The sequence below is a fragment of the Bacteroides uniformis genome, from assembly GCF_025147485.1.
GTDB classification, from domain to species: domain Bacteria; phylum Bacteroidota; class Bacteroidia; order Bacteroidales; family Bacteroidaceae; genus Bacteroides; species Bacteroides uniformis.
Map to the genome: position 1 here is coordinate 3,561,761 of NZ_CP102263.1, position 56,891 is coordinate 3,618,651.

At 43.5% G+C, this 56,891-nt stretch carries 61 protein-coding genes, 5 pseudogenes and 1 riboswitch (2 of these 67 running past the window's edge); of the genes and pseudogenes, 22 read left to right on the top strand and 44 right to left on the bottom strand.

The window, feature by feature from the left end:
- The 12 genes from NQ510_RS14300 to NQ510_RS14355 form a co-directional block, all read right to left on the bottom strand.
- Positions 1–382, bottom strand: partial view of a hypothetical protein gene (locus NQ510_RS14300; protein ID WP_005828980.1) — the 5' portion only. It extends 221 nt beyond the left edge of the window; only the first 382 of its 603 coding nucleotides appear in the window; the start codon lies at positions 380–382; its stop codon lies off the left edge, out of view.
- A gap of 11 nt (positions 383–393) precedes the next feature.
- Complete coding sequence (locus NQ510_RS14305; protein WP_005828978.1) at positions 394–1,629, bottom strand: hypothetical protein; 1,236 nt, start codon at positions 1,627–1,629, stop codon at positions 394–396.
- A gap of 17 nt (positions 1,630–1,646) precedes the next feature.
- A complete protein-coding gene (locus tag NQ510_RS14310) occupies positions 1,647–2,765 on the bottom strand; it encodes a Clp protease ClpP (RefSeq protein WP_005828975.1) in 1,119 nt (372 codons plus the stop codon).
- A gap of 124 nt (positions 2,766–2,889) precedes the next feature.
- Positions 2,890–3,372: a hypothetical protein gene (locus tag NQ510_RS14315; RefSeq protein ID WP_005828973.1), complete on the bottom strand. Its 483-nt coding sequence runs from the start codon at positions 3,370–3,372 to the stop codon at positions 2,890–2,892.
- The gene (locus tag NQ510_RS14320; RefSeq protein WP_005828970.1) at positions 3,353–3,937 is read right to left on the bottom strand and encodes a hypothetical protein; all 585 of its coding nucleotides are present in this window, start codon (positions 3,935–3,937) and stop codon (positions 3,353–3,355) included. The genes NQ510_RS14315 and NQ510_RS14320 overlap by 20 nt, the downstream gene beginning before the upstream one ends.
- Positions 3,938–4,516: 579 nt before the next feature.
- Entirely contained in the window at positions 4,517–4,846 is a 330-nt protein-coding gene (locus tag NQ510_RS14325) for a hypothetical protein (RefSeq protein WP_005828963.1), read from the bottom strand.
- A gap of 59 nt (positions 4,847–4,905) precedes the next feature.
- Positions 4,906–5,226 (bottom strand): hypothetical protein, encoded by a 321-nt coding sequence (locus NQ510_RS14330; RefSeq protein ID WP_005828961.1) that lies wholly within the window; start codon positions 5,224–5,226, stop codon positions 4,906–4,908.
- Positions 5,226–8,279, bottom strand: coding sequence for a CHC2 zinc finger domain-containing protein (locus NQ510_RS14335; protein WP_005828959.1), 3,054 nt, complete (start codon positions 8,277–8,279; stop codon positions 5,226–5,228). The genes NQ510_RS14330 and NQ510_RS14335 overlap by 1 nt, the downstream gene beginning before the upstream one ends.
- Positions 8,280–8,334: 55 nt before the next feature.
- On the bottom strand, positions 8,335–8,676 hold the full coding sequence (locus tag NQ510_RS14340; RefSeq protein ID WP_005828958.1) for a hypothetical protein: 342 nt from the start codon (positions 8,674–8,676) through the stop codon (positions 8,335–8,337).
- Positions 8,677–8,691: 15 nt separating this feature from the next.
- A complete protein-coding gene (locus tag NQ510_RS14345) occupies positions 8,692–9,051 on the bottom strand; it encodes a hypothetical protein (RefSeq protein WP_008664669.1) in 360 nt (119 codons plus the stop codon).
- A 23-nt stretch (positions 9,052–9,074) separates the two neighbouring features.
- Positions 9,075–9,632: a response regulator transcription factor gene (locus NQ510_RS14350; RefSeq protein WP_005828953.1), complete on the bottom strand. Its 558-nt coding sequence runs from the start codon at positions 9,630–9,632 to the stop codon at positions 9,075–9,077.
- The gene (locus NQ510_RS14355) at positions 9,619–9,879 is read right to left on the bottom strand and encodes a hypothetical protein (RefSeq protein WP_005823526.1); all 261 of its coding nucleotides are present in this window, start codon (positions 9,877–9,879) and stop codon (positions 9,619–9,621) included. The genes NQ510_RS14350 and NQ510_RS14355 overlap by 14 nt, the downstream gene beginning before the upstream one ends.
- 346 nt (positions 9,880–10,225) lie before the next feature.
- Between NQ510_RS14355 and NQ510_RS14360 the strand changes: the two genes are divergently transcribed.
- Together NQ510_RS14360 and NQ510_RS14365 are read left to right on the top strand one after the other, a co-directional pair.
- Positions 10,226–10,606, top strand: a complete 381-nt coding sequence (locus NQ510_RS14360; protein WP_005828948.1) for a helix-turn-helix domain-containing protein — start codon at positions 10,226–10,228, stop codon at positions 10,604–10,606.
- Between the two features lies 1 nt (position 10,607).
- Positions 10,608–10,805, top strand: a complete 198-nt coding sequence (locus tag NQ510_RS14365) for a hypothetical protein (RefSeq protein WP_005828945.1) — start codon at positions 10,608–10,610, stop codon at positions 10,803–10,805.
- Between the two features lie 201 nt (positions 10,806–11,006).
- Here NQ510_RS14365 and NQ510_RS14370 read toward each other — a convergent pair whose 3' ends face one another.
- The 6 genes from NQ510_RS14370 to istA (NQ510_RS14395) form a co-directional block, all read right to left on the bottom strand.
- Entirely contained in the window at positions 11,007–11,204 is a 198-nt protein-coding gene (locus tag NQ510_RS14370) for a hypothetical protein (RefSeq protein WP_005828941.1), read from the bottom strand.
- A 12-nt stretch (positions 11,205–11,216) separates the two neighbouring features.
- Positions 11,217–12,182: a YbjQ family protein gene (locus NQ510_RS14375; protein ID WP_005828939.1), complete on the bottom strand. Its 966-nt coding sequence runs from the start codon at positions 12,180–12,182 to the stop codon at positions 11,217–11,219.
- A 4-nt stretch (positions 12,183–12,186) separates the two neighbouring features.
- Positions 12,187–13,665, bottom strand: a complete 1,479-nt coding sequence (locus NQ510_RS14380; protein ID WP_005828937.1) for a hypothetical protein — start codon at positions 13,663–13,665, stop codon at positions 12,187–12,189.
- A gap of 38 nt (positions 13,666–13,703) precedes the next feature.
- Positions 13,704–14,405 (bottom strand): S24 family peptidase, encoded by a 702-nt coding sequence (locus NQ510_RS14385; RefSeq protein WP_005828935.1) that lies wholly within the window; start codon positions 14,403–14,405, stop codon positions 13,704–13,706.
- Between the two features lie 257 nt (positions 14,406–14,662).
- A complete protein-coding gene (gene istB, locus NQ510_RS14390; RefSeq protein ID WP_005824105.1) occupies positions 14,663–15,445 on the bottom strand; it encodes an IS21-like element helper ATPase IstB in 783 nt (260 codons plus the stop codon).
- Positions 15,432–17,012 carry an IS21 family transposase gene (gene istA / locus NQ510_RS14395; RefSeq protein WP_005829261.1) on the bottom strand — a complete coding sequence of 527 codons (1,581 nt, stop codon included), beginning with the start codon at positions 17,010–17,012 and terminating at the stop codon, positions 15,432–15,434. Before istA (NQ510_RS14395) ends, istB (NQ510_RS14390) begins: the two co-directional genes overlap by 14 nt.
- A gap of 173 nt (positions 17,013–17,185) precedes the next feature.
- Here istA (NQ510_RS14395) and NQ510_RS14400 point away from each other — a divergent pair.
- The 15 genes and pseudogenes from NQ510_RS14400 to NQ510_RS14470 all read left to right on the top strand — a co-directional run.
- A pseudogene (locus NQ510_RS14400) lies at positions 17,186–17,797 on the top strand (phage portal protein); the annotation flags it as partial.
- Positions 17,798–17,946: 149 nt separating this feature from the next.
- A complete protein-coding gene (locus NQ510_RS14405) occupies positions 17,947–18,186 on the top strand; it encodes a DUF4160 domain-containing protein (protein ID WP_005824559.1) in 240 nt (79 codons plus the stop codon).
- A 6-nt stretch (positions 18,187–18,192) separates the two neighbouring features.
- Positions 18,193–18,606 (top strand): DUF2442 domain-containing protein, encoded by a 414-nt coding sequence (locus tag NQ510_RS14410; protein WP_005837049.1) that lies wholly within the window; start codon positions 18,193–18,195, stop codon positions 18,604–18,606.
- 164 nt (positions 18,607–18,770) lie between these two features.
- Positions 18,771–19,026 (top strand): annotated as a pseudogene (locus NQ510_RS14415) (hypothetical protein); the annotation flags it as partial.
- Between the two features lie 285 nt (positions 19,027–19,311).
- Positions 19,312–20,894 (top strand): annotated as a pseudogene (gene istA / locus NQ510_RS14420) (IS21 family transposase).
- A complete protein-coding gene (gene istB, locus NQ510_RS14425) occupies positions 20,881–21,663 on the top strand; it encodes an IS21-like element helper ATPase IstB (RefSeq protein WP_005824105.1) in 783 nt (260 codons plus the stop codon). The pseudogene istA (NQ510_RS14420) and the gene istB (NQ510_RS14425) overlap by 14 nt, the downstream one beginning before the upstream one ends.
- Before the next feature lie 162 nt (positions 21,664–21,825).
- The gene (locus NQ510_RS14430) at positions 21,826–22,674 is read left to right on the top strand and encodes a WD40/YVTN/BNR-like repeat-containing protein (RefSeq protein ID WP_229110786.1); all 849 of its coding nucleotides are present in this window, start codon (positions 21,826–21,828) and stop codon (positions 22,672–22,674) included.
- A 5-nt stretch (positions 22,675–22,679) separates the two neighbouring features.
- Complete coding sequence (locus NQ510_RS14435; RefSeq protein ID WP_005825595.1) at positions 22,680–23,264, top strand: DUF4376 domain-containing protein; 585 nt, start codon at positions 22,680–22,682, stop codon at positions 23,262–23,264.
- Positions 23,265–23,275: 11 nt separating this feature from the next.
- On the top strand, positions 23,276–23,764 hold the full coding sequence (locus NQ510_RS14440; protein ID WP_005825594.1) for a hypothetical protein: 489 nt from the start codon (positions 23,276–23,278) through the stop codon (positions 23,762–23,764).
- A gap of 10 nt (positions 23,765–23,774) precedes the next feature.
- The gene (locus tag NQ510_RS14445; protein WP_005825592.1) at positions 23,775–24,116 is read left to right on the top strand and encodes a hypothetical protein; all 342 of its coding nucleotides are present in this window, start codon (positions 23,775–23,777) and stop codon (positions 24,114–24,116) included.
- 27 nt (positions 24,117–24,143) lie between these two features.
- Positions 24,144–24,545, top strand: coding sequence for a hypothetical protein (locus tag NQ510_RS14450; RefSeq protein WP_005825591.1), 402 nt, complete (start codon positions 24,144–24,146; stop codon positions 24,543–24,545).
- On the top strand, positions 24,542–25,000 hold the full coding sequence (locus NQ510_RS14455; protein ID WP_008664639.1) for a DUF6808 domain-containing protein: 459 nt from the start codon (positions 24,542–24,544) through the stop codon (positions 24,998–25,000). The genes NQ510_RS14450 and NQ510_RS14455 overlap by 4 nt, the downstream gene beginning before the upstream one ends.
- 98 nt (positions 25,001–25,098) lie before the next feature.
- The gene (locus tag NQ510_RS14460) at positions 25,099–26,589 is read left to right on the top strand and encodes a TIR domain-containing protein (RefSeq protein WP_005825587.1); all 1,491 of its coding nucleotides are present in this window, start codon (positions 25,099–25,101) and stop codon (positions 26,587–26,589) included.
- Between the two features lie 785 nt (positions 26,590–27,374).
- Positions 27,375–27,701 carry a hypothetical protein gene (locus NQ510_RS14465; RefSeq protein WP_005825585.1) on the top strand — a complete coding sequence of 109 codons (327 nt, stop codon included), beginning with the start codon at positions 27,375–27,377 and terminating at the stop codon, positions 27,699–27,701.
- A gap of 213 nt (positions 27,702–27,914) precedes the next feature.
- Positions 27,915–28,196, top strand: a complete 282-nt coding sequence (locus NQ510_RS14470; protein WP_005825583.1) for a hypothetical protein — start codon at positions 27,915–27,917, stop codon at positions 28,194–28,196.
- 91 nt (positions 28,197–28,287) lie between these two features.
- On the opposite strand, the gene NQ510_RS14475 is transcribed toward NQ510_RS14470, so the two are convergent.
- The 3 genes from NQ510_RS14475 to NQ510_RS14485 form a co-directional block, all read right to left on the bottom strand.
- Positions 28,288–29,679, bottom strand: coding sequence for a site-specific integrase (locus tag NQ510_RS14475; protein ID WP_005825581.1), 1,392 nt, complete (start codon positions 29,677–29,679; stop codon positions 28,288–28,290).
- 509 nt (positions 29,680–30,188) lie between these two features.
- Positions 30,189–31,148, bottom strand: coding sequence for an alpha/beta hydrolase family protein (locus tag NQ510_RS14480; RefSeq protein ID WP_005825579.1), 960 nt, complete (start codon positions 31,146–31,148; stop codon positions 30,189–30,191).
- Between the two features lie 311 nt (positions 31,149–31,459).
- Complete coding sequence (locus tag NQ510_RS14485) at positions 31,460–31,693, bottom strand: YecH family metal-binding protein (protein WP_005825578.1); 234 nt, start codon at positions 31,691–31,693, stop codon at positions 31,460–31,462.
- A 209-nt stretch (positions 31,694–31,902) separates the two neighbouring features.
- On the opposite strand from NQ510_RS14485, the gene NQ510_RS14490 reads away from it, so the two are divergent.
- Positions 31,903–32,616, top strand: coding sequence for a tetratricopeptide repeat protein (locus NQ510_RS14490; RefSeq protein WP_005825577.1), 714 nt, complete (start codon positions 31,903–31,905; stop codon positions 32,614–32,616).
- A 70-nt stretch (positions 32,617–32,686) separates the two neighbouring features.
- Here NQ510_RS14490 and NQ510_RS14495 read toward each other — a convergent pair whose 3' ends face one another.
- From NQ510_RS14495 to NQ510_RS14505, 3 genes are read right to left on the bottom strand one after another with little or no spacing between them, the layout of a single operon-like run.
- Entirely contained in the window at positions 32,687–34,696 is a 2,010-nt protein-coding gene (locus NQ510_RS14495; RefSeq protein ID WP_005825576.1) for an alpha amylase C-terminal domain-containing protein, read from the bottom strand.
- Between the two features lie 31 nt (positions 34,697–34,727).
- The gene (locus NQ510_RS14500) at positions 34,728–35,174 is read right to left on the bottom strand and encodes a YhcH/YjgK/YiaL family protein (protein ID WP_005825575.1); all 447 of its coding nucleotides are present in this window, start codon (positions 35,172–35,174) and stop codon (positions 34,728–34,730) included.
- 34 nt (positions 35,175–35,208) lie between these two features.
- Entirely contained in the window at positions 35,209–35,874 is a 666-nt protein-coding gene (locus NQ510_RS14505) for a DUF2461 domain-containing protein (RefSeq protein ID WP_005825574.1), read from the bottom strand.
- A 335-nt stretch (positions 35,875–36,209) separates the two neighbouring features.
- Between NQ510_RS14505 and NQ510_RS14510 the strand changes: the two genes are divergently transcribed.
- Complete coding sequence (locus NQ510_RS14510) at positions 36,210–36,440, top strand: DUF6965 family protein (RefSeq protein ID WP_005825572.1); 231 nt, start codon at positions 36,210–36,212, stop codon at positions 36,438–36,440.
- Positions 36,441–36,544: 104 nt separating this feature from the next.
- Here NQ510_RS14510 and NQ510_RS14515 read toward each other — a convergent pair whose 3' ends face one another.
- From NQ510_RS14515 to NQ510_RS14560, 10 genes and pseudogenes are all read right to left on the bottom strand, one after another.
- A complete protein-coding gene (locus tag NQ510_RS14515) occupies positions 36,545–38,242 on the bottom strand; it encodes an alpha-amylase family protein (protein ID WP_005825570.1) in 1,698 nt (565 codons plus the stop codon).
- Positions 38,243–38,274: 32 nt separating this feature from the next.
- Positions 38,275–39,084, bottom strand: coding sequence for a patatin-like phospholipase family protein (locus tag NQ510_RS14520; RefSeq protein ID WP_005825568.1), 810 nt, complete (start codon positions 39,082–39,084; stop codon positions 38,275–38,277).
- Between the two features lie 285 nt (positions 39,085–39,369).
- Positions 39,370–39,549 (bottom strand): annotated as a pseudogene (locus NQ510_RS14525) (ECF transporter S component); the annotation flags it as partial.
- A gap of 112 nt (positions 39,550–39,661) precedes the next feature.
- Positions 39,662–40,078: a hypothetical protein gene (locus NQ510_RS14530; RefSeq protein WP_005825565.1), complete on the bottom strand. Its 417-nt coding sequence runs from the start codon at positions 40,076–40,078 to the stop codon at positions 39,662–39,664.
- 240 nt (positions 40,079–40,318) lie between these two features.
- Positions 40,319–41,080, bottom strand: coding sequence for a hypothetical protein (locus NQ510_RS14535; RefSeq protein WP_005825564.1), 762 nt, complete (start codon positions 41,078–41,080; stop codon positions 40,319–40,321).
- 20 nt (positions 41,081–41,100) lie between these two features.
- Positions 41,101–41,373 (bottom strand): hypothetical protein, encoded by a 273-nt coding sequence (locus NQ510_RS14540; protein ID WP_005825562.1) that lies wholly within the window; start codon positions 41,371–41,373, stop codon positions 41,101–41,103.
- A gap of 7 nt (positions 41,374–41,380) precedes the next feature.
- Complete coding sequence (locus tag NQ510_RS14545) at positions 41,381–42,193, bottom strand: uracil-DNA glycosylase family protein (RefSeq protein WP_005825561.1); 813 nt, start codon at positions 42,191–42,193, stop codon at positions 41,381–41,383.
- A gap of 359 nt (positions 42,194–42,552) precedes the next feature.
- Entirely contained in the window at positions 42,553–43,518 is a 966-nt protein-coding gene (locus tag NQ510_RS14550; RefSeq protein ID WP_005825559.1) for an IS1595-like element ISBun2 family transposase, read from the bottom strand.
- A 769-nt stretch (positions 43,519–44,287) separates the two neighbouring features.
- Positions 44,288–44,626, bottom strand: a pseudogene (locus NQ510_RS14555) (ECF transporter S component); the annotation flags it as partial.
- A 69-nt stretch (positions 44,627–44,695) separates the two neighbouring features.
- The gene (locus NQ510_RS14560; RefSeq protein ID WP_005837094.1) at positions 44,696–45,817 is read right to left on the bottom strand and encodes a DUF362 domain-containing protein; all 1,122 of its coding nucleotides are present in this window, start codon (positions 45,815–45,817) and stop codon (positions 44,696–44,698) included.
- A 168-nt stretch (positions 45,818–45,985) separates the two neighbouring features.
- On the opposite strand from NQ510_RS14560, the gene NQ510_RS14565 reads away from it, so the two are divergent.
- Positions 45,986–46,633 carry a DUF4476 domain-containing protein gene (locus NQ510_RS14565; RefSeq protein WP_005825555.1) on the top strand — a complete coding sequence of 216 codons (648 nt, stop codon included), beginning with the start codon at positions 45,986–45,988 and terminating at the stop codon, positions 46,631–46,633.
- A 108-nt stretch (positions 46,634–46,741) separates the two neighbouring features.
- Here the strand turns inward: NQ510_RS14565 and thiD are convergent, their stop codons facing one another.
- From thiD to fabD, 10 genes are all read right to left on the bottom strand, one after another.
- Positions 46,742–47,569 carry a bifunctional hydroxymethylpyrimidine kinase/phosphomethylpyrimidine kinase gene (gene thiD, locus NQ510_RS14570; protein WP_005825553.1) on the bottom strand — a complete coding sequence of 276 codons (828 nt, stop codon included), beginning with the start codon at positions 47,567–47,569 and terminating at the stop codon, positions 46,742–46,744.
- A gap of 21 nt (positions 47,570–47,590) precedes the next feature.
- Positions 47,591–48,193 (bottom strand): thiamine phosphate synthase, encoded by a 603-nt coding sequence (locus NQ510_RS14575; protein WP_005825551.1) that lies wholly within the window; start codon positions 48,191–48,193, stop codon positions 47,591–47,593.
- Positions 48,194–48,211: 18 nt separating this feature from the next.
- Complete coding sequence (locus NQ510_RS14580; protein WP_005837100.1) at positions 48,212–48,907, bottom strand: HesA/MoeB/ThiF family protein; 696 nt, start codon at positions 48,905–48,907, stop codon at positions 48,212–48,214.
- A gap of 35 nt (positions 48,908–48,942) precedes the next feature.
- A complete protein-coding gene (thiH, locus tag NQ510_RS14585; protein WP_005825548.1) occupies positions 48,943–50,076 on the bottom strand; it encodes a 2-iminoacetate synthase ThiH in 1,134 nt (377 codons plus the stop codon).
- A gap of 20 nt (positions 50,077–50,096) precedes the next feature.
- Positions 50,097–51,779, bottom strand: coding sequence for a phosphomethylpyrimidine synthase ThiC (thiC, locus tag NQ510_RS14590; protein WP_005825547.1), 1,683 nt, complete (start codon positions 51,777–51,779; stop codon positions 50,097–50,099).
- Between the two features lie 157 nt (positions 51,780–51,936).
- Positions 51,937–52,716 (bottom strand): thiazole synthase, encoded by a 780-nt coding sequence (locus NQ510_RS14595; protein WP_009038437.1) that lies wholly within the window; start codon positions 52,714–52,716, stop codon positions 51,937–51,939.
- A gap of 23 nt (positions 52,717–52,739) precedes the next feature.
- Positions 52,740–53,390, bottom strand: coding sequence for a thiamine phosphate synthase (locus NQ510_RS14600; protein ID WP_009038436.1), 651 nt, complete (start codon positions 53,388–53,390; stop codon positions 52,740–52,742).
- 5 nt (positions 53,391–53,395) lie between these two features.
- On the bottom strand, positions 53,396–53,593 hold the full coding sequence (gene thiS, locus NQ510_RS14605; protein WP_005837106.1) for a sulfur carrier protein ThiS: 198 nt from the start codon (positions 53,591–53,593) through the stop codon (positions 53,396–53,398).
- A 69-nt stretch (positions 53,594–53,662) separates the two neighbouring features.
- Positions 53,663–53,753: riboswitch (TPP riboswitch) on the bottom strand.
- Between the two features lie 74 nt (positions 53,754–53,827).
- On the bottom strand, positions 53,828–54,370 hold the full coding sequence (locus NQ510_RS14610; protein ID WP_016273742.1) for a hypothetical protein: 543 nt from the start codon (positions 54,368–54,370) through the stop codon (positions 53,828–53,830).
- A gap of 107 nt (positions 54,371–54,477) precedes the next feature.
- Positions 54,478–55,365, bottom strand: coding sequence for an ACP S-malonyltransferase (gene fabD, locus NQ510_RS14615; protein ID WP_005825542.1), 888 nt, complete (start codon positions 55,363–55,365; stop codon positions 54,478–54,480).
- A 398-nt stretch (positions 55,366–55,763) separates the two neighbouring features.
- Between fabD and NQ510_RS14620 the strand changes: the two genes are divergently transcribed.
- Both NQ510_RS14620 and NQ510_RS14625 read left to right on the top strand, forming a co-directional pair.
- Complete coding sequence (locus NQ510_RS14620; RefSeq protein WP_005825541.1) at positions 55,764–56,495, top strand: NUDIX hydrolase; 732 nt, start codon at positions 55,764–55,766, stop codon at positions 56,493–56,495.
- A 47-nt stretch (positions 56,496–56,542) separates the two neighbouring features.
- A protein-coding gene (locus NQ510_RS14625; protein WP_005825540.1) for a xylulokinase crosses the window boundary here: on the top strand, positions 56,543–56,891 show its start. 1,130 nt of this gene lie beyond the right edge of the window; the window shows 349 of its 1,479 coding nt (coding positions 1–349); it begins with the start codon at positions 56,543–56,545; its stop codon lies beyond the right edge, outside the window.

The window sequence follows — 56,891 nt, forward strand, 5'->3', positions numbered from 1 at the left end:
TCTTGCGCCCTTTGGTCGCATTCTCAAAACCGAATATCTTCTTCCGCATCTTGGCCGAAATGATATTCAGGTCCATTAGGAACGATTCCCCGCCGCTTTCTCCCTGGTCGGTAATCTTGAACTCGGCCAGTTCGTCGGTGAAATCCATCTTGTATGCTCTGCAACTTTCCTTCATGACCAGGTCACCGACCAATGTACCGGCTTCTTCAAGAGAAAGAGGGGATTCCGTCTTTTTCGGGTAGTCCGGCCATGTGGCCACATCCGCATGATAACCGAAGATGACGGACGGTATGATACCGCCCATGTTGTCCTGGTTCTCGCAGTCCATTGCCTCGTTGATGTCATCAAGGGCAATACATAATTTAGGGTCTACTTCTGCCATAGTCGTAGGGTTTATTCGGATTTAACAACATAGGTGCCCGTCACCTTCTCCACTTTGCCTGCAGCGGGCGTCTTCTTCTGCACGGCAGGAGTGGTGTATCCGGCAGCCTCCAGGAACTCGACGGTGTATTCCTTGCCACCGGGAACTGCCGCATATGTACCGGACTCACGCCAGGCTTCCTCGCCCTGGATGCGCCATTTACCGCCGTTGTTGACCGCTTCATCCGGCGTAATGGTCACTTCAATGTATCCGAACGGATTGGTCCCTTCCGGGTCCACCGGACGGTCGTTGACGCAGAACTCGGACTTGTGCACAGACACGAACTGGAAACCGATCACATACTTGCCCGCAGCATCGAACGTATAGGGATTGCCGGACATGAACGGCTTGATGGACTTGAAGTCGCTCTCCTTGTCAAAGCCGTAGCATACGTTCTCCTTGGTGGTCAGCATGACGAACTGGCTGCCGTCGGGAAGGTTCGGAACGCGCACCAGCTCACAACGGTTGTTGGAACCAAGCAGGTGCTGCGTGTCGGAAGTGTCCTCCTTGAGTCCGATGACAATGGTGCCTTCGTCCTTGCGCCAGTCATCGTACATGTCGCCCAGATCGTCGGAAATGAACATCTTGATGTTCTTCTTGCGCTTGAAAGTGCGCGGCATGTGGCGCCACATTTCCAGCAGCTTCTCCCCGATATTGGCGCGGGACAGTTCACCGGTCGCATAAACGTTTCCCTCGGCACTGGAGATGTCCCCGACAGCTTCGCCTTCAGTGATAATGGTACCGATACCGTCGAAAGAGTCTTGAATGTCCGTCTTTTCTTCATCCGCACTGTATTTTGCCGTGAAAATGGCAAACAGCAGGTCATTGGATGCCAGTTCGTGCCCGTGGTTGATCAGCCACAGCTCGAACGGGTGTTCCTTGCGGAGTGTACCGGGAACCTCGGCAATGTAGGTGCGTCGGTAGCGCTCAGGCTCGTCGGACATCTCCATTACAACGGGACGCACTACCAGACGTCGGGGAACAATCTTGCCCAGATACTTTCCGGCAGTGAACTTTCCGGTGTACTTGCCGGAGATGCTTCCGCCCTCCACCTTGCCCAGTTCAAGGGAGTCGGTTATGCCCGGTACCGGAGTGAAATGTCTCAACACCTCTGAGGCGTCGAGCTTGTCGACCGCCTTCAGGATGTCCTTGTGCTTTTTTACCGCGGTCAGAACGGCGGTAATGTCAATAGGTGCTTTAAAATCCATAATAGAATAGTTTAGTGTTACTCATTCTCAAAACTGTTGATCGGGTCTGTGGCGATGTCCGCAAACTTGTTGTCTTCGTTCGCTTCCCGGTGGCTGTCGGTACCCGTTCCGGGTATCTTGGCGACAATGTCACGGATAACTTGTACCTTGGCCTTGTTGTCGGCGGCATTCTTGATGCTGTCACTCAGGCTGTCAAGGTCATTCACGACTGCCGTCAGACTGTTTTCGGCGGTCTCCTTGGCAGTGTTGGCGACAGCCAGGTCATTCTCCGCTTTGGCTTTCGCTTCGTTGGCGGTCTTGACGGCGTCATTGATGGCCTGCAGATTCTCTACGGTAAGCAACATCTTGCCGTCTTTTTCCTCAATGCCTTCGCTGTTGAGGATCTGGTTGATGAAAGTAAATTCTTTACGCATAACTGTATTTGAAGAATTAGAAATGTCAGTCTTGTTGCCGGTAGGGAACAGCCCTTTGATACCGTCGATAATCTGGGAGACCAAGTTTTTGTCACGGCCTTCCGGTTCCGGCTTCCCCTCCGAATCGATAGCCGGCAACGGTAGACCAAGCGCGGTGAAGCAGTCGGTCATTTCATTGGTCACCTGCGGCTTTTTATGGGTACCGGGAATGATCTTGTCTATGAATCCCCATTCCTTGGCTTCGGCGGCAGGCATCCAGCGTTCCTCTTCCATCAAGGTGATAATGTCCTTCAGGCTTTTGCCGCTACGGTTGATGTACTTCTGTGCAATCATCAGGTCAATGGCTTCCGCGCTCTTCTTCTTGTTCTGCAGTTCCTTGATGGTGTCCTCCAACTGGTCCGCATTGAGCTGGCCCCAGATGTCCACTCCCAGGCTGCATTTATGCGCCAGCCACATGCCGTCCTCGTGCATCTCGATGGACTTGGCACCGAATGCCAGTACAGTGGCTGCCGAAGCGTTGAAGCTGATGAACTCCACCGTCACATTGCCGTGCTCGGCCATCAGGGCGGACATGGCAACCGCTTCGGCCACATCACCGCCATAACTGGAAACCTTCAGGCGTACGGGCTGGCCTTTGGCCTTGTCAAGAAAGTATTTCAGATAATTTTTATTGTACCAATACCGATCAATCGTTCCGAATAATGTGATAACTGTCTCGTTCATAAAACTTATTTTTGCGCAAAGAAAAACGCAAAAAAAACGGTACCCAAGGACATCGGGTACCGACGGTAAGCAGATAAACGTTTGAACGAAAGCGTGTTGTGTGTCGGCAGAGGAAGCCGTACGGCTATATTTCCTCCATGTTTTCAATATAGGAGGTCGGTTCATCCTGGATGCAGGTGAACGTGAATGAGGTACCGTTCCGTTCCGACACGGAACGTCCGCTTGTCTTGTTCGTGTTGAACAGCATGAGTGCGTCCTCCTGCCCGCACCAATGGACCACCCCGTTGCCGTCCACTGCCAGTACATACCACAAGCCACGCTCCAGCGTCTCCATTAAATGATGATTCACTGAGGAAAGTTTTGGAATCACCCCTTCGACCGACACATTCCAGCAATCCCCCGCATCATTCACCTCCTTGTCCTCATTATAGGAATAGGTGTCATTGGCATATACCGGTATGGAAACAATATCCTCCCGGTTGCGGAGTTCCAGATAGTTCAGACCGGCGGCATAGTCCTTACGGATTTGCACGAACGAGGCCGGAGGCACGGCAATCACCTGCAACAATCCTCCGACGTTTTCAAAATCATAATGCATTGCTTTCATAAGTCATTTTTCCCTGCTGGGAAATTGTCCCGAATTCGGACAACTTCCCCAAAATTATACGGTTAATAAAGTCTAAAATCGTGGTATTCTCCACCGTTTTCCTATATCCATGCCGGTTATACTCCCTGCGGATAGTCTCATAAGACCAGGTGTCGTCATCAAAGCCGAAGCTGTTCTGAAAGTTGCGGATGGCGGTCGAGAGTGGGATTCCGATACTGACATGGGTGTCGAGATAGAGGAAAAGCATCTGCTTGATCCGTCTTTCCACCTTGCTGCCGAACGCCACCACTTCGGTATTCGACATCGCCCATCCGTATCGGTAGAAGTCATCACGGCGTATCTCCACCGCCACGTTGGCGGTATATCGTGCCAGGTTCCGGTATCTGTTCTCGTATCGTCCGGGTTTTGCAAGCCTGGAAAGGAAGTCGTTCTGTAGCTCCTTGTCCGGGGACAGATTGACTATTTCGGTCCAGGTGTCGTCCGGGGCATTGAAATTGTACAGCAGGAATTGCTTGACATAAGGCTTGCAAGGGAGCCAACACACAAATCGGTCTTTCTTTGTCATTTAAAGCATTGATTTTTATACAAATATACAAAATACCGATAATATAGCCAAGGCCTTATACGGATATAGTATAAAAATCGTGCGACAGTGCTTTTGTACATGGTTTATCTTTTATATTGTTGAATGTCAGGCTGTTATAAGTGTACAAAAAGCGTACAAAACCGTACTAATTCTTTCGTTTGCGTACTTTTTGCCGTTTTTTGAAGAAAAGTACAATTCGTGCGCTATTCGTGCACGATTCGTGCGGAATTTGTACGCTTATAAATATTTGTATATCAGAATAATATGTACTTAATTCCGCACATCCGTACGAATGCACGATTTTTTCTCTGTTTTTTAAGGTAGTCCAATTTTAAAAAGAAGAATAAAAAAAGAATAATATACCCCCTCCGGGAATTCTCATGTCTGTTGCCACTTCCATGCACGTTTGTCCGAATCGTTATTATGACGGGTTGGGGGGAGGGGGGAAGGGGCAGAAGAAAAAACTGCATCCGGCTGTACTCACGCACAGCCGGATGCAGACAAATACCTAATATGCACTTTCAAGAATACTCCGCATTGTGTTTTCCGGGAATGTCATCACGGAAAATCTTCCGGATAGAACACCTTGCAGATGAATTCATATTCACGGGGAATGGAACGGACTCCTACAGCCACACACAAGCCTCGCGCCGCCATTTCATACAAGCGCTGGTTGGTGAGTACGGCTCCACGGAAATTGTAGCTGCTGCAGAAAACGAAATAGGCCGTCGCCAGGTCTATGCCGTAGATGTCGTTCGATATGATTTTCGCTGCATCCGAAGGGATGAGTGCGAAACCGAGCCGTACTGCCAGGCGGCTCAACAGTCTCTTGCGTTCAGCCGGTTCCGGAGAAACGACCACCAATATTTTGTGCTCTTTTTTCAGCATGATTGTTTGCGTAATTCGTTGAAAATATGTATCTTTACATCATAATAAATTGACATATTCTATCCCTTTCTCCATTTCGGGATGAAGCGGTTCCCGGAAGGTTTAAAGCCGGTTGTCCGCCGCACATACTCCATATCATCCGACAGTTCCAATTGTCCTGCATACTTGTCGTAAGGCTGTTCCGCAATGAGAGTCTTCACGATGTCCCGGAACAGTTCCAGGTCTTTTTCCCGGCAACGGTCTGAGATACGGAACCGGCAGCCTTCCGGCAGATCGACACACATCAGATACACCGCATCATAGAACGCCATGAAACGTTCGGGCGCCATCTCGTAGAGCGGCATAAGTCTGGCCATGATACTGGAATGTGTCTCGCTCATCAGAATGCAAGTTTGTTGTCCGGATTGCCAACCGGTAGTTCATGCGGGTCACTCTGGGGTGTCTGCTCTCCGGCTGTCTTGCCTATGGTGAAATACTCCACTCCTCCGGACTTGTCATCTATAACCGGTTTCCCGTCCTTGTCCAGGAAGAGAGGCAGACCGCTTTTGGCGTCATACTTGTGTGGGTTGAACACCCAGCCCTTCCATTCGCAGTATTTTTTTATCTTGTCCTTGAAGGCGGTGGAAGTGATGTACTTGCGTTGCTGCGGATCATAGTTGCAGAAATTGTCATAAATCTCCTTGCGTGGGGTACGGCGACAGTGCTCCTCGCTGCTGAAGTATTCGTCCGCCCAGGATATGATGGTCTCGCCAATCTCCTGCCTTAGCTTACGCTGCTGCAGGCGTTCGCCCGGTGCCTGCACGACCCCGAATTTAAGATAGAGCTGTATGCAGTTGGCCAGCATGTTCCAGGTCAGGTTCCACTGGGTGAAGTCCCATTCGGAAAAGAACAGTACCCCGAAATCATCCATGGGCTTGTGCTTGTCATTATAAAAATCGGAGAAGGCTATCAGCCATTGCCTGTCGGTATAGCTGGAACCGGTACCGCGGATGGCATGATTGGTGGGGATATATACTTTGGGTGATTTGGCGAACGGATAAGTGATACGTGCGCCCCCCTTTTTGTTCACAGTCCAGTCTCCGGTGAGATTGGGGAACAGAAACTCGAAGTTGAAGTTCAGCATGACATCGTCGATGAATACCAGGCGTGTCCGTTCGTCGATGTCATTCCAGATAAAGCTGTCGTTGAAGATGTCCGTCCGTTTCCCGGATATATAGACTGTATCGACAACCTGGCGCATCAGCTCACCGACAAGTGACTTGCCGCTGCGTCCGTTGCTGTCACCGACTTCCGACTGCTTGCCGTCCATGCCGATAACGGCACGTGTCACGTTCGCGTCCTTGCATTCCATCAGCATGTAGCCGATGGCGCACATCTTAGAAAGCAGATGAAGATTGTTTTCAAAGATTTCACTCTCCTCAATCTCTTCCGGCCTCTTTCTCCAGGTGAAATTGCTGGTATTGATAAGGAACTGGAGATAGTGGCATTTCCTGCCTTCCGGAGAGAGTTCGTAGTCATACCTGCCGTCCTTCTCCCTGAATATAATGAGGGGGTGGCCGAGGTACCTGGCATCGGTGTTCTTCCGTTGTTCATCCCATATCTGGTGGGTGATGCTTTCATATCCCACTTCCTTGACCTCATGCTGGGTGATGTGCCAGCAACGGTCACGGAAATAGAAATATTGCTCGTCACGGGACGGGGAGATGAAGTTCGGTTGGATGAAGGCGAGCCTTGACATCTGGAACGGTCCGACGTATTGCGAGCCTCCCTTGAGTAGCTGGTTGTTGACGAAACGGCTGCAGTTCTGTTCGGCAAAGGCGAACATGAAATCGCGTGCGTCTTCCACGTCAATGGTGCGGACTACCGGCGGCTCCAGATGGATATATGTCCAGAGTTTGGTATCGAGCAGGCGGTAACGGCCGATACCCCGGTTCTGGAAAAAGGTCTTGGCGGCCACATAATCATATTCAAACACCGGCACCCTGTTACCGTTCGTTTCCTTGTAGTCCTCATTCCAGAACTTCTCATCCTCATCATAGGGTAGGGCAGATACCAATTTGCCGTTCTCGTCAAACTTCCAGGCATAGCGACCAAAGATAAATTCCGGAAGCTCCTGCAGGACCTCGCGGTGCTGCTCGGCAAATTTTTCATGGCTGTGCAGGTTCCATAATTCCCGTAGTTTCTGGTCATTCCATGTGGTGATTTTGAACACTTCCACATACTTTCCCATTCCGGACTTCTCGTTGCAGGCAAATTCCAGGTCTTCGGCCAGTTCCTCTTCATGACCGGCCAGCTTATCGGCCAAGAGGTCGTCCACTCCCTTGTCGCCTTCATCGTTCTTGTTGATGTGGCCAATGAATATTTCCACCATGATACCGCGGTTCTTCAGCATACGCATATATTCCTTGAAGTTTCGGGCAGCGGAGAAGAAACTGCGTGGTCGAAAATCAACTGGAGCATTGAACTTAATGTTACGGGAGAGGTCATTCCAGTCCGCATCAAAAATGAAAGCCACTTCCTTGACTCCGCAGACAGTGATTATCTTGACAAGATCCTCCGGCAACGCCCCTTTCTGTCCCAGGTTCTGGATGCCGCTGACCGCTATGGAGGGGATACCGTGCTTGCATGCCTTTTCCGCTTTCTTTTCTCCTTCCTGGATGTAGAGTCTTGGGAACTGCTCTTTCCTCTTGTACATCTGCCTCATGCGTTCCGGGATGTATATGGGCGTACCGCTGCCGGCAGGAGACTTGTACTTGAACGGTTTCCCTTCCTTGTCCCGGTGTTCTTCCGGGAATTGCCAGCGGACGCGGTAATACACTTTGAGTTCCTGCTTGCCACGCCCCGGCAGCTTACGGGTATAAGTGACCGGCATGCCGTCCAGGTCGTAATATTCGATGATGACATCATCCCCGTCAACGATATTGCCGTATTCGTCAACGGTTCCCGGACGGAAAGTCTTCGCCTCGAAAATGCTCTGTGTATCTCCCTTCTTGAAGATATGTGCCGTCACGTCCTGATAGGTCAGACCGCTGTCAGCAAGCATACGGGCGCAGAATGTATCGACACTTTCTCCCTTGGCCTCCTTGCTCCGTTTCTTCATTTTTGTGGGTTTGGAAGGTTTCTTCTCCGGTTTGGGGTCCAGCAATACATTGAATTTGCGCGCCAGGTAATCGCATGCCTCCAGGAATTGCATGTCTTCTGCCCTCTGCAGATAGTCCAGCGGTTCTTTGCCTTTTATATCCGGGCAACTGAAGCATTTGAAAATCTGTTTGGCCGGAGAGATATGTAACTTCTCTTGTCCATGGCATTTAGGGCATTCGCATTTATATTCGGCCCCCCGTTTGCGTAGTTCGTGGAAGTCACCGATAACATCAAGGAGCCTGCCTTTGGAAGCCTCCTTGATTCGTTTTATATCGTCTTGAGTAAAGTACATAGTTCTGTATATTGCCGCTACGAATTACACTGTTTCCGGGTTCGGATGGTAGGACTTAAATCTTGCCGAGAAACAGCAAATACGTATCGAGTTCATTTTTCAGTCGGGCATTCTCATTCCTGAGCTGCTCTATCGTGTTGTTCCGGCAGGAAACAGCCTGGTGCAGCCGGCTGATTTCCTGCGAGTAATCAATCTGTTTCTCACTCTTTTCCACCTTCTTCAGCAGTCTTTGCTTTACTTTGCCTATTTCCTGCTCAAGATAGGCGTTCCGCTTTAACAGACTTCTGACTTGGGCCTCCATATGAATAGTGCGCTGCCGCTCCCTACGGTAATCCTTGAGCAGGTATTTGAATAAAGTTCCGATAGGGATATATGGTGTAAGATTTTCTTCCGTCATATGTTGTGGTGATTATCAAGAATGAGATTGGTGTGCCTTAAAACCATCGAGGAACATTTCGGCCATCACTATATTGATTCCGTGATGCTCCTTGAGGTTTTCTGGACGTCCGGTCAATGTCATGCTCAAATTCTCCTTATCATAATCACGCTCCACATCGAAGTATAATTCCTGCCCTCTGTCATCATGGAAAGTAATCCGGCACCTTTCCACCAATCCCCCCAGTTCTGAAGAGTCTAACCACAAGTCCGGCTTTTTATCTACCTTCAGATGACAGTAGCGGTGTACCTTGCCACTTTTTCTGATTAACTCCACTTCGACGATTGTCGCTACCTGATTGGTACGCAGAATGCGTACTTTCTGACCTTTCTTCATTGATATTTCTTTTTTATTGGTATTCATTTCATCTGGTTCTGATGCCAGTAAGAAATCATCTCACTCACATTATGAACCTTGATTTTCGCTTTGATATTCTCCCGATGGCGGTTCACCGTATAAGGTGATATGTGCAGTTCCGCTGCAATATCATCCGTCTGGCAATTGGAAGCGATGAGTCTGAAAACATTCATCTCACGGGCGGTTAGTGCCGTGTCAAGTTCCGGGCGACAAATCACTCCCTCATGTTCGCACTCACCTCGTAGTGGGCACTTTACCTCCTCGAATACGAATTGTCCATCCTTATTGATGTCAAGGTTGTATTGGTCATACTCGCCGAAGTTGCAGCGGATGAAGCGGTGAACTACCCGGAATTCATAATGCCACCTATTCATTGTACTACTGGAGTAAAGTTGCATTAACCTGGCATGTGCTTTCGGGTATCTGTCCCTGATGACAGCAAGCATGTACTCGATGGTCGGGCGGTTGTCCTCACAAAGCACAACTGCCGCATGCCCAAGTTCTTTAATCATCACATCACCTTCGGGGGTGTTGTAGAACTCGATGTTAGTTATCGGCATGAATTTCACAACGTGATGAGTTTGTAATATGTGCTTGCTCCATTTCGCGAACTTGAACTATAGCTTTGCGAATTAGTGAGGGATAAAATGTACCTTGTACATCTACTTTGTACCCACTTGTGAATTCAAAGTGTGCATAAATCTGCTCTGGAGTGTATTTCACATCGCAGACTTTTAATTCTACCTTGAAAAACTCAAAATCCGCATAGGGATTACCACCGAAGGGTATTCTTTTAAATTCCTCCATAATTTGATTGGTTCTTAATTTTGTTGAATTATGAAAATGTTCTCATATAGTTCTCTTTCCAAAGGTTTGAAGGAGTCTTTTCTTAACTTGTCGTAGAATGTAATCAATGACATACCGCTTCTTCTTAGGAACTCATCACGGAGCCTCAGTCTCGTGCTTTTCTCCATCTGGTCGTAATGGTACTTGGGTACCATTTTTTGCTTTTTCTCTTCCATAATCTTAAATATTACGATTGTTATTATTATATTTATAACGCAAAGGTTTAAAATAATAGTCTAATATCAAAATATTAATCCTATTATTTTAATCTTATATTATTATTTAAATCTAGTATAAATAGTATAACATGTTTAATCCTGATAAAATAAGAAGATTATTTGAAGATAGAAAGATCAGTCAAGCACAGTTTTTGAAAGACACAAGTATATCTAAATCAAACTTATATGTTTGGCTTAATAACACTTCGATTCCTGGTGCCGACAACCTGGAAATTATAGCAGATTATTTTAATGTACCAATAGATTATTTTTTTGATAGAGATATAAACTCTTCTGGAATTAATATAGGTCATCAAGTTAAGGGCAATGGTAATAAAATCTCTGGAGATATAACTTTAAGCGAGTGTCGCAAAGAGATAGAGCATCTCAACGCTCTATTGGAGGAAAAAGAAAGAGTGATAACTGAGAAAGAAAGAACAATTCAAATATTAATCCAAAAGCAGAAGTAATATGGATAAAAAAGCGTATCTCTATATTGTTGAAGCTGGGCAGTTCAGTTTTGAGGTGGAAATAAAAGAATTATTAGGGAAAGTAGGAGATACTATTTGCATCAGCACAGACGGAATTGACCCTGATGGATTTGACGTTAAAATAACTTGTATTGAGGAAGATTACTATGTGTATTGTTCAATGCCAGGTGTTGATTAAAACCTCCTTTCCTAAAAGTAATTTAGGTAACAAAAGATATATAATTGACTATCAGCCAGTATGAAAAGTAGTGGCAACGGAATCACAAGGAAGAATGCTAATAGGTTCATTGATAACTTGTTAGCATTTTCTTTTTATACAATCTGCACAACATTTGCACAACTTGCGAATAGGGAAAGAAAAAGCCGGGAATAATTCCGGCTATATTGTTGTTTTAACCCCACCGCTGATTTTGGGAGTTGGGTCGTATTCTGCTTTTTGTCTTCGTTTCTCATCCTCGTCTTTAAGGTACTTGTTCCTTATCTCTTTGATGTCATTCGTCATTCCCCATACCTTGAAGAAGAGGATGATTTGCAGTACTCCGAATATTAGGAGTATGATGGTTAGAAAGTCAACCATAATCAGTCTATTTTATAAATCATTAATAAATGTTTCTGCCGCATTTTTTTCTGATAGGGTAAATTTTTGATATTCATTAATTGCTTGCTCAATAAACCCTTTATTTTTTAATACCCTCAATTTATTAAGAAGCCTCTCAAAAGCATCTTTGTCTATCTGGTCTATTTTCTTATAAGTATCAACTACAAACTCAATAGCATCTGTATCGTTCAATCCGGTTTCATCCATGTAATATTTGCAAGCTTCAGGTATTCTGTTTAACCGAATAAACTTTGCGATTATACTTTCCATAGAATCGTCAGTATTATATGGAATATTATTGTAGTCTGATGCTTGTATTTGAAGATGTGTAGTTTCTTTTATGGTATCTTCAGAACATGGGCATCTGTTTTCTAATTCCTTCTTTGCTATGATTAGCTTTTCTTCAAGAACTTTCTTAGTATAAGCTTCTTGTTCTTCTTGCTCTCTTAACTTTTTTGCTTCGTATTCTTTAGTTTCTTTGACTACTGTAACCTCTGCCGAAATTGCGCTATTATACTTTTCTATAATCCTTGCTTTTTCATAATTGTATTCTTCTTCTGATAGAAATCCTTTTTTCCAATAGTCATGAATGTCACTGAGAGCTTTGTACATGAAGTATCTATCTTCAAAGTTATTTTCTATCATAACAGCAGTTCCAGATGCAGATACCATAAACATGGATTTTCCTCCACCGGAAACTTCGTCAAAGTCTATATGTAATCCAACAATAGCATCAGCCTGAAAAGATTTGGCTTTTGCTTTTAATTCAGCCATTACTTCCTTGTATATGGTGTTTAGCTTGTTTTGATAGGTATTAGAGCGTCCGCCAAAAACATCTGTTAGTGATGCTGCAAAATCAGAGAAAAAATTTGCTCCAATAACTATATTCGCATTTACTACACCTAAGTATCGTTTTATTGAATAATTTTCTATATTATTAGTAGTTGTGATTATCATAATCTTAGATATTTAGTTTGTTCTTTAATTCGTTGAACACATCGGGATTTTCAAGTTCTCCCCAGTAGTATTTCTTATAACTGTCTCGGTCGAAGTTATCTTTCTTCTCATATACAAGTAAATAGTCCTTGTCACATAAGACAATAGCAGAAGAACCTAATAGCCGAGCGTATGAACGTGCTTGCAAGAAGGCTGCTTCTATGTCTTGGTTGTTCTTCATGTGAAGTTTGGCTTCAATCAGAACTTTCGCTTTTTCTTCGTCCGGTTTGTTGTCATAGTGCAAGGCGTAATCCGGGAACACCCGATGTCCTCTCCCTGCTTGAATAGGTAACTGCCGGATGAAGTCTTTCTTTTCATACCATCCCATAGAGTTTAATAACGGCTCTAATAACAGTTGCTCCACATCATGTTCATACTCTATAACTATTCCTTTAGGTAATGTCGGAACGTATAGTTTGGGCAGAACATCAGTGTCAAATCCTTTTGCCTTTATCATTCGCAGGAGTTCCGAATAATCCGCGCCACTCATTGACCATCCGCTTACCCCTTGAAAGTTCTTGCGAACAAGCGGATGATTGGAGAAGTATTTATCTTCTCGGAGTTCTTTCAGGCTGATATGTGGAATATCAATTTTATTCCCTATGTAGGTGTTTCCATAGTAATGAAAGAATGGGTCTATCACTCCATCTGTTTGAGCTATCCATACTCGGGTAATTGCACTAATTGGAGCGGTTTCGTAATGAATGAGAATATCGCCTTTCTTTGTTTCTGGATTCGCTTGCCAAAAAGTAGTTCTAAATAATTCATTTTTATCAATCAATCCACCGATACACCATGCTTGTGTTGGCTGTGGAACGTCTGCTTCTTTTTGGGGCATGAAGTTGGGTGCAAAGTCATATAGGAAAGCGCATAATTCTGCTGGAGAAAGCTCATTCTCTGCCCTAAATCGATAAAACACTTCGCATAAACTCCAGTAGTACATACATCTCGCCTTATAGTTTGATTTCTTTGGGATAGACGGTAAATCTATCTCAAACATATCTGCTATCTTATGTAAATCAAAGAAACGGTAAATAAATATATTAGGGAAGAAAAACTCTGGTGCAAAATAATATAATAAGAATGATGTCCATGTTATGCTATTCAACATCATTTCATAGTCGTTGACTGGTATTAGTACTTCATCATTGTCTGTTAACCCACGAAAAAGAACATCTTCATACTTTTCTTTCGCTTCTTCCAGTGTATTAGGTCTTTCCTCATCTGGAAATTCGCAGATATTGTAACACCATAAGCTTTCACTGATGTTTGATATGGATAGTCTGGATTTGTCATCATTAAACCATAACTTCATTCTTGGATTGTATTTGAAAACCAAATCCATCATCGTATCATTGTTGGATGGTTCCTCAAACTCCTTAATAGCTTTTTGTCCGTCAGAAGATTGCTTATATAGGTTCCATGTGTATTGATTGAATTTCATAGTATTAGTTTTAATAGTTTGTATATTAAACTTTTAAACTATCTTCTTCTTGGCCTTTGCAATTCTATCACATTGAAGATTTGCCTAACTTCTGCCAAATCAATAACTCTGTCAGGATACATATCGTTCAAAGAGTGTATTGTAATAGTATGATTTTCTACATTATGGTCTATTATTCGTTTTACCAAAATTCCGTCTTCATGTACAATAACGAAATCCCATTTCCGGATATGCAATTTAGACTCTGCCCACAGATATGGAGCTATTTCTCTACAAAGAAGTCTGTCTCCTTCAAGGTAACTCTCTTCAGTTCCATCATTCATACTGTCACCTCTTACTTCAAATGCTACATAGTTTCCTTTAGCTTCATGGTCTATTATAAAAGGTATAGTAGGTAGTGTAGCTATATATGCAGCATCTTGAAATCCGCATAAATAACCTGCTTGTGCGTATTGATTTACTAATGGTACGTTTATAATATAGTTTTGGTTTAATGGTATGGCTTCTAGAATTTCTATATTTTCTTTAGATATATTGGAAATAGGCTCTCCTTTTTCATAAAGAATCCAGTCCATATTCCAATGCGGGAAGCTTTTTTTTATCTTTTCTATCGTTGGCTTTCTGAAACTTTCACCTACATTATTTAAGTACCCATTTCCTAATCCAGAGATGGTATAAAATTGATTTGGATTAAGTCCTTCTTTTTCAATTAGATAGAACATTCTTTCTTTTAAAGTCATATAGATATTCTAGGTTTGATTATAGAAAATCTAGCATATTTACAATAATTAACTAGAAATTCTATGCTAGATATAGAACTTCTAGTATATTTGCATCATCATTCAATCACGTAGCAAAGATAAACTAAATGATTGATGATACAAATTGGAAAATCCAGTGTAAGCTGCCCCCTAAAACCAAGCGATTCTGCCCCCTTAAAACATTCAACAATGCCCCCTTAAAAAGTCTTGACCGATGGGGTTATTATTATTTTAGTTTATTTCCCTCTGTATGCAGCCATTTTACGGACACTTTCTCCTGTCAGCTCAATCCGGTGCGCCGTATGTATAATACGATCCATAATGGCATCTGCTACTGTAGGGTCTCCGATTGCATCATACCAATTGTCCGTTGGCAGTTGCGAGGTGATGATGATGGACTTGCGCCCATGTCGGTCCTCTATTATATCGAGCAGGATGGGTCGTTCCTTGGCATCAAGGTTCACAAGGAAGAGGTCATCCAATATGAGCAGCGTGCTCCGTTCGATTCTCTTGAGTTCCGATTCCAGTGTGCCTTTTACTTTTGCCACCTTAAGCGTACCCATAAGTTTCGGAGCATTCGCATAATATGTCCGTATGCCCTTCTTGCAGGCTTCATACCCCATTGCTGTGGCAAGGAAGCTCTTCCCGGTACCGGATGACCCTGTGATGAAGAGGTTCTGTCCCTTGCGGATGAACTCCAGCGATGCAAGCCGCTCCATCTGATTGCGGTCAAGGCCACGCGGGATTGCATAGTCTATCTGCTCGAGGCAGGCCTTGTAGCGGAACGCCGCCCCGCGTATAAGGCGTTGGATGGCTGCATTGGCACGGTAGTCCCATTCCCTGGCAAGTAACATGTGCAGGAAAGAGTCGATTGTCATTGTTTCTGCCATAGTGGAGGTTAGGCTTTCAGTGAAGGCGGCGGCCATGCCGTGCAGCTTCATACGGTTCATCAGTTCGATTGTCAACGTGTTGCGGTCTTTTTCGACAGCTATCGGTGCGGTAAGATTATTTGTTTCCATTGTTGTCTCTATTTAAATGTTTTAATTGTGCGAAGTAGGCTGCTCCGCGGATGTTTTTGTGGATAGATGTTACGGGGACCTCATCGTCAATGTCGTCTTTTGACAGGAAGTCTGCATCATCCCCGCGTTCAAGGATCCGCCTTATCTCCTGATATCCGTATAGGCGCAGTTGCGTGGCGCATGCGCTTGCCGCCACCAACCGTTCCAGCCCGAAGGTCTTCTCCAACGCCATGATGCCTCTGCATGAACGGAACGCCGCGGGAGGATACTTCTTGAGTTCCGCCACCTTGCGCAGATACAGCAGCAGGACGTTATCTGTCTGGCCGGCCCGTTCGTAAATCTGTTCCAGATCCTTTTCATAACTTCCATGACGTCCGGGCAGTCCGTGGGCATCCTTGGTCGTATAGGAGTATGGCGTGTCATCGCGCTGGTGTGTGGTCACCAGACGCAGGCCATGATATATTTCCAGCGTGTCCGCATCATAGACAATCTCGACACGTTTGCCTATATACTCTTTCGGTACGCTGTAATGGTGAAGCCTGAAGGTGACATAGCCGTTACGCATTACTGTTGCGGAGCGTCGCTCTTTCATCTGATGGCGTATGGCGGGAAGCGGGCGGAGGCAGTCGGACTCAATCTGCTCGAACTGTTCCCGTCTGGACTGGGGACGCCCGCTCATCCTGCGTCCGTTGAAGGCCGAGAGCGATTCGGATATGGCCGCATTCAGAGACTCCAGCGAGTGGAATACAAGACCCTCGATGTCAGCGTAGACGGATCGGTAAAGTAGCTTCACGGCATTCTCCACCAAGGCCTTGTCCTTTGGATGACGTACCCGTGTGGGGTATACGGTACATCCGTAGTGTTCGGCAAATGCCGCAAACTCCTCGTTGATTACCGGCTCGTTACGGTCGCTGCGGGTTACCGCCGATTTGAGGTTGTCTGGTACGATCGCCATCGGAACCCCGCCGTAAAAATGAAGCGCGTTCTCACACGCCTTAATCAAGTCCTGTCTTGACTGGGACCAGACCGCCTCACAATAGGTATAGTGGCTGCACGGAAGTATGGCCACGAACACTTCAACGCTGCGACATTCACCGCTTTCACTGTCAACGACTTCCAGTTTGTCACCGGCGAAGTCGATATACATCTGGTCTCCGGCATAATGCTCGACATGGCCTACGACATGTGTCACCATACGGTAACGCATGAGATAGTTGCCGAAACTGGCATGTCTGTATCCGTCAGGATGGGTCTCGCGGTACTCTTCGTACAGGGTTTTCACTGTTACGCCTCGGCGGCTAAGCCGGGCAGCATACTCAGGAAGGAGTGCCTCAAGCTCAAGCTGGCGTTGTGACGGTTCCCTGTTACGGCCAACACCTTCAGAGAACATTTCCTGGATGCGAGCGGAAGGCATGGCGGCCAACTCCTTTATCGGTATACCACACTCTTGAAACAGGCGCACATATCTGCGCACCGTGTTGCGGGAAAGCTCAAAGCTCCTGCTTATCTGCTTTATCCCCATCCCCAATGCGTAACATTGGAGGATGTTTGCTATCTTTGTTGTCATAGTAGAAATGATTTTATCCCACCGGTCAAGACGGGAATCAAATCTACGAAAAATCCCCTGCCGGGCATTGCCAAGCAGGGGTATTTTTATATTGGAATCAAGGGGGTAGGATTATTTTAGCACAAGGGGGCAGAATCGCTTGGTTTTAGGGGGCAGCTTACACTGGATTTTCCAACTATCATTTTTTCCCGTTACTGAAGCTAATTGGAGATGTAGAGGGTTTCATGGGTAAGGTTAAGGACAGAATGGTCAAACTTACGGGTGAAGGTGCGGATGCTCAATATCTGACGTGGAATCAGGTGCCAGATACCGTAAAATTTGAAGCAGAAACACTCACTAATATGGCTTATGATATGTCAAACACTCCAAGAATATCCTTTGAGACGTTGAAGGGGGTAGGCAAAGCATCAGGAACCGCTTTCCGCTTTATGTTCATGGGTGCACATATGGCGGTAGAAAATCACGGTGAGGTTATCGGTGAGTTCTTGCAGCGGAGAGTAAATTTCATTGTTTCCGCTTTAGGCTCTATCAATCCAACCGAGTTTAGCAAGGCATCGCAGACCATTGACATAGAAACAGAACTGGTTCCATATATGATTGATGATTTGAATGACAAAGTGACTACTGCCGTTTCCGCTGTCAGTGGTGGCATTTGGTCCACACGTGAGGGGATTATGTTTGCCGGGAATGCTGATAGGGTAGAAGAGGAGCTTGTAGAAATCAAGGAGGAGCAAGCGGCAAAGAATGAGCAAATCGGAAATAAGGGACAGAAAAATGCCTCTTAGTCAGAAAAATTATGGGGATTATAATTTTAGTACAAGAAAAATAGAATATTTTGCGGCAACATCAAAGAATTGCCGCTAATTTTTTGCTTGAATAGTTGTAGGTAATTAAATAATTACCTATATTTGTAGGGTAATCAATAGAGAAAGGTATGCCAACGATATTTATTTTATTTGGTTTTCGTTTTATGTTTTACGCTAATGACCATGAGCCTATACATGTTCATGTAATCAAAGGGGATGTAAGTGCTAAATTCACTTTATTTCCAGTTACATTAATCAAAAATAATGGCTTGAAGTCATCTGAACTGAAACTTGTAGAATCAGTTATAGAAGAAAATCAAGAAGTAATAGCAGAGCATTGGAATAAATTTTTTAATAAATCAAAATAAGTGGTTATGGAAAATATCATAGTTGAAAAGGTATGGTTGACTGATACGGAGGTATGGATACGTACCACTGACGGGAAGGAGGCATGTGAGAAGTTTTCAGATTTCCAAAGGCTGAAATGGGCTACTCCTGCGCAGCGCGCAAATTTCACAACGAGCCATGACGGAATACATTGGAGAGAGCTTGATGAAGATTTGAGTTTTGAGGGATTCTTTCGGGAAAGGAAATCCAATCCTCTTTATGATTTATTTATAGCTCATCCTGAATTGAATGCTGCTGCCATAGCACGACGTTTAGGTATTTCTCAGAGTTTGTTTGCTCAATATGTAAGTGGAACAAAGAAGCCGTCTAAGAAACGTTTTGAAGATATTATAGAAACAATACGTTCAGTAGGGCGTGAATTAATGGCTGTACCGGCATAAGTTACAATACTTTATTTAGGCGTGATTCCATTCGGTTTCACGCCTTTTTTATACCATTTTACGACAATCGTTTTATTGTCGTGTATCACCTATCTGATAATTTTTCACCTTCTTTATAAATAACGAAATTTACCGTAGAAATTTATAAATCAAATTCATACGGTATGACAATCTTAGAACAAATCTTGGCAGGGCTGCAACAGAAATTCGCTGGGGTGGACACTGCTATCTTAACCCGAATTGCCACTAAGAAGGCAGAGGGTGTAACGGACGAGACAAAGGTAAACTCCATTATTGAGGGTATCAGCTTTTCGGACGTGCTTAATTCCTATGGTGATTTCCGTGCCGGGGATGCTTCCAAGACCGCAGTTTCCAACTACGAGAAGAAACATAACCTTAAAGACGGTAAGTCAATTGAGAATCCTAATCCCAATCCTAACCCTAATCCGAAGCTGGAAGATAAGACGGACGACATGGCGGCTATTATTGCTAACGCAGTGAGTGCAGCCGTTAAACCTCTTTCTGATAAGCTGGAAAATCCAGTGTAAGCTGCCCCCTAAAACCAAGCGATTCTGCCCCCTTGTGCTAAAATAATCCTACCCCCTTGATTCCAATATAAAAATACCCCTGCTTGGCAATGCCCGGCAGGGGATTTTTCGTAGATTTGATTCCCGTCTTGACCGGTGGGATAAAATCATTTCTACTATGACAACAAAGATAGCAAACATCCTCCAATGTTACGCATTGGGGATGGGGATAAAGCAGATAAGCAGGAGCTTTGAGCTTTCCCGCAACACGGTGCGCAGATATGTGCGCCTGTTTCAAGAGTGTGGTATACCGATAAAGGAGTTGGCCGCCATGCCTTCCGCTCGCATCCAGGAAATGTTCTCTGAAGGTGTTGGCCGTAACAGGGAACCGTCACAACGCCAGCTTGAGCTTGAGGCACTCCTTCCTGAGTATGCTGCCCGGCTTAGCCGCCGAGGCGTAACAGTGAAAACCCTGTACGAAGAGTACCGCGAGACCCATCCTGACGGATACAGACACATGCCAGTTTCGGCAACTATCTCATGCGTTACCGTATGGTGACACATGTCGTAGGCCATGTCGAGCATTATGCCGGAGACCAGATGTATATCGACTTCGCCGGTGACAAACTGGAAGTCGTTGACAGTGAAAGCGGTGAATGTCGCAGCGTTGAAGTGTTCGTGGCCATACTTCCGTGCAGCCACTATACCTATTGTGAGGCGGTCTGGTCCCAGTCAAGACAGGACTTGATTAAGGCGTGTGAGAACGCGCTTCATTTTTACGGCGGGGTTCCGATGGCGATCGTACCAGACAACCTCAAATCGGCGGTAACCCGCAGCGACCGTAACGAGCCGGTAATCAACGAGGAGTTTGCGGCATTTGCCGAACACTACGGATGTACCGTATACCCCACACGGGTACGTCATCCAAAGGACAAGGCCTTGGTGGAGAATGCCGTGAAGCTACTTTACCGATCCGTCTACGCTGACATCGAGGGTCTTGTATTCCACTCGCTGGAGTCTCTGAATGCGGCCATATCCGAATCGCTCTCGGCCTTCAACGGACGCAGGATGAGCGGGCGTCCCCAGTCCAGACGGGAACAGTTCGAGCAGATTGAGTCCGACTGCCTCCGCCCGCTTCCCGCCATACGCCATCAGATGAAAGAGCGACGCTCCGCAACAGTAATGCGTAACGGCTATGTCACCTTCAGGCTTCACCATTACAGCGTACCGAAAGAGTATATAGGCAAACGTGTCGAGATTGTCTATGATGCGGACACGCTGGAAATATATCATGGCCTGCGTCTGGTGACCACACACCAGCGCGATGACACGCCATACTCCTATACGACCAAGGATGCCCACGGACTGCCCGGACGTCATGGAAGTTATGAAAAGGATCTGGAACAGATTTACGAACGGGCCGGCCAGACAGATAACGTCCTGCTGCTGTATCTGCGCAAGGTGGCGGAACTCAAGAAGTATCCTCCCGCGGCGTTCCGTTCATGCAGAGGCATCATGGCGTTGGAGAAGACCTTCGGGCTGGAACGGTTGGTGGCGGCAAGCGCATGCGCCACGCAACTGCGCCTATACGGATATCAGGAGATAAGGCGGATCCTTGAACGCGGGGATGATGCAGACTTCCTGTCAAAAGACGACATTGACGATGAGGTCCCCGTAACATCTATCCACAAAAACATCCGCGGAGCAGCCTACTTCGCACAATTAAAACATTTAAATAGAGACAACAATGGAAACAAATAATCTTACCGCACCGATAGCTGTCGAAAAAGACCGCAACACGTTGACAATCGAACTGATGAACCGTATGAAGCTGCACGGCATGGCCGCCGCCTTCACTGAAAGCCTAACCTCCACTATGGCAGAAACAATGACAATCGACTCTTTCCTGCACATGTTACTTGCCAGGGAATGGGACTACCGTGCCAATGCAGCCATCCAACGCCTTATACGCGGGGCGGCGTTCCGCTACAAGGCCTGCCTCGAGCAGATAGACTATGCAATCCCGCGTGGCCTTGACCGCAATCAGATGGAGCGGCTTGCATCGCTGGAGTTCATCCGCAAGGGACAGAACCTCTTCATCACAGGGTCATCCGGTACCGGGAAGAGCTTCCTTGCCACAGCAATGGGGTATGAAGCCTGCAAGAAGGGCATACGGACATATTATGCGAATGCTCCGAAACTTATGGGTACGCTTAAGGTGGCAAAAGTAAAAGGCACACTGGAATCGGAACTCAAGAGAATCGAACGGAGCACGCTGCTCATATTGGATGACCTCTTCCTTGTGAACCTTGATGCCAAGGAACGACCCATCCTGCTCGATATAATAGAGGACCGACATGGGCGCAAGTCCATCATCATCACCTCGCAACTGCCAACGGACAATTGGTATGATGCAATCGGAGACCCTACAGTAGCAGATGCCATTATGGATCGTATTATACATACGGCGCACCGGATTGAGCTGACAGGAGAAAGTGTCCGTAAAATGGCTGCATACAGAGGGAAATAAACTAAAATAATAATAACCCCATCGGTCAAGACTTTTTAAGGGGGCATTGTTGAATGTTTTAAGGGGGCAGAATCGCTTGGTTTTAGGGGGCAGCTTACACTGGATTTTCCACTTACTAATGTAAACGAATACTTTTTCAGCAACGATAAAACGAGGATAGCCATGTCCGGAGACGGTAGACATATCTATTGCTCATGCTATATGGCAAATGTGGGATTATTGCGTTCTACGGATTTTCTGGAGACGGCAGAACCTTTCAAGCCTGATAATTGCTATTCCGTGTACTCGATAGCCTGCAACGGCAGGGGGAATCTGGTCGCTATTGTATGCAAGAATAACAATAACAAATATGATTTGATGCTTTCCGGGGATTATGGGAAGACATGGTGGGTCTCCAATGGATTAAAAGACAGTACTGTGCCTCTCATGGGTGTAGAAATGTCTCATTCTGGTAGATACATAGTGGCATATGCATCATCCCCTAATTATACTGTCCATGAACTATATGTATCTTCCGATTATGGAGAAACTTTTAGCAGTGAAATATTCAGGGGACCTATCACAAAGATTGCCATTTCCGGTGACGGCAAATACATGTTGTGTTGCTGCAATAGGGAGAGTTCATCAAAGTTATACTATGCCTATTATTCCGGGGATTATGGGAAGACATGGACTAAAATTACCGATTCGAGTTTCTCCGCCCGTACATTGGCCATATCCTATGACGGGAAATATATGGTTATAGAGGGGGGGTACTCTTATTCCGGTGCACGTATATCCGCTGATTACGGAAAAACCTGGGCATTGAAACATTCCGTTATTGGAAATAGCTTTGCTTTGGGGCTTTCGTCTGACGGAAAGTATGCGATAGCACAGGAAAGTTCTTCTCCGTATCGTATGTTCAAATCTTCGGATTATCTGGGCTCATTTACTGAAATAAATACGGCACCGCTTACATCAGGTATTAGAGCGAATTACCGATTTATCATAATGAATAAAAATAGGCTTTAACAATAATGCAATATATACATATTTATTCAGAGGAGAAAGTTGTCCGTCTTGATTTTGAACTGGACGGAAACTATGAAGTGGGTACAACCTATGAGGATTACCTGAATGGAGCCTGGGTACCGTTGAATGCGGAACAAAAAGCATTTTATGAAACCCATCCGGCAGCGTCTGCAAAGGAAATTCTTGAATGTGAATTAATCCCTCCCTATGAGCCGACTTTGGAGGGTGTGAAGAGCGCGAAGGTCAATGAAATTGCTGTTTACGACGGGTCCGATGCCGTGAATTCCTTTACGCTTGGTGGTAAGCGGATGTGGCTTGACAAGGATACGCGGGTAGGACTGGTGAACTCAATTACTATCGAGCAGGCTGTGGGTAAGGAGACAACCGTGCTGTGGTATGATACCGTGAAGTATGTAATCCCCATTCCTCTTGCCTTGCAGATGCTGGCCGCACTGGAACTGTATGCCTTGGAATGCTATAATGTCACGCAGGAACATCTGGCCGTGGTTATGGGACTTGCTACGAAAGAGGAGGTCGGAGCATATGATTACACTTCTGGTTATCCTGAAAAATTAGTGTTCAACCTTTAAATTGATGGCTTATGATTTACTTATATTTTATGTCGCTGTTTTTGCTCACTATGTACATAATGTATGCGGTGAGAGTGTGCGGAGTGCCTTGGAGCTTGTCTGATACCTACTATCAGTTGAAGAAGCGGAATCGTCCGGCATGGCTGTTCCAGATAGCTATGATTGTTCCTGCCATGCTGCTTATGCCGGTGTGGATTGAATGCTCATCGGAGAACCTGCAATGTTTGGCATTTCTTGCTTGCGGTGGGCTGATGTTCGTCGGGACAGCCCCGCTGTTCAAGGAGGAATTTCAGAGCAAAGTACATTATGCAGGGACAGTAATAGCCGGATTAGCTACAATTCTTTGGGTTTGTCTCTCCGGTATGTGGTACTTGCCTGCGGTTGCTTTCCCGATAGCCGTTGTTATCATGTTGAGATACCGGAAATGGCTGTTCTGGGCAGAGATGGCAGCGTTTGCTTGTGCTTATGTGGGGGTGCTTATAATTTGTATCGATTGTTAAACCGGGAGAAATGGAAATGAATGATTGGATTATGTTGGTGACCGCACTCGGTGGCATTGAGGGCATCAAGCAGCTTGTTAAGTGGTGGATGTCGCGCAAGACCAATGCGCGTATTGAGGATGCCCATGCGGATGTTGAGGAGTTCAAGGCATTACGGGAGTACAACGAGTTCCTGCAGAAGCAGCTTTCGGAGAAGGAACAGCGGTTTGTGGAACAGACTGACCGGCTCCGTAAGGCACAGGATGAGCTGTTTACACTGAAGGAGACTAATTCTGACTTGAAACTGGAATTGGCACTGAAACGGTGTGAGAGAAAGAAGTGCGGTGACAGAGAACCGCAAAACGGATATTAATTAAAGATTAGAAGAGGAGGAAAAGAAATGAGTGTACCAAGAGGATTGAGAAACAACAATCCCGGCAACATCCGTCTGAGCAAGGACAAATGGCAGGGATTGAGAGAGAGACAGGAAGATAAAGAATTCTTCCAGTTCGTCAGCATTGAATGGGGCTACCGTGCGTTGATGCGCACGTTGCAGAACTACCGGTGGAAACACGGGATGAAAACCATTAGTGATTTTATAACCCGATGGGCACCGCATAAGGAAAACGATACCGGAGCTTATATCCGCAAAGTATGCCGTGAAATGGAGGTGCCAAACACCTATATCCCGGACATTGAGGACAAGGCAACGGTGTGCGCTTTTGCCGCTGCCATCTCGTTGGTAGAAAACGGCATCCCGGCTGTGATGGAGGACGTAGAGAAAGGATGGAAACTGTTATGAAACGGTTGCCTTGGATATTGGTTGCGCTGCTGGCGGTTGCTTGTGTGGCGGCTTGGCTTCGCCCGCATGAGCAGCCTCCGGCTGAAGTTCGTGTAGAAACGAAGATAAAGACGGTTGTCAGGGTAGATACGATGCTTATCTCTGCGCCGATGGCTGTGTTCTGGCGTTTCGTGCCGGATGATACGACACGGATAGGTGATACCTTGCTTCATCGCCGACAAGTAGTGTATTCAGACAGCTCGTATCGGGCTGTGGTGAGCGGATATGTAGACCCTCGGCTGGATAGTTTACAGGTATTTCCTAAGACGGTGTATCAGACGGTGACGAATGATATATACCATCCAGTCGCCATCAAGTCGAAGAAGAAGCGGTGGGGATTTGGCTTGCAGGCTGGGTATGGCCCGGGTGGATGGTATGTCGGTGCCGGAGTGAGTTATAATTTGTGGCAATGGTAAGATGATATAAAAAAGACTATTTTATTCATTTCTTTTTGTTTGTGTATTCAATTAATTTTGTATTACTTTGTAGTTGTTTCATTATAAATAGATATCACATGGCTTTTTTACAAGATGTATTTAAGGATTCTGGAGTTCCAACATATACTTTTGTCGAACCCAATGAATATATTAAAATTGTTGTGACTTTGAGTACTAAAGGTAGATGTTTAGTTGTAGAAGGTCCTTCTGGTATCGGTAAGACTACTTGTGTTTTAAAAGCGCTTGAATACTTAGGTATGGGAGATTCAATCCAATTGTTAACTCCTCGGAAAAAGAAAGATATATTATCAATAGAAAAAATATTGGATAATAATGAGAATATTGGAACTGTCATAATTGATGATTTTCATTTGTTATCCATAGAAAATAAGAATAGATTATCAGACTTAATGAAAACTATTGCAGATGAAGATAGAGAAGATGTAAAACTTGTCTTAATTGGAATCAATAGAGCAGGCGATAGTTTGGTTAGTTTGGCTCCCGATTTAAATAATAGAATTACAACTGTTAAGTTTGAAGTGAATCCAGATTCTAAAATATTAGAACTAATTGAAAAGGGAGAAGTGGCTCTTAATGCTAGAATAAAATATAGAGAACAAATTGTAAGAAGGTCGAATGGAAGTTTTCATATAGCTCAACTTATCTGTAAGGAACTTTGTATTATCGAAAGAGTTATAATGACGCAGGATAATAAAAAGGAGCTAAATACTGATATAAATTATGTTGTTGATAAGATAATGACTGATTTATCTCGAGTTTTTGAAGTAAAGGCTAGAGAGTTTGCAATTGGTTCTAGATTACGAAGTAGTGGTCGGGCACCTTATTTTCATCTCCTTTATTGGCTTTCTGAGTCTAAAGATTGGACAATTAGAATGGCTGATATTTATTTAAAATATCCTACTCATAAAGCTAGTATTTCTCAAGTAGCAGATAAGGGCTTTTTGTATAAGCTAATCAATAACAGTGAGAACATAAAGTCCGTTATTCATTATGATGAATATTCAAAAGTATTAACTGTTGAAGACCCTAAATTCATGTTTTATTTGCAAAATCTGGACTGGACAGATTTTGTTAAACGAATAGGCTTTAGTAAAATCAATTTTGATAAAAAATACGATTTTGCTTTATCTTTTGCTGGAGAAGTACGAAGTATTGTAGCTGAATTGGCTATATTATTATTTGAGGAACATGAGTGTTCTGTTTTTTATGATTTTAATGAGCAGCACAAAATTATTGGAGAAGATTTAACTGATTATTTTGAACCAATATATAAGTCTGATGCTGAGTTTATTATTGTTTTTCTAGATAGGAATTATCCTCGGAAACTATGGACTAATTTTGAATCGGACAAGTTCAAGGAAAGGTTCGGTGAGCATGCTGTGATTCCTATAATTTTTAAAGGATGTGAGCCTACTCAGTTCGACAAGTTGGCTAACATTGGCTATCTTTCATTTGATCCAGAAAAAGAGCAGAGTGAGCAAATAAAAAGTATTGCAGATATAATTGTTAAAAAATTAGATGAAAAAAGAAGAAATGAACCATCCTGATTCTTTTTACAACCCGGCCATTGATAGATTGTATCGGTTGAAGGAAGTAATAGAAGGGGCGGCTGAATAAGCTGCCTTTATATTCATAAGCAACAATTCATATCTATTGTGTGTGACATATCCCGGCTTTCGTCGGGATTTTTTTCATTTGGGCCCTTCCTTTTATAAAAATTCCCTCAAGTCACGTAGGGAATTTCAGAAAAGCAGTTGTCTTTATTGTAGAATCCGGTATATAGTGTTAGTATAGTCCTTCTTTCAGCCATTGCAGTTTCTTTATACTGGATTTACAGAATGTTCCAACATTGTGTGCTCTAATTGATTGTATATATTGAAAGGAACATGCTGGACCTCAGCTTTTATGCGGCTGAGGTTTTGTCGGAGACAAGAGTGCGTTGTTGAACGTGCGATGGAAATATGTGTTTAACCAAATTATTAGTTATGAAAAAAGAGTTTTGTATGGTAATTGCATTTGCTATGGCTTTAGCCGGGTTATTTATGCTTATGTTTATGTCATTTGATTAGTGAATGTCTGTTTGTTGACTGTTTTATAGAAGGGGCAGCTTATTCAGCTGCCTTGTTCCATTTCCCAGGAATTAAGTAATCCATATTGTGTAATTATTCCCCATGTGTGGTACTCAGTTCCACATATTTCCACACATAATTATTCCTTCTTGTTTTTATAATATGCTGATGTATAATGTATTATGTGCTGATGTACATCATGGCATATCGTTTGTCCTATAGTTAATACAAAAACTATATTTATTTACTTAAAACTTACGATTATGAAAAAAGTATTGGTAGCATTAGCAATGGTTATGGGATTAGGCAGTTCAGTAGCATTTGCTTACGTGGTTTCTGGAACACAGTCTGTAGAGCAAACTCAGCAAAATCCTCAGGATGAGTTCACAAAAGTGGAAGTAAAAGACTTGCCTCAGGCAGTTATGAATGTCTTGGCTAAGGACTATGAGGGGGCTGTAATAAAGGAGGCTTTCATTTCCGAGAAAGAAACCGGTAAGATTTATAAGGTTGTGTTGACCATCACCGAGGAAAATCAATCCACTGAAGAAGTAACGGTACTTCTGAATGAAAAAGGAGAAACTGTAGAATGAATGGAAACCCTGTAGTGGTTCGGCATCCATCTACAGAGATGATTCGAGATGCTTTTATGTCTATCTCGTTAATGCGAAAGGGGCGGCTGAATAGTCGCTCTTTTTGTTTATATTGTAATAATAGTTCGTTTCTTTTTCGTCAGAAATTCCTATTATAGAGGGTTGTTTTATACAAAATAATGTTTATATTTGTATTCTAATCCCTATTGTATTATGAATGACAAACAACAACTTCTAATTGATTGTATTTCCCTTCTTCCCGTTATAGGCATTCTGGTTTTGATAACTGTTGCCAATGACCAGCTTGTTACTATGGTTGCTGCCTATGTGCTTTGCGGAGAACTCTTATGCGTATTGGTTAGCAGGATATTAAATTTGTACTATATTGATGTGGCTTTTGTTTGGTTGGGTGGGATTATGCTTTGGTTGTGGTATTGGCTCTGGTTGGAGTCAAGCCATGTAGTGATGGAGATTGTGGAAAAGGCAGTTGAATGAATCGCTCCTCTTTCAGTAAAAATCCCCGTAGCGGCTCAACTACGGGGATGGTGTCAAATAACAGAGTATCAATATGAGATACTAAGTGAGCCTATTCCATTACAGATAAATCATCGTCAACTTCATACTGATTACAGCCAAAAGCCGCACACATTAAAATAAAACGTTCTTTTATACCTAATCCGGTATATCTGTCTACAGCTCCGCTGCCTTTTGCATGAAGTCCTGCTGCGTATTTATCTATCTGAACTTTATTCATTAAATCTACATGAGTTTTACGGGCAAGTTTACTGCTTGCAATCTCATATATGGATTTGTACTCATTTGTTCCCAATGCCGCACTAAACATTGCCACTTTCCGGCTAATCTCACAGTATTCAAGTAGTTTTTTTATTTGATAATTGTACCCGGTTTCACCATTGCCATCAGGATAATAGGGTAACAAAGCATTGCTTGGTAGCCTACCTTTATACTTCATAATAATATTATAAGCAATACGAATGATGGGAGTTTTTATCTCAGTGCGTATAAGTCCATCCTTGTGCGTTTTTTGAGGTAAATAATGAATGTAAGGTATTCCTTCTTCAATGCTGATATTATCAAAAGTGAATCGTCTGAAATCACCTATACGGCAACCGAAACAACATTGAACAACGAATACATCTTTTACTCGCTGCAATGTTTCGGGACATTCTTTGTGGACTACTTCATTGAATTCTGTTTTGGTGAGAAAGAAAGGCTCGTCATATTGTTGCTTCATAATGGACTCTTTTTCTTTTCCTATCTTCCGGAAAGGAGATACGGGAATAACATCATTACTTTCAAGCTCCACCATAAATGCTTGTAATAATAATAGTTTCTCAGCAATTGTATTCTGGCTTCTTTCCTTTGATGGTATATTCCGCTTATTCATTTCTGCGTACAGTTCTGGAAATTTTTCAACCAGAGTGTATTCTTTGCGTAGAAAATCACGAAAATTTAGAATATGTTCCTTATTGAATTCATTGACCGGCAACCCGTCAATGCCATTGATAATGAGGAATCGAGTCAGTTCCCTTATCACTACATCGTAATGTTTCTTTCTGCCAGGACCTATTACACCTGCATTTAGCCATCCGTCAACATAGCGTTGGAACATACTACACATGGATTCCTCTTCACTGCTGATGTTATATTTTTCAGGATGTAAGTGCTGGTCTATTAAGATTTCCAGTTTTTCACTGGTTAATTCTTTGTTGCTCCCATAAATGGATAAAATTAGATTCTTCCGTTCTTCAATAGATGTATTAAATGATGTTCTTATGTCTAACTTTATAATACTTTTAGCCTTATATTTTTCAGTCTTGGCATCCCAAAGAGTAGGAGAGACCATAATATCTGATTTGTGGAATAACTGTACATTGCGTCCATCAGATAATCGAAATCTGATATTTACCTCTTTATCTTTCTTCCCAGTTCTTATAAATGCTTTTACTGTAGTCATATATTCTCTGTTATATCGGTTGTGCAAATATACATAAATTGCACAACTCAGTTCAAATATTGCACAACATAATGCAATGGCATGCAATATAATATTTTTATATTACTCTGATTTTTAATATAATGTTATATGTATTGGTTTTATAGTATTTTACATTCCGAATCGCAACGGAATCACAAGGAAAAAACCGCAAATGGCTAATAAAAAGCTTTTGCGGTTTTCTTGTTTTAGAATTAGAAAATGTCCGCATTTTGTCAGCATAGGTTGTAATGGGAAACAAATTGGAGTATTTGGTTTACATTGCAGGCAAGATTTATTTGCGATACCTGGAGAAAAAATTATCAATCCAACGGACTAGATATACTATAATAACTCCGGCTATGACCATACTGATAATACGTACCAACATAATTTATAGAATTAAAGATTTGTTTTTATAGAATAATAATGTGCAAAGATAATTGATTGGTGGAGAAACAAAAACTCTGGAAAGGATATAAAGATAGGAATTAACGCATATTTTCACGGATATAATCTTCTATTGTAAAATCACTCTTATATCTAGATATTTCCGGATTCTTCTCTACAGTCGTAATGCAACGTTTTTCTTTACCAAGTACCAACCGGTTTAGGAAGCTCAGGATGTCATGACGATTATCCTTCATAGGAGAATAGGATAGGGAATGTCCTATACCTTCCGCTATATAGAAATAGTATGCTGTCTCTTTTTCTTTCAGTTGCATACAGATAAAGTTTGAGCCCCATAGCCCCATTTCCTCTACTACTGCCTTAGTAAAAGGAACCGTGCTGTCGGCATCACCATGGAACAACATAAGAGGACAAGGGGACATTATCCATTTTGGAATACCATTGGCACAGATTACTCCAGAAAAGGAAATGACCCCTGCATAATTGAAATTGGCAGGTAATCTGTCCGCAAAAGCCGTTTGATTGCAAATCTCATACTCTGCTTGAAGGGCAGTTATCGCACCTGCACTCGAACCGCAAGCTATAATTTGTGCAGGATTTATTTGCCATTCTACACTATGCTCAATTATATAATTTGTAGCATCACCAAAATCTTCTACAGCACAAGTGATTGCTTGTTGCAGGGCAGAAGAGAATCCTTGCAAGTCCGAATACTCCGATTTATCTATATCCTTTAATTGGGTACGGTAATCTGTTGATACTACCACATAGCCGGCTCGTGCCCAAAAATGAAAATAAGAAATGTAATCGGGATTATCTCTTCTCCCGCCTTTGAAACCTCCCCCAAATGCAAAAAGAATGACGGGCTTTGATTGTGTCCCTTGTATTTGATCAATCATTACATACTTGTCCAGTTTCAGAGTATCAGCCTTTTTGATGGCAAAAGTATATGTTTGCTTGTCAATATGCTGTGCATGCACAACAGTAGCTATACTCAATAATGAGCATGCCATCAAGATAAAAATAAAGCGTTTTCCCATATTCAGTTTATTCTATTAATGCTGCGTGGATTATCTGACCTACAAAGATAGAATAAAACTATAACTAAAAAGGGGAAAGATGACATTTAGACATAAAAAAAGGCTATCTATCCCAGACAGCCAATCTTTTTTATTAACCTTAAATCTAATACTATGAAAAACACAGTACAAAGATACGTACTTGCAGGAGATATCCAAATTTTAGCGGGTAATCAGCGGATATTATAACATGGTTTAGTAGAATATTATTTCCGTTAACTATTAACATAAATAATATTCAATTTAACAGAAGAAGGAATTAATATTCCTCATCAGTGATTGCAAACTTTAGTCATGTCCACTGTAAATCCACCATTGGCGGGTATAAATTTTCCTTTTCTTTTAAGAAATTCTATCAGGGTATCTACATCCATATTGTTGGCAGAGCAGGTGAAAAAACGCTGCTGCTCGCCGAATTTTTGGATAATGGCTTCTCTCAATGATAACTCAGTATAACTATTACCTTCCATCATGTGAAGGACTTCATGTGCATGTAATTGTTCCATAATCTTTTTTTGTGGCAAAGATAATATGATATTCTAAGTATAAGTGTAACATATGTGACAAAGTCCAACACACATATCCGGATATTTGCTTTTACGTAAAATAACACTTGTTACGACTATGCTAAAAACCTCAAAAAAAGTAAAAAGGTTTTGCTTCTATACCATTGTAAACTAACTTTGGGAATCAACTTTTAAATGAATTAAAGCATATGAAAAAATTAATCTTATCTATTGCACTATGTTGTGCAGCTACGAATTTCTTTGCGCAGAATGCTGACCCTGCCCAGTTGGTCAACGATGGTAAGGCTGCTCTTGAAGCTAAAAATTACCAGGAAGCTTACACAAAATTTAGTACTTATCTGACACAAACAAACAACCAAGATTCCGTAATTGCATATAACTGTGGCGTTTGTGCCGATAAGATAAAGAAACCTGCCGAAGCTTTGAAGTATTTTGATATTGCTGTACAGAAAAAGTATAACCTGGCAAATGCTTATATAGGTAAAGCCGGTGCTTTGAAAGATTTGAAGAAAAATGATGAGTATGTTGCCACTTTAAAGGAAGGGCTGGAAGCAAATCCCGGTAATAAGACATTGACTAAATTGTATGCCACTTATTACGTAAATCAAGGTATCATGGCGCAGAAAGCCAAAAAGATGGATGCAGCCGAAGAAGCATTTAAACAAGCCATAGCTATCCAAGCAGATAATGTAAATGCACTTAACAGTCTGGGTTCTTTGTATTATAGTAAGGGTGCCAATACCATGAAAACAGATGTAGAAAAAGCAAAAGTTGAATTCAAGGAAGCCAAAGAATATTTGGATAAACTTATTCCATTGCTCTCTGCGGACAAACCAGCTCAAAAGAAGATGATGGATAATGCAAAAACGATGTTGAACTTCATCGACAGTCAAGTGAAATAAAAGACTCATATATAAAAAAGAGGCAGATATCAATTCAGATATTTGCCTCTTTTTTTGTGTTATGAAATGACTATTTAGTTCTTCTCAGTACAACAGCTGTACGTGCCGGTATGTAAAGCTTCAGCCACTCCTTCTTGTCTTTTTTGTAAAGCGGGTCGTGAATGGTAAAATGTTTGATGGTATCATCCGTCAAACCATTACCGCCATAATCTGGATTATCTGTATTCAAAATAACTTCATAAGTTCCGGCAGGAACCAAGAAACCGTAATCAGTAAAAGACTGCTTAGGGTTGAAGTTGAATACAAAAATCAAGTCCTTGCGCATATAGGCCAATACCTGGTCACCGTCATTATGCCATATTTCTTGGACCGGAGTAGCCTGGAAGTTCTTTATGCTTTTTACAACTCCCAACATGGCAGCATCAAAGTCACCCATATAATGATATGCCAGATTCTTGTTGTCCACCAAATTCCATTGGCGGCGGGCATATTTACAAGACCAACCGTTACCTTCACGGGGGAAGTCAATCCATTCCGGATGTCCGAATTCATTGCCCATAAAGTTAAGATAACCGCCATTGATAGTAGTCGCAGTCAGTAAACGTATCATTTTATGGAGAGAAATGCCTCGATTTACGGTATAGTTCTCGTCTCCTTTCTGCATGTGCCAGTACATATCCGCATCAATCAAGCGGAAAATGATGGTTTTATCGCCCACCAAAGCTTGGTCATGGCTTTCCGCATAGGAGATGGTCTTTTCATCTTTGCGGCGGTTGGTCACTTCCCAGAACATGCTGGATGGCTTCCAGTCTTCATCTATTTTCTCCTTGATTGTCTTAATCCAATAATCGGGAATATTCATGGCCATACGGTAATCAAATCCGTAGCCGCCATCTTCATATTTTGCCGCCAGTCCGGGCATTCCCGATACTTCTTCGGCAATGGTGATGGCTTTGGCATTGACCTGATGGATAAGCCGGTTGGCAAGTGTCAGATAACAAATGGCATTGTCGTCTTGATGTCCGTTGAAGTAATCTCCATAATTACAGAATGCTTCTCCCAAACCATGACTATAATATAACATGGAGGTTACTCCGTCAAAGCGGAAGCCGTCGAAATGATATTCTTCCAGCCAGAATTTACAGTTAGACAGCAGGAAGTGAATAACTTCGTTCTTGCCGTAATCAAAGCAAAGCGAATCCCAAGCCGGATGTTCCCGACGTCCACCGGGATAGAAATATTGATTAGGATCACCGGCAAAGTTACCCAAGCCTTCGACTTCATTCTTCACAGCGTGTGAATGGACAATATCCATGATAACGGCAATCCCCATGCTATGGGCTGTATCAATCAGTTCTTTCAGTTCTTCCGGAGTACCAAAACGGGAAGAAGCGGCAAAGAAACTGGAAACATGGTATCCGAAGCTACCATAATAGGGATGTTCCTGGATAGCCATAATCTGTATGCAGTTGTAGCCTTCTTTGGCGATACGTGGAAGAATCTTTTCCTGAAATTCCTTATAGCTACCGACCTTTTCCTCCTGCTGAGACATACCGATATGGCATTCATATATCAATAAAGGATCTGTAGATGGCTTGAAAACCCGCTTTTTCATTTTATAGGGTTTCTCCGGAGCCCAAACCTGGGCACTGAATATTTTAGTCTGTTCGTCTTGTACGACACGTGTAGCCCATGCAGGAATGCGTTCACCGCAACCACCGTCCCAATGTACCATCAGCTTGTACAAGTCACCGTGTTTCACGGCATCAGCAGGAAGCTTGATTTCCCAATTACCGTTTGCTTTACGCTTCAAGCTATATTTTTTTTCTTCTTTCCAATCGTTAAAAGTTCCGACCATAAAGATTTGGGTTGCGTTAGGCGCCCATTCACGGAAAACCCAACCATCGTCAGTACGATGCAGGCCGAAATAGAGGTATCCGGATGCAAAATCAGACAAGGTTAGTTTTCCTTTGTTGGTCAATTCCGATTCTTTGTCTATGGCATGTTGATGACGTCCGTTGATGGCATCGGCAAAAGGTTCCAGCCATGGGTCATTCTTGATTAAATTCAATGTTTCCATAAAGAGGATGAGTTTTGGATATTTGATAAATTTACGCTTTAACTTTCACAATTATTTTTTTTACACCGTCAGGGGTAATACCCGGAGCATGCCCGTCCTGAGGGAAAAAGATAGCAAACATTCCGGGCTTCACTGCAATATAGTCCTCCGCCAGTCCTTCAAAAAAAGTGATGTCTTTTTCCGCATTGTAAGGAGCATCAACCGGAAGGCAGTCTTGGGCGGCGGTATAACCCATTATCTCCGTACCGGACAAGGGTATTTGAATGTCAATATAGTCTTTATGGGTTTCCAGTTTGGCATTTTCTTTTTCTTTTGGGTTTGTCTGCGCCACGTTGACCAGCAAGTCCTTTCCTTTCAGTTCGGTCTTGCCGATTTCCAAAGAGTGCAAGTCATGTGATTTTAAAAAATCAATGGCCTGCTCAAATAGAGGATGCAGCAAAGTATATTTTTCTATGTTTTCAAGTCTGTCTATAACCATAATTCAAATGTTTTAAGTTAGTTATATAGGTAAATTATTCAAAGTCGTCTATGGTGTAATTCACAAAATCAGAAAAACGCTTCATCTGCTTGAAGATGTCGTCCGTACGATCCAAAAAGTCTGGAGCAAGAAAGAAGCTGTCCGGCTGGCAGCAGGCAACCGTATACTCTTTACACTGAAGGTATTTCAGATAGGGATAGTCCTTTGGAAATCCTTTTGGAGCTGTTTTTAGAAAATTCTCTCCGATGACGGGAAAGTATTGCTTGAAAGCAGGATCTTCCACTATACTGCGAAATTCATCTATATTGTCGTATACCGCTTGTCGCAGAGCTCTTAACAAGGGCGGGGGAGGACAATAACTTCCACCGGCCAACAAGCAGTTTCCCGGTTCCAGATGCACGTAATAGCCACAATGGTCGGATTTCTTTCCTTTCGCATTGATATATCCTCCCAGATGTGTCTTGTAGGGAGTTTTATCTTCGGAAAAGCGTGTATCACGATAAATACGGTATGTACAGTCCTTTGCTTCTATACCACGGATGCTTTCATCAAATAAAGAGATACGGGAGATAATTACTGTAAGCAAGTTTTCAAACTCGCTGCGGGCGACTTCATACTGTTCCCGGTGAGAATTGAACCATTCACGATTGTTGTTTGCAGACAGTTCTTTCAAAAATTGAAATATAACAGGGATATTCATATCATATTCTTTCCTTATTATCTGCCAAATTTACGGATAATATTTCTAACATGCTACAAAGAAGGGTAAAAAAAAGCATCGGCTCTGGTAAACCGATGCTCCTTACACATTTATCAATCAAACAGACGCTTCTGTTTTTGATGTACTTACTTATCACAAGCGGGTACGTCTCTTTTAATTAATCTTATATCTAATACTATGAAAAACACATTTATATAACACAACAAATTGGAATTTTGTTCATGCAGATGAGGATAACTTTAGCATAAAAAAATGGGTGGGTCATTTTATTCTGCATCCGGTTTGCACTATCTTTGCAAGAAAATATGTAGAATATGGCCGAATATAAATTTGATGAAGATAGCGTTAAAGCGCTGATAGATTGGGCAAAGAGCACATCTTTCCCTCAAAGTGTAACATTGTCTGATGCTGAGAACATAGTGGATGTGAAACGTTTTGTGCAAGCTAACCTGAGTGACATAGATGCACATTATCCTGATGATTTTTATAATCCTGCCATCACGCGGCTATATCGGCTGAAGGAATATATGGAAGAGAACAAATAAAGACTTGGCACTGATTATGCGGAAAACCACGAAGCGATTAAGAAATCCGTGTTGTTCTGCATAATCAGTGCCAAATCTAATAAATCACCAGAGTTGTGACTCCGTTATAGCTTTATCTTAAGTATCTTTCCTCCATATCCTTCGACGGCCACATTAGTAGCCTTGTAGGGAAGCAGACTTATGTTTTCTTCTTTTCCGCTGAGCAGCTCCGTAGCTTTGTACTGGTCCATCTGCGGTATTTGCAGGAAGTCAAAAGCATGAGAAGGAATATTTATGGCAAGGTCTGCCGAGATATGGTCGAAGTTCACGACGAACAGCAGCAGGTCTCTCTCAAATTTGCGCAGGAATGTATATTGCTTATGTTCATTAAAGCGCCATCCGTTGACATTGGCATACATCAAATCGAAGAAAGCCCCCTGAGAGATGGCCTTTTCTTCATTGCAAAGAGTCAGTAGCCGTTTATAAATGCTGTATAGGTGTTTCTGGTCCTCCGTCAGCATCTTGCCGTCGAACTTGCCGCCATTGCGCCAACGACGGATGGTATCTACACTCCAATAGTCAAAGATGGTTGTACGTCCGTCCCGGCCGCTGAAACCTTCACTATCCATGCCCAGCTCACCAAACTCCTGACCGAAATAAATCATCATCGGATTGGTGTTCATGCAGGCTGACACAATGAGTGCCGGAATCGCCTTGCGTGGGTTACTGGCAAAAAAGTCGGAAGCGATACGTTGCTCGTCATGGTTTTCCAGAAAGTTCAGCATGCGTTTTTCTATACCTCCCAGACTTTGCCAAGAGCGGGTGATGGCAGTTGCCGATTCATACCCGCAAGTAACAGCCCGCAAGGTATCATAAAGTCCTACTTTGTCGTATAAATAATCAAACTTGCCACGGAACAAGTAATTCTTGTATTCTCCCGGGTTATAGACTTCGGCTATAAACAGCAGGGAGGGATATTGCTCCTTTACCTGCGGGATTGCCCATTCCCAGAACTCTACGGGAACCATTTCGGCCATATCGCAACGGAAACCGTCTATATTCTTTCCCGCCCAGAACAGCATGATATCCAGCATCTTGGTCCATGTGTCGGGAATGGGGTCGAAATGGCAAGTCCCGCCGTTCTGATAATCCACTCCATAATTCAACTTTATAGTTTCGTACCAATCGGTGATGTTTGGATAAGCGTCAAAACGGTTGTTTCCGGTAGCTTTTGCCGGAAACTCCCTATAAGGTTCGGCGGCTGCACCTTTCATGTCAAATTGGCCATGCAGTTCCGATTTCGGGATATAATAGAAGTTATTATATGGGCTGAACGCATAATTGGTATCATCGTTTGAACCCAGTTGTGAAGTGCCATCCGGCTGGGCATCCGAGTGATATTGACGGGCTACGTGGTTGGGAACAAAATCTATGATAACCTTCAGACCGCTACGGTGAGTGCGCTGCACCAGATTCTCAAACTCTCTCATACGCTCCGGTACGTCCTTGGCGAGATCCGGATCGACATCATAGTAGTCCTTGATGGCATAGGGAGATCCGGCTTTACCTTTCACAATGGCCGGATGGTCGGGTTGGATATTGTGACGGCGGTAGTCAGTTTGCGTAGCATGCTCGATGATGCCCGTGTACCATATATGTGTAGCGCCAAGCTTCTTGATTTCTCCCAACGCCTTGGCTGTAAAGTCAGCCATCTTGCCGCATCCATTTTCGGTGATGCTGCCATTATTGATGCAGTGGTTATTGTTGTTTCCGAATAGTCGGGTGAACACTTGATAAATAATCAATTTGTTTTCGTCGTTCATTTCTTTGTTTTCTATGTTATAGAATGGTTATTTTATTCTTTCCAAATGCTGCCTTTGTCAATGAGCAGGCGTTCCAATATATCATTGGTCGTATTATATCCCTGCATGAATATCTCCTCCGCCTTTTCCAGCTCTGTATTGCTGTATCCTTCCAAGTTATAAGGTTCTATCAGCAAATCAGCCTTCTCGCGTTCAGGAAAAGAGTTGGAGCGGAACATAAAATTATAGGAACGTAAGGCAATGCTCACAATGTTCATTTTATACTTGGTTGCCATCAAAGGGCTGACATTCACGGCAATCACTTTTTCGCATATACGGCGGAGGGTAGAGACAGGCAGGTTCATCAGCAGGCCTCCGTCCACGTAATGGGTGCCGTCTATATTGACCGGGGCAAACAATACCGGCATGCAACACGAAGCTGCTACGCGTTCGGCGATGTCACCCTTATGGAAATGTACCAAACGTCCATGGTCCAGATCAGTAGCTGTAATAATCAGAGGAATTTGCAGTTCTTCCAGTTTTTTGGATTTCAAATTGCTTTTCAGGAAATCGATGAATTCTCCCAATTCAAACAATCCGACTTTGGGAATCACCAGTTTGGTCAGGTCCTGAAACTTGTGCCCGGCAAAGTAGTCAAGAACTTTATGCGGTTCATTGCCGTCGGCGTAGAATACCCCGGCCAAGGCTCCGGCGCTGACTCCGGAAAGTATATTGGGCTTTATGTCATGTTCCAATAAGGATTGCATGGCACCCAAATGGGCAAAGCCTTTGATGAAACCGCCGCTTAAGGCAAAACCTATTGGATATTTTTTAGTGAACCAGTTGTTCGTTACTACTTCCATGTTGAAAATATGATATATTGTTCGGCACGAAATTAATGATTTTATTGTAGGGAGAAAGGAAAATAGCGGAAAAAAGTTCAAAGTATTAAGAGAAAAGTCTTCTCTATTAAGGAGAAAGTTTTTCTTAGTTAGGGAAAAAGTTTTTATCAGTTAAGAAAAAACTTTGTTTATGGTTTGCGGATGTCTATCCCAAGCCTTGGGATAGACATCCGCAAACTGGGGATATGTATCCGCAGTGTGCGAACAAAGTTTTAGGATTAAGGGATACTGTTTGAGAATATACGTTTATTTCTTTGCGATTGCTTTCAGCAGTGCATATCCTCCAAACCACTGAATCAGCATGCCCGGAATGCCCATACGGAAATCTTGCACTGCCAAAAAGAAATTACCGCACAGTGCCCATTCAAAGGCCGTACCGATAATTTGATAGGAGAGGATTACACCCAGCAATGCCAATAAAGAGACCCAATTATATACTTTAATGCACCAATCACACAAAAATAAAAGCCGCACCCAAATTCAAACTTAGGTGCGGCTATTTTAGAAAAATTTATTATATCCATATTATTAATTCATACTAACAGAAAACAATATAGTTAAAATAACAAGTTATATTAGCATTTTCTTTTTGCAATCTTATATCACCTGTTGTACCATTAAAACTAACCTTAAGTGTATTTTTTAGCTCAAGTTTTTTTAACGTAAACTCAACATCATAAATCTTTATATCAAATGTCATAACAGCACCATTATCAGCTTTAGGAATTAATAAACATGACGGTATTGGTATATATGGAGTTCTATTATTCCATTCTGAAATTGTATTTTCTATCCATATAAACAAATAATTCCAAGGTGCTCCACCAGGGTTTACGGTATAATCAGAATTATCAAAAGTAATACTACGTGATTGCCAATTCAAGTATTCTTTAAATCTTGCATTTATATCCGCTTTTGTAGGACACTCATTTGATGCCAAATCATTCCAAGCCATAATGTGCCTCCTTCCTGCTCAGGATTTTACAATTTCCTTTAAGATGTTTAACACATTTACGAGGTGGTACACCAATGGTGGATTTCGTCACTTGATTACCTAAATGGGGGGGGGGATATTAGGAATCTTTCTTTACACATAAATCTGTATTTCAATTTATGATTTATATATGTATAAAACAAGACCGTATCTCAATACTTATACTTTGATACGGTCTTGCCAAAATTCTCTATATTCAAATCATTTCTTCAACACTTTAGCTATTTTTCCAAATAGTCCAGCTTTTTTATAATCCCATTCTTCTGCTTTCTTTTCAAAATACGGTATCATCTTATTGTGCTCATCCAGACATTTCAATCTCATCAATTTAGTATCAAATTCAGTCCGACACCTACGATAATCTTCTTCATCCATTGACTTCAACAATGGGCCTAATATAGGTATAGGAGGAGCAGGTGCAAAATATTCTGCTACATCTTCTACCAAATGGGAAAGTCTGTCTATCAGTTTTTTTACTTGTACATCGGTTGTTTTATTTTCATCTTTATTTGTATTCTCTATCTTTTCCACCTTCTTCACAACTTCTACCTTCTTTTGGGAAAAAGCTTCAAACGGGAACATATAAACTACTGAACATTGTTCAATGGCAGAATTAGACTTCAAATAAGCAGAAACATAAGGCTCATTACCCAAAATGTCCTTATTATCTCTTTTGTTTTCATTTCTCGCCTTAGCATTCCAACGGAAATCGCTATCAACCATTGAATTAGCCCAAGTACACCAAGCAATAGTACCCCCTACCATCCAAACTTTAAAATACTTATCGCCTTCTTCTCCCGCATATTCAAATGCTTTCTGCGGACTCAAAATGATAATATCACTTTGATTAATATCCGTAAAATTAACTTGCTTTCCTTTACGCAAAGCATTCACGATTTTATCAAACAATACTTCATTGTTTGCTTTCAAATACTCTAAAACTGAATTTTCATTATTGCTCATATCTTCTCATTTTAATGTTTCTACCCAATTATCAAATTTCCGATAAACCACACTGCAAAAGCTGTCATATTGGCTACACCAAGTTTCTTTATAAAGATACCGAATGCAGAATTTACCCAAAAATCTCTTGGGGCAATCGTTACTTCCACACTCAAAGCATATCCTATAAAGAATGCTATAATACCAAATACTCCAGCAAGTCCCGAAGCTGCACTTTCAGCCCAAAACATAATATCTATTGCAACTAATGCAATGATATTCAATACTAACAATACGAATGTTATACAACCCATAATTCTACTATTTTAATGATTCAACAATTTCATCTACATATACATTTGCAACATTTTCAGTTGTTGCTTTAATATCTTCTAATATTGGAAACCTTTTGACTATCGCTCCTCGTGCAGTTCCCGACAAATGCGGCAACATTATTGATTTGGCATTTACCACACATTTATCTAAAACCTCTTTCGCTTTCTTACCTAAACAAACACAAAGATTTGGTCTCACTAAGTCTAATTCTTTTTGCAATATATCAGTATATACCTCTAATTTACTTTCTAAACAGGTTTTAGACATTTCTCTATCATGTACAAAATACTTATTCGCATCAGTCAGGTATATTGCAAACTCTTTCTTAATCAGACTATTAATCAACAAATCTGCCATTTTACCACCACTTCCACTTTTTCTATGGGTTGCATCATGCAGCCCAAATGGACTTGATACTATCGCATCATGGCATTCTTCATACCATTTCGCATCACGTAACGGGTCTTGCGCAATAAGCATAATTCGGACATTATCGACTTGAACATTAAACCAAGTCGGCAAATCCAAACCTATTGCACCTTTATCTGTAAAATCTTTTCTAAACAATGGATTCAAAATGGGAATACAAACAGAGGTAGTATCTGTATATCCATTAAAAGGCTTCAAATCATCGGAAAACTCTTTTTGCCATTCTGCATACGAGAAGTCATAGCACTTTCTCATTTGCTTATAACGAGCCTTTAACATATCTAATTGCTGAATACCCAACAATTCATCAGCAACTAACTTTGGAATATCATCCGACAAATGACAATCATTGCAGAAGACTGTTATCATACACAATCACTTTGCGCTCCCCCAGTCTCAAAGAAAGCATTTTCTAAAATAGGGAAGGCGCAAGACTGTTATCAAATTCCGTCAATGGGTTCTGGACTACCTCTGCACCGAAAAATGAAAACAGCTCACGCCTTTGGCTGTATATCAACACATCAGTGCTATATATGCAAACCAAAGGGAGCATTCTTTCATATTCCTCAGTGCAGGTGAATTGTCCAGATTCATTGACAAGGAATAAGCTAAACGCTTCCTAAACTATGTCTGTCCCTCTTGGGACAATGCAAATATAGGAACTATTTAGCAAAAATGCTACTTCGTGAACTGCTCTTTTTCTATTTTCAATTCAAATTTACCTATTCTTATGGGGAAATCAAACTTTGATACTTTAATCTTTTATATGCTGACATCGTAAAATAAGTAAATCTTTCAACATCTGTTAGTCCTCTCGTATTATATCTAAATGCAAATTCATCACAGTATTTATCCAAATGCTTTGGACTTACTTTATGATATATTCCTAATATTCCACGTTTCAAGTGTGACCAAAATCCTTCAATACTATTGGTATGGAATCCGTCTTTTACATATTCACCAGTACTATGTTCAACTACTTTATGAATATAATTTTTCGATATTCCAGTATAACCTTTCCATCCATCTGTTATAACGGTAGAACCTTCCTTGACTAAAGTATTGATTATCGTTTTCAAAACCTTTCCACCGGTATTTGGAACAACGGCTGTATAGGCCATTCCATTAGATAATAGACCTACTACGGGAGTCTTTACTTTAAGGCTTCTTCCTTGTGCATTCTTTACTCTACCTTTATTCTTACCACCGACATAGGTTTCATCAACTTGTGTCATATCATTAAATTGAACTACAAGCTTGTCTTTCAAATTATGTCTTATCCGTTCCAACATAAACCAAGCTGTTTTCTGTGTTACATCTATATCCTTAGATAATTGTATGCTACTTATTCCTTTCTTATGGGCTAAGAATATATACAATGCATAGAACCATTTCTTTAATGACACATGACTACCTTCAAACATTGTACCAATAGTAACCGTAAATCTTTTCTTACATCGTTTACATTTATATAGTCCTTTAAATTCTCCATTAGACTTTAACTTATAATGCTCTTTCGTTTGACAATTACAGTGTGGGCAAATCGGTTCTCCACGCCATTTAATATCTTCAAGAAATTCTCTGCATGATTTTTCATCATAAAAGGATTTCATCAAATCAATAAATGACTTTACTTCTCGCATTTGTTTATTCTTCTTTATTATTTCTACAATATTGATTATTTCTGTTTCCAATTGACATGTTATTTTTATTATATAAATATAATAAAAAATCCTAACATATAAAACATAAGTGATTAAAAATTAGATACTTAAATAAACAATTGGATATAATTATCATATACATATATCCTGTAATTATTGCTCATTTATAATCATTAACCAAGTGCTTCCAGTACGATACTTGGAACACTTGGTTTTTACTACCATGAAAACTACTTTGGCGAATTATACCCAAATCCAATCTCAAGTGTTATCTACTTAGGATTCTTTAACAAAATTCTTTGATTCACTTGAAAACACGGTTAAAAACAGAACTTGACTGCCGTAAACAATCAAGTTCTTAATGCAAATTTACCAATCTCCCTTAATCAATTCGATTAAGGACTTAATCAGCCAAATGCGGTATAATATTTGGTAGATTTTTACTGTAAAACATAAAACGCTGTGAAGCGTTCTAATCAATTCTTTTAATTTTTTCATAATTATAATCTCTCCATTTGAGGAGATTACAGTATTTATTTACCGCTTTTTACCAAATTTGGCTGATTTACATAAAGGAGCATTATTTAACCTTTATAAATCGGTTTTCTGATACTGAAAACCGATTTTTTTATCGAATTTCGACTATTATCTATGATATTAGAAACAAAGTTTAACAGAACTAACGTTTTGATTCACTTGAAAACGGGCATAAAAAATAGGGAAACCTAAAAGATTTCCCCATTGAAATAAGATATAAATAGATAGAATTAAAATTAGTACATTAAAGTATATAATTGGGTAAAGAGATATTCTTGGCATAGCGTGCAGCAAGAGCGGCGGTTCCGGCCAGCAGACCGGACTTTATAAGTATGGCCGGCAACACGGCTGCTGCAGGCATGGCAAAAAGCAGATGATTGATGACCGGAGACAAGAGAGCCGTCAGCAGACCTACCTTGAAACCATATTTATAAGCAGCTATCAGTGTAAAGAAATAGATGGGAAGCAACGTCGGACCGCCTGCTGGGACCAGATGGCAGAGTTGCGGCAAGGCGATGTTTCCTGCCACGAACAGCAGGGCGAATAGATAGGTCTTTACGTTGCCGAAAGGCAAAGAATAAAGTTTTGCAGATGTTTCCATTTGTATAATATTATGCATTAGTTGATAAATCTATTTTTATTATGACTGTTTAAAACTGAAAAGGTTTAATCAAATCTTCACCAATTCATATTCCATGGTTCCCAATCCTATTTTCTCGGCATGGCGCAATCCGGCAAGCCAGTCCGTGTCGGGGTGCATCAAGTGGAACTTGTCGCATCCACACAAGTCGTCGTGCTCGTGTGCCGTGGCAAGGCAATTGTTACCGTGCAGTATCGGGGCTTGGATGACCATATCTGCACATGCCTTGTCCAGTGCAACCGGGTCTGCCGAAGCCAGAATGCCGAGGTCGGGCACGATGGCGGCATCGTTGTGGTTCCAGCAGTCGCATTCGGGAGATACGTTCATGATGAAGCTGATGTGGAAATGGGGCTTGCCCATAACGACAGCGAGGGCATATTCCGCAATCTTGTAGTTCAGGCGCTCGGAGGTATCTTCGGCTCCCATCACGGCACCGTCGTGCTGGCAGAGGGCTACGCACTGTCCGCAACCTACGCATTTGGTGTAGTCTATTTCTGCCTTGCGGCTGGTATTGAGGTGCACAGCGTCGTGTGCGCAGTGCTTCACGCAGATGTTGCAGCCTATGCAGCTTTCTACGTCAATCTTGGGTTGCGAGGCGCAGTGCAGTTCCAGCTTTCCGCCTACACTGGCACATCCCATGCCCAGATTCTTCAAAGCACCGCCGAAGCCGGCTTGTTCGTGTCCCTTGAAGTGGTTCATACTGATTACAATATCGGCGTCGGCTATCGCTGTACCGATTTTGGGTGCCGGACAATATTCTCCGTTCAGAGGGATTTCGCGGTAGTCCGTTCCCTTCAGTCCGTCGCCGATGATGACCTGGCACTGGGCCGAAATGGGGTTGAACCCATTCTCCATCGCGCTTTGCAAGTGGTCTACGGCATTGGCGCGACGACCGGAATACAGTGTGTTGCAGTCCGTCAGGAAAGGTTTGGCTCCCAGGCTGCGGAGCAGGGTTGCCATTCGAGCTGCATAATTGGGACGCAAGTATGCCAGATTGCCGGGTTCGCCGAAATGGATTTTGATGGCAGCAAAGCTATCCTTCAAAGGGAGTTGCTCGATGCCTGCCCGTTTCAGCAAGCGTTCCATTTTATCCAAAAGATTGGATGTAGGGGAAGTACGCAAGTCAGAGTAGTATACTTTTGCTTTTTCCATGTGTTTTACCTGTTTATAGTGATAGTATCTGCAAAAATAACGGATTATTTCCATATTAATAGGTATATGGCTAAAAAAAGTAGGGAAATCCCTTTTGACAAATAGGGGGATAATAAGAGGTCTATCCATGTTTCTGCCTACCTTTGTGGCAACTAAAAACTCGATAAGATGAAAACAATCAGACTAATTATTGCGGGACTGGTAATGACGATGGGATTCAGCAGTTGTTCCAGCTTGTTTTATGATGCTAAGGTAGATGTGTTGAACAGTATCCAGAAGGGGATGAGCAGGCAGGAGGTCACCAAGATATTGGGAACTCCAGAGTATCGCCGCTTCGACCGGGATATAGAAGAATGGGAATATTCCAGAGTGCTGTCCGGTAAAAGTAATATCAGCCGAACTCAGATTGTCGTGACTTTTGAAGGTGGGAGAGTCGTTGCAATGGACTCATTCTCCGGAGAGCCACGTACGTTGCCGGTTGTTCCCAGTGAAGTAGTGATAGATTCTCCAGCTCCGGTTTATGTCAGGGGGATGCACCCCGAAGACTTCCGGCATTTTTATGAAAAAGTGAAGTCCCGCCCTTTCAAGGATGATCAAATCGAAATGATGAGAACTGTTGCCCGAAACAACAGTCTGAACTGTGTGCAATGTGCCAGTTTGATGGCACTATATACTTTTGATGACGACAAGATGAAAGTCCTCAACATATTCGCTCCCAATATCGTAGATCCGGAAAACTACGAAGCGATTTTAGACGTCATTGATTCACTGTTCAAGAAAGACGATGCCAAGAAAATTCTGGGCATACGCTATTAAGAAGCAGGCATGTCGAAACGCATTGTCCGTTGGTGCCAAACACATGATGTATCGGAGGCTGACAGATAATGCGTTTAAGGTAAACAGATAATGCGTTTCGACGAGCTCTTATTCCGATAAAGGAAAGTGCCATAACGGACCGTTCCCGTGCCCTATATTCATGTCTTTCCCCCGGTTTATCGCAGTACCGATATACTCTTTAGCCTTGCAGACCGCTTCATCGAGTTTGTTGCCACCGGCAAGAAATGTAGCTATGGCAGAGGAAAGGGTACACCCTGTGCCGTGCAGGTTACGGCTCTCTATTTTGGGGTTGGAATAGAGGATGCATCCGGATGGCAGGACGTCAGCCCCGGCAGAAGGTTGCCGGCAATAAAGCACGTCGCACATGTCATTACCCTCCAGATGTCCGCCTTTGACGAGAATAGCAGTGTTGTATCTGCAGGATAATTCCTGTGCCGCTTGTCGCATCTCCACAGTACCGGTAATGGTTTGCCCCCAAAGCAGGCTTGCTTCATTCAGGTTGGGAGTAATGAGGGTGCATAGCGGAAACAGTTCCGTCTTAATGACTTGTATGGTTTCTTCGGTCATCAGCCGCCGTCCGCTGGTCGATATCATGACGGGGTCATAGACTATACACTCCGGAGTATATGTCTGAAGACAATCGACAATGGCGGTCACAATACCGGCATCATATACCATACCTATCTTGACGGCATCCGGCCTTAAATCATCCATAACAGAGGCGATTTGTGCCTTAACCATATCCGCAGGTATCGGATAAACCGATTGTACTCCCAGTGTATTCTGTGCAGTAACAGCCGTGATGACGGAAGCGGCATAACCTCCCAAAGCGGAAATGGTCTTTATGTCTGCTTGTATGCCTGCACCGCCCGAACAGTCGGAACCGGCAATGGAAAGGATAATAGGGGGAAGCATGAAATAATTAAAAATTAGAAATTAAAAATTAAAGGGGTGAGAGGAAAGCTGTTTCAGGTGGAGGAAGTGGGGGATGAAAGCTTCCTTCGCTTGCTGCCAGACATCTCCCAGCAGTACGGCACCTCCGAAACCTAAAGCGGCTATTTCCGGAAGATGTTCCAAACTGATGCCACCCAATGCCATGACGTTGGAATCGATGATACCTGCTTGCTGTGCTTTCTTCAAGGTATCGCAGGAGTAAGCGGAAGAGTAGCCTTCTTTGGATATACTGTCATAAATGGGACTGAGGAACACATAGCTACAATCTGATTTATGTTTCAACACTTCTTCAAGAGAGTGGCAGGAACAACTGATGTGTCCCTTATATCCGAACGGTATCTGCGGATTGCGCCCGTTCAGATGAATTCCTTTCAGACCGAAAACGGATGCCAGCTGGAATTGCTCATGCGTGACAATGCGCGGCATATATTCCATCGGCAACTGCCGCAGGAAATACTCCATCTCTTCTGCCGAAGCTCCCGGCTTGCGCAGATGGAGTATTTCCAAACCGTTTTGGAATAAGGAGGTAACTGCCGCTGCTTCTCCTTCAAAGAATTGCGGCGTGGTAATGACTATCAGTTTCATATCTTTATGGATGTTTGTCTATAATGAGAGAATATACGACTGCATGGTTCTTAAATCAATCGTCCATAGCTTTCCTGCCAAGGGTTCACCGTAGCCGCAAATCAGTTTCAACACTTCATTGGCTTCTACGCTACCCACAATGGCAGGGGTTACGCCGATAACCGATTTGTCCGGAGATGGCATGAGCAGTGTCCCTTCTTCATCCGGATAGAGGTCACGATAGTTTTTTGCACCCTCACCGTAGCAGAAGACGGACACTTGGCCTTCAAAGCCTTGAATGGCACCATAAACGTAGGGCTTGCCCCAAGCGTTGCATACGTCATTCAGCAAGTAGCGGGTAGCGAAGTTATCGCATCCGTCTACCACTATATCGTAGTTCCTTATCAGTTCTCCGGCATTCTTCTTGTCCAGACGGAAGGGGTATACTTCCACGTTTACATCGCTGTTCAAACCCTGCACTCTACGGGCGCCACATAGAGGTTTAGGCTGTCCAAGGTCAGCTTCAGCATACAGAACCTGACGTTGAAGATTACTGATGCTGACCTGGTCATCGTCCACCAATCCCAGCGTTCCGACTCCTGCTCCCGCCAGATAGAGGGCAATGGGAGAACCCAATCCTCCCACACCGACTATCAACACCTTGGCATTACGCAGTTTCTCTTGTCCGGCTTCGCCTATTTCGGGAAGGGACGTTTGTCTGGCATATCGGTTCATTTGTTCATTGTTATTAAGGTTCTGTATTCGGTCACTCATCTCTTGAAAGCCTTCAAATCAAAACTCGCATCCCAATCTTTCCACACCGGTTCGCGCCCCAGGCGTTTCAACGCTTTGTCCACTTCCACAGCCTTGCGCTCGTCGCTGACATGAAACTGTTCCAGCGTTTGCGGATAGCTGTAATATCCTCCCGGCTCGGTCTTGCTTTCGGCGCTCATGGTTGTCACACCAAGTGTTGCCATATGGTCGCGTATATCGGCAGGCTCGCGGGTGGAGTAGGAGATGTCCACATCATGGTCAAAGATACGCATGGCAAAAGTGACTTGTGCCAGTTCGCAGTCGCTCATGATGACATTGGGCTGGAAGCCGCCATTCTCCGAAGGACGCATACGGGGGAAGTTGACGCTGTATTTCGTCTGCCAATAATGTTTCTGGAGATAGCGCAGGTGATAAGCCATCATGGTGATGTCTGTCCGCCATTCTTTCTCCAGACCGATGAGCACTCCCATGCCGATGGAATGGACGCCTGCCTGCCCCATACGGTCAAAACCGTTGACACGCCATTCAAACTTGGACTTCATGCCGCGGGGGTGGTAGATGTTGTAATTCGCTTTGTGATAGGTTTCCTGGAAACAAATCACACCGTTCATGCCGTGCTCTTTCAGCTCTGCATACTCTTCCGTTTTTAAGGGCATCACTTCTATTTTCAGATTGCTGAAGTAGGGTTTTGCCAGGTCCAGTGCGCGGGCTATGTAGGGCACGCCTGCTTTGGCCGGATTTTCTCCCGTCACCAACAGCAAATTCTCGAAAGGTGCCAGCTTCTTGATGGCCTTGTACTCGTTCACGATTTCTTCTTCCGTCAGTATGGTACGCGGCATGGGGTTGCTGATGTGGAAACCGCAATACACGCAAGAGTTGGTGCAGGAATTCGTGATGTAAAGAGGCACGAACATGGAGATGGTCTTCCCGAATCGTGCCTCGGTGTATTTCTTGCTCAATCGTGCCATCGTCTCCAGATAGGGGGCAGCGGCGGGTGAGATGAGGGCCATGAAGTCCTCTACATTACAATGTTCTTTGGAGAGGGCACGGCGTACATCCGCATCTGTCTTGGCATGGATGCGTGCCGTGGTTTCCTCCCAGGATATATGTTCTAATTCGTCTGAAAACATAGTGTTCTATCAATTCCCATTTATTTCTTTTTTAATTCTCTCGACAACCGCATTGCACAGAAGTTCGGTCCGCACATCGTGCAATACTCCCCATCCACATGCTTCCCTGCATGAAAATAGCTGAACGCACGTTCCGGGTCGAGCGACAAGTCAAACTGGTCTTTCCAGCGGAATTCATAACGTGCTTTGCTCAGTGCATTGTCACGCACTTGTGCTCCGGGATGCCCTTTTGCCAGGTCGGCGGCATGGGCGGCTATCTTATAGGTGATGACACCTACACGCACATCCTCCTTATCGGGCAGTGCCAGATGCTCTTTGGGAGTGACATAGCAGAGCATCGCCGTACCCAGCCAGCCTATCTGCGCTGCACCGATGGCGGACGTGATATGGTCGTATCCCGGTGCGATGTCCGTCACGATGGGGCCGAGCGTATAGAAAGGCGCATCGTGGCATTTTTCTATCTGGCGCTCCATATTCTCCTTAATCTTGTGCATGGGCACGTGGCCGGGACCTTCGATGAAAGCCTGCACATTCTTGTCCCAGGCACGCAGCACAAGCTCGCCCATCGTGTCGAGTTCTGCAAACTGCGCTTCATCGTTGGCATCGTGCGTAGACCCCGGACGCAGCCCGTCTCCCAAAGAGATGGCAACGTCATACTGTGCCAGAATGTCGCAAATGTCATCAAAGTGTTCGTAAAGGAAACTTTCGCGGTCGTGCACCAGGCACCATTTGCTCATGATGCTGCCGCCACGGCTCACGATGCCGCACAACCTTTTCTCGGCCAGATGCACATTGTGGCGGCGTATGCCGGCATGGATGGTGAAGTAGTCCACTCCCTGCTCGCATTGTTCAATCAAGGTGTCGCGGTAGATTTCCCAGGTGAGGTCTTCCACCTTGCCGTTCACTTTCTCCAATGCCTGGTAGATGGGGACAGTGCCCACGGGAACGGGACAGTTGCGGATAATCCATTCGCGCGTTTCGTGTATGTTCTCGCCCGTGGAGAGGTCCATCAGCGTGTCGCCGCCCCATTTGCAGCTCCACAATGCTTTCTCTACCTCTTCTTCGATGCCCGAGGTGGTGGCGGAGTTTCCGATATTGGTATTTATCTTCACCAGGAAGTTACGGCCTATAATCATCGGCTCTGCTTCGGGATGGTTGATGTTGGCAGGAAGCAGGGCGCGTCCGGCAGCAATCTCCTGGCGTACAAATTCCGGTGTGATGTGCGTCTCTATTCCCAGCTCCGCGCAGTTCATGTTCTCGCGAATCGCCACATACTCCATTTCAGGCGTGATGATACCTTGTTTGGCATAGTACATCTGTGTGCAGCATTTTCCTTGAAGGGCGCGGTAGGGCAGGGTGATATGCTCAAAGCGCAGAGAGTCGAGCGACTGGTCGTCGCGGCGCATGCGTCCGTACTCCGACGTTATTTCGGAAAGCTGCTCCACATCGCCGCGTTTCAGTATCCACGGCTCGCGCAGACGGGGCAGCCCTTTCTTCAAATCCACTTCGACGGCAGGGTCGCTGAACGGTCCGCTGGTATCATACACATACACTTCCGGATTCGGAGTAAGTACCTTTTCTCCATCAATGAAGTTCGTACTGGGCACTTGCTCCACCTTGCGCATAGCTACGCGCAATTCGGGAAACAAGGTGCCCGGCAAATATACTTTCTCGGAACGGGGGAATTTTATCTTCTGGTTCATTTTTCTTTAGGTTTTGTTATGTAGAGATTTACGATTAGACAATTTACGATTGGAGTTTGTATTGTTAAACAACCTCTCTCAACCGGTAGGTTTATGATTGCATGAGTAACTTCAATCGTAAATCGTAAATTGTCTAATCGTAAATCTCCCTGTTTTGTCATTTTTCATTCAAGAAAGCCGTCAGCGGTGAGCTGGCTTCCGCAACAAAATTATCTGCCTGTATGCCCAGACCTGCTTCGTATGCCATGCGTCCCGCCTCTACAGCCTGCTTGAACGCTACCGCCATGGTCACGGGGTCGCCCGCCACTGCAATGGCTGTATTCACCAGGCAAGCCGAAGCGCCCATTTCCATAGCCTCTGCCGCATGGCTCGGGGCACCGATACCGGCATCCACCACTACGGGGATATTGGCTTGTTCAATGATTATTCTCAGGAAATCCCTTGTCTGTAGTCCTTTGTTTGTACCGATAGGAGCACCCAGCGGCATGACGGTGGCGGCACCGGCTTCTTCCAGCCTCTTGCACAGTGTGGGGTCGGCCTGGCAATAGGGCAGTACCACAAATCCTAACTTGACCAGTTCTTCCGTGGCTTTCAGCGTCTCTACAGAATCGGGCAACAGATAGCGGGGGTCGGGGTGTATCTCCAGTTTCAGCCAGTTCGTGCCGAAAGCTTCACGCGCCATCTGTGCAGCAAAAACAGCTTCTTCGGCATTGCGCACGCCGGAGGTGTTGGGCAGAAGCTGGATACCGGGATGCTGTATGTGTACCAGCATATTGTCTTCCTTGTTGTCCAGTTCAATGCGTTTCATGGCTACCGTCACCATTTCTGTGCCGGATGCCAGGATAGACTGCTCCATCACTTCATCGGAATTGAACTTTCCGGTTCCTAAAAACAGACGGGAGTTGAACTCACGTTCCGCAATCACTAATTTTTCCATATCAGTCGTCATATATTAATTCTTTATTTTTCATTCTCCATTAAAGAAATGATTCTTTTCATTTCATCTGCCGGACTATCGGCATGCAGTACCGTGCCCGAAAGGGCAATCCCGCTTACCCCCGTCTGCATAACGGCTGGAATATCCGCTATGGTTATTCCACCGATGGCTACTATCGGAAGGTGTATATCCTTCTCCTGCATCCGGTGGATGATAGCTGTATATCCTTCCAGTCCCAATATCGGACTCAGATTCTTCTTGGTAGTGGTGTAGCGGAAGGGGCCGCAGCCTATGTAGTCGGCACCGGCTTTGTAGTGTTGCAGTACATCCTCAAAAGTATTGGCGGTACCGCCTATAATGTACTCCGCGCCCAGAATCCGGCGTGCGTCGGCTATGGGCATGTCTTTCTTTCCAAGATGTACGCCGTCGGCATGCAGTTTTCGCGCCAGTTCCACATGGTCGTCAATGATGAAGGTGGCACCGTATTGCCGGCAAAGGGCCTGCACTTCCAAAGCTACGGGTTCTATCGTTTCCACCGGGGTGTCTTTCATGCGCAGTTGCACCCAGCGGCAACCGCCCTCAAGAGCCATGCGTGCAGCATCCAGATACGAATATCGTTCCGTATAGTGCGTGATGAACTGCATTCCTCCGTTTTTCAGTCTCTCGTCCTTCATCTTCCTCACCCTCCGCAAGCTGCTTTGATAATGATGATGGGCATGTATTCCCTCAGGATGCATTTTGTCCATTCCGTGCGAAGTACAATACGGTTGTCTACGGCCACGGCAATGCCTTGCATCGGTAGGGCAAGTTCCTCGATAAGTTGTGAAAGGGTAGTGGCGCCGGTTTTCACTTCCTTGTTGTTGACCAATACTTTCATTTTTCTGTTCATTAAGAAATAAAACAATGGAAGTAAATACAAAGAAGCGTCTTTACGGCAAGTTCAGTGAAGAAAGAAATATCCAATTCCTACGGCAGTACTAACTGCATCAGGTTCGAGGGTATAATCTCAGCCCGTCGGGGCACCCCTTTGTCTTTACGGCAACAAAGGTAAGGGAAAATCGGAAATAAAAAACAAAAGAACGTACTTTTTATTTCAGTGATTACTTTTTGTTTACTTGCGCCCCTTTGTGGCACGTATCTTTTTCAGCGTATTCCGAACAGTGGTTCTGACTCCAGTTGAATAAAAATCAAGCTCTGTATTTTCTAGTATCAGTTGCAATTCCTGTAGCAGTTCCGGCTCCTTCCTGCAAAGCAGATAGGCTATTCTGATGGAAAGGGCTTGCACTCCTATGCTTTCTTGCGGAGATAGCATGTGGTCCAGGCAGTAATTCAGCAAATCGACGGAGATTGGAGTAGGGATGGGAATATTATACAGTATAGATAATAAGAGACGTTTGGAACCGTCGTGCGTGCAGTCTATCAGCCGTTGAATGATTTCATCGTACAGTAGGATGAACCAGTCGGGATGGATTTCGCTCAATTTCTCGCATACCCATATTGCTCGCCATGACACCGTCTGTTTTTCATCGTATGTCAATCGGTATATATCTTCAAAATACTCGGGGCAGAGGCATACCTCTTGTACCAGAGAGTCTATCGATAACTTATGAATAGGTACTGCCAAGGTATTTCTGAACTCCGTAATCTTTTCCATATATCCCATTTTGTTGTGAGTGGCAAATATAAAGGAAATGGCCTACTAAAACAAGAAAGGCTGTCTATTTGAAGAAAGACAGCCTTGAAAATATTCTATTTAAGGAATTATGCAATCCCGTGAGCCGTAGCTTCCGGTGCAATCTTCTTGATAAGACCTTGCAGCACTGCACCAGGACCGCACTCTGTGAAGTCCGTAGCACCATCGGCAACCATGTTCTTCACTGTTTGCGTCCAACGTACCGATGCTGTCAGCTGAGCCACCAGGTTCTTCTTGATTTCTACCGGGTCAGTATGAGGCATAGCGTCTACATTCTGATATACGGGGCACTTCGGAGCATGGATTTCTGTTGCATTGATGGCTGCTTCCAGTTCAACTTTGGCAGGGTTCATCAGCGGAGAGTGGAACGCACCGCCTACCTTCAACGGCAGAGCACGCTTTGCACCTGCAGCCTTCATCAGTTCGCAAGCCTTGTTGATACCTTCTATGGAACCGGAAATTACAATCTGTCCCGGGCAGTTATAGTTGGCTGCCACGCAAACTTCACCTTCAGCACTTACTTGAGCGCAGATTTCCTCAACCTTTTCATCCGGCAGGGCAATAATGGCTGCCATAGTGGAGGGCTGTGCCTCGCAAGCCTTTTGCATAGCCATGGCACGGGCATACACCAGTTTCAGACCATCTTCAAAGCTCAGTGCACCGGCAGCAACCAAGGCAGAGAACTCGCCCAATGAGTGACCGGCGGTCATCTCCGGCTTAAAGTCATCGCCCATGCAGAGGGCGGAAATAACGGAATGAAGGAACACGGCAGGTTGGGTAACTTTAGTCTGGCGCAGGTCTTCATCTGTTCCGTTGAACATAATATCAGTAATACGATACCCGAGGATATCATTTGCTTTCTCAAAAAGTTCCTTGGCTAATGCCGAATTTTCGTACAGGTCCTTTCCCATGCCAACGAATTGGGCACCTTGACCCGGAAATACAAATGCTTTCATATTTACTCGTTTTTTAGTGTTTAAATAAAAAGTGCTGCAAAGGTAGAGGTTTTTCTGATATTCACCGCACAAACGGATGTTTTTTGTGCAATGCCCTTACTTTAAGGAGGGAAGCTAAAATACAATATGTATGCTTGGGCCTTCTGTGGTATCCGGAGGCTGAAATACTTATAAATGAAACACTTTCTCCTTATTGTACTTCCTACAATTAGACCTCTTGTATATTCTTGTAAATTACATATTGTATTCCATACGATAACAACTGAAAATGATATTGTATAAAGTAAGATATGTATTCAGTTGAAAAATAATGCTTTATAATATTATAAAAATATTCTTTTCCTTTATTGCAAATTAGAAAAACCTATTTATATTTGCAGCGCTTAACGAGATATATTATGCAAAACATAGAACAAAAAACGCCGTTGGCAAACAATCATATCTCTGTGGACTGTGTAGTGATTGGTTTTGACGGAGAACAGCTAAAGGTTCTGCTGATTAAGCGTGCAGGAGAGGAAGAAGGAGAAATCTTTCATGATATGAAGCTTCCCGGAAGTTTGATTTACATGGATGAGGATTTGGATGAAGCTGCCAAACGGGTGTTGAATGAATTGACGGGGCTGAAGAACGTCAATCTGATGCAATTCAAGGCATTCGGCTCAAAAAACCGTACGAAGGACCCCAGAGATGTACATTGGCTGGAACGTGCCATGCAGTCCAAGGTAGAGCGTATTGTCACCATAGCCTATCTTTCCCTGGTGAAGATAGACCGCGCATTGAACCGTGATTTGGACAATTATCAAGCTAGTTGGGTAGCCATGCCGGATATAAAGGCTCTGGCATTCGACCACAACCTGATTATCAAGGAGGCCATTACCTATGTCCGTCAGTACGTCGAGTTCAACCCGTCTTCACTGTTCGACTTGTTGCCGCGTAAGTTCACCGCATCCCAGCTTCGCACTTTGTACGAACTGGTGTATGACAAGCAGTACGACGTACGCAATTTCCATAAAAAAATTGCCTTGATGGAGTATGTCGTCCCCCTGGAAGAAAAACAGCAGGGCGTGGCCCACCGGGCGGCACGCTACTACCGTTTCGACAAAAAGATATACAATAAAATCCGACGGTAGCCGGATTGTAAATTCTTCATATCACTTTCATTTTAATATTGATAGAAATGTATTTATTAGGTTATGACATCGGCAGCTCGTCTGTAAAAGCGAGTCTGGTAAATGCGGAAAGCGGCAAGTGTGTATCGTCTGCCTTCTTCCCCAAGACTGAAGCGGAAATTATCGCAGTGAAGCCCGGCTGGGCAGAGCAAGACCCCGGAAACTGGTGGGAAAACTTGAAACTGGCCACACAAGCGGTATTGGCAGAATCCGGAGTAAACGCAGAAGACATCAAGGCGATCGGTATCTCTTATCAGATGCATGGCTTGGTATGTGTAGATAAAAACCAGCAGGTGTTGCGTCCTGCCATTATCTGGTGCGACTCCAGAGCCGTGCCCTACGGACAAAAGGCTTTCG

Excerpts from the sequence above, each read along its gene's own strand:
- NQ510_RS14305 (WP_005828978.1), bottom strand. The coding sequence starts at position 1,629 with ATGGATTTTAAAGCACCTATTGACATTACCGCCGTTCTGACCGCGGTA.
- NQ510_RS14310 (WP_005828975.1), bottom strand. The coding sequence starts at position 2,765 with ATGAACGAGACAGTTATCACATTATTCGGAACGATTGATCGGTATTGG.
- NQ510_RS14315 (WP_005828973.1), bottom strand. The coding sequence starts at position 3,372 with ATGAAAGCAATGCATTATGATTTTGAAAACGTCGGAGGATTGTTGCAG.
- NQ510_RS14320 (WP_005828970.1), bottom strand. The coding sequence starts at position 3,937 with ATGACAAAGAAAGACCGATTTGTGTGTTGGCTCCCTTGCAAGCCTTAT.
- NQ510_RS14325 (WP_005828963.1), bottom strand. The coding sequence starts at position 4,846 with ATGCTGAAAAAAGAGCACAAAATATTGGTGGTCGTTTCTCCGGAACCG.
- NQ510_RS14330 (WP_005828961.1), bottom strand. The coding sequence starts at position 5,226 with ATGAGCGAGACACATTCCAGTATCATGGCCAGACTTATGCCGCTCTAC.
- NQ510_RS14335 (WP_005828959.1), bottom strand. The coding sequence starts at position 8,279 with ATGTACTTTACTCAAGACGATATAAAACGAATCAAGGAGGCTTCCAAA.
- NQ510_RS14340 (WP_005828958.1), bottom strand. The coding sequence starts at position 8,676 with ATGACGGAAGAAAATCTTACACCATATATCCCTATCGGAACTTTATTC.
- NQ510_RS14345 (WP_008664669.1), bottom strand. The coding sequence starts at position 9,051 with ATGAAGAAAGGTCAGAAAGTACGCATTCTGCGTACCAATCAGGTAGCG.
- NQ510_RS14350 (WP_005828953.1), bottom strand. The coding sequence starts at position 9,632 with ATGCCGATAACTAACATCGAGTTCTACAACACCCCCGAAGGTGATGTG.
- NQ510_RS14355 (WP_005823526.1), bottom strand. The coding sequence starts at position 9,879 with ATGGAGGAATTTAAAAGAATACCCTTCGGTGGTAATCCCTATGCGGAT.
- NQ510_RS14360 (WP_005828948.1), top strand. The coding sequence starts at position 10,226 with ATGTTTAATCCTGATAAAATAAGAAGATTATTTGAAGATAGAAAGATC.
- NQ510_RS14365 (WP_005828945.1), top strand. The coding sequence starts at position 10,608 with ATGGATAAAAAAGCGTATCTCTATATTGTTGAAGCTGGGCAGTTCAGT.
- NQ510_RS14370 (WP_005828941.1), bottom strand. The coding sequence starts at position 11,204 with ATGGTTGACTTTCTAACCATCATACTCCTAATATTCGGAGTACTGCAA.
- NQ510_RS14375 (WP_005828939.1), bottom strand. The coding sequence starts at position 12,182 with ATGATAATCACAACTACTAATAATATAGAAAATTATTCAATAAAACGA.
- NQ510_RS14380 (WP_005828937.1), bottom strand. The coding sequence starts at position 13,665 with ATGAAATTCAATCAATACACATGGAACCTATATAAGCAATCTTCTGAC.
- NQ510_RS14385 (WP_005828935.1), bottom strand. The coding sequence starts at position 14,405 with ATGACTTTAAAAGAAAGAATGTTCTATCTAATTGAAAAAGAAGGACTT.
- istB (WP_005824105.1), bottom strand. The coding sequence starts at position 15,445 with ATGGAAACAAATAATCTTACCGCACCGATAGCTGTCGAAAAAGACCGC.
- istA (WP_005829261.1), bottom strand. The coding sequence starts at position 17,012 with ATGACAACAAAGATAGCAAACATCCTCCAATGTTACGCATTGGGGATG.
- NQ510_RS14405 (WP_005824559.1), top strand. The coding sequence starts at position 17,947 with ATGCCAACGATATTTATTTTATTTGGTTTTCGTTTTATGTTTTACGCT.
- NQ510_RS14410 (WP_005837049.1), top strand. The coding sequence starts at position 18,193 with ATGGAAAATATCATAGTTGAAAAGGTATGGTTGACTGATACGGAGGTA.
- istB (WP_005824105.1), top strand. The coding sequence starts at position 20,881 with ATGGAAACAAATAATCTTACCGCACCGATAGCTGTCGAAAAAGACCGC.
- NQ510_RS14430 (WP_229110786.1), top strand. The coding sequence starts at position 21,826 with ATGTCCGGAGACGGTAGACATATCTATTGCTCATGCTATATGGCAAAT.
- NQ510_RS14435 (WP_005825595.1), top strand. The coding sequence starts at position 22,680 with ATGCAATATATACATATTTATTCAGAGGAGAAAGTTGTCCGTCTTGAT.
- NQ510_RS14440 (WP_005825594.1), top strand. The coding sequence starts at position 23,276 with ATGATTTACTTATATTTTATGTCGCTGTTTTTGCTCACTATGTACATA.
- NQ510_RS14445 (WP_005825592.1), top strand. The coding sequence starts at position 23,775 with ATGGAAATGAATGATTGGATTATGTTGGTGACCGCACTCGGTGGCATT.
- NQ510_RS14450 (WP_005825591.1), top strand. The coding sequence starts at position 24,144 with ATGAGTGTACCAAGAGGATTGAGAAACAACAATCCCGGCAACATCCGT.
- NQ510_RS14455 (WP_008664639.1), top strand. The coding sequence starts at position 24,542 with ATGAAACGGTTGCCTTGGATATTGGTTGCGCTGCTGGCGGTTGCTTGT.
- NQ510_RS14460 (WP_005825587.1), top strand. The coding sequence starts at position 25,099 with ATGGCTTTTTTACAAGATGTATTTAAGGATTCTGGAGTTCCAACATAT.
- NQ510_RS14465 (WP_005825585.1), top strand. The coding sequence starts at position 27,375 with ATGAAAAAAGTATTGGTAGCATTAGCAATGGTTATGGGATTAGGCAGT.
- NQ510_RS14470 (WP_005825583.1), top strand. The coding sequence starts at position 27,915 with ATGAATGACAAACAACAACTTCTAATTGATTGTATTTCCCTTCTTCCC.
- NQ510_RS14475 (WP_005825581.1), bottom strand. The coding sequence starts at position 29,679 with ATGACTACAGTAAAAGCATTTATAAGAACTGGGAAGAAAGATAAAGAG.
- NQ510_RS14480 (WP_005825579.1), bottom strand. The coding sequence starts at position 31,148 with ATGGGAAAACGCTTTATTTTTATCTTGATGGCATGCTCATTATTGAGT.
- NQ510_RS14485 (WP_005825578.1), bottom strand. The coding sequence starts at position 31,693 with ATGGAACAATTACATGCACATGAAGTCCTTCACATGATGGAAGGTAAT.
- NQ510_RS14490 (WP_005825577.1), top strand. The coding sequence starts at position 31,903 with ATGAAAAAATTAATCTTATCTATTGCACTATGTTGTGCAGCTACGAAT.
- NQ510_RS14495 (WP_005825576.1), bottom strand. The coding sequence starts at position 34,696 with ATGGAAACATTGAATTTAATCAAGAATGACCCATGGCTGGAACCTTTT.
- NQ510_RS14500 (WP_005825575.1), bottom strand. The coding sequence starts at position 35,174 with ATGGTTATAGACAGACTTGAAAACATAGAAAAATATACTTTGCTGCAT.
- NQ510_RS14505 (WP_005825574.1), bottom strand. The coding sequence starts at position 35,874 with ATGAATATCCCTGTTATATTTCAATTTTTGAAAGAACTGTCTGCAAAC.
- NQ510_RS14510 (WP_005825572.1), top strand. The coding sequence starts at position 36,210 with ATGGCCGAATATAAATTTGATGAAGATAGCGTTAAAGCGCTGATAGAT.
- NQ510_RS14515 (WP_005825570.1), bottom strand. The coding sequence starts at position 38,242 with ATGAACGACGAAAACAAATTGATTATTTATCAAGTGTTCACCCGACTA.
- NQ510_RS14520 (WP_005825568.1), bottom strand. The coding sequence starts at position 39,084 with ATGGAAGTAGTAACGAACAACTGGTTCACTAAAAAATATCCAATAGGT.
- NQ510_RS14530 (WP_005825565.1), bottom strand. The coding sequence starts at position 40,078 with ATGGCTTGGAATGATTTGGCATCAAATGAGTGTCCTACAAAAGCGGAT.
- NQ510_RS14535 (WP_005825564.1), bottom strand. The coding sequence starts at position 41,080 with ATGAGCAATAATGAAAATTCAGTTTTAGAGTATTTGAAAGCAAACAAT.
- NQ510_RS14540 (WP_005825562.1), bottom strand. The coding sequence starts at position 41,373 with ATGGGTTGTATAACATTCGTATTGTTAGTATTGAATATCATTGCATTA.
- NQ510_RS14545 (WP_005825561.1), bottom strand. The coding sequence starts at position 42,193 with ATGATAACAGTCTTCTGCAATGATTGTCATTTGTCGGATGATATTCCA.
- NQ510_RS14560 (WP_005837094.1), bottom strand. The coding sequence starts at position 45,817 with ATGGAAAAAGCAAAAGTATACTACTCTGACTTGCGTACTTCCCCTACA.
- NQ510_RS14565 (WP_005825555.1), top strand. The coding sequence starts at position 45,986 with ATGAAAACAATCAGACTAATTATTGCGGGACTGGTAATGACGATGGGA.
- thiD (WP_005825553.1), bottom strand. The coding sequence starts at position 47,569 with ATGCTTCCCCCTATTATCCTTTCCATTGCCGGTTCCGACTGTTCGGGC.
- NQ510_RS14575 (WP_005825551.1), bottom strand. The coding sequence starts at position 48,193 with ATGAAACTGATAGTCATTACCACGCCGCAATTCTTTGAAGGAGAAGCA.
- NQ510_RS14580 (WP_005837100.1), bottom strand. The coding sequence starts at position 48,907 with ATGAACCGATATGCCAGACAAACGTCCCTTCCCGAAATAGGCGAAGCC.
- thiH (WP_005825548.1), bottom strand. The coding sequence starts at position 50,076 with ATGTTTTCAGACGAATTAGAACATATATCCTGGGAGGAAACCACGGCA.
- thiC (WP_005825547.1), bottom strand. The coding sequence starts at position 51,779 with ATGAACCAGAAGATAAAATTCCCCCGTTCCGAGAAAGTATATTTGCCG.
- NQ510_RS14595 (WP_009038437.1), bottom strand. The coding sequence starts at position 52,716 with ATGGAAAAATTAGTGATTGCGGAACGTGAGTTCAACTCCCGTCTGTTT.
- NQ510_RS14600 (WP_009038436.1), bottom strand. The coding sequence starts at position 53,390 with ATGAAGGACGAGAGACTGAAAAACGGAGGAATGCAGTTCATCACGCAC.
- thiS (WP_005837106.1), bottom strand. The coding sequence starts at position 53,593 with ATGAAAGTATTGGTCAACAACAAGGAAGTGAAAACCGGCGCCACTACC.
- NQ510_RS14610 (WP_016273742.1), bottom strand. The coding sequence starts at position 54,370 with ATGGAAAAGATTACGGAGTTCAGAAATACCTTGGCAGTACCTATTCAT.
- fabD (WP_005825542.1), bottom strand. The coding sequence starts at position 55,365 with ATGAAAGCATTTGTATTTCCGGGTCAAGGTGCCCAATTCGTTGGCATG.
- NQ510_RS14620 (WP_005825541.1), top strand. The coding sequence starts at position 55,764 with ATGCAAAACATAGAACAAAAAACGCCGTTGGCAAACAATCATATCTCT.